Raw genomic sequence first — 57,671 nt, forward strand, 5'->3', positions numbered from 1 at the left:
ATGGAATCGTCTTGGTACTATGCACGCTATACTTCACCAAGCTATGCTGAAGGCATGTTGGATAAAGATGAAGCCAACTACTGGTTGCCGGTGGATCAATATATCGGCGGTATCGAGCACGCGACCATGCACTTGCTCTACTTCCGTTTCTTCCACAAATTATTGCGTGATGCAGGTTTCGTAACGAGCGATGAGCCGGCACAAAAATTATTATGCCAAGGCATGGTATTAGCCGATGCGTTCTATTACACCAGTCCGACCAACGAGCGTATTTGGGTAAGCCCAACGCAAGTGACCCTTGAGCGTGATGAAAAAGGCCGTATCATCAAAGCGACTGATCCAGAAGGCCGTGAATTGGTGCATACCGGTATGACCAAAATGTCGAAATCCAAAAACAACGGTATCGACCCACAAGAGATGGTGGAAAAATACGGTGCAGATACTGTGCGTCTCTTCATGATGTTCGCTTCTCCTGCAGAAATGACGCTTGAATGGCAAGAATCTGGCGTAGAAGGGGCAAAACGTTTCTTAGGTCGTGTATGGAATTTGGTGTATGAATACAGTCAAAATCCTGCAAAAACTGCTTTAGATGTGACCGCACTTTCTGCAGACCAAAAAGCACTTCGCCGTGATGTGCATAAAACGATCGCCAAAGTGAGCGATGATATTGGTCGTCGTCAAACGTTCAATACCGCTATCGCAGCAGTAATGGAGTTAATGAATAAATTAACCCGTGCGCCATTAGAAAGCGAGCAAGATCGTGCTGTGATGGCAGAAGCATTAAGCGCAGTCGTGCGTATGCTTTACCCAATCACACCACATATCTGCTTTGAGTTATGGAAAGCTTTAGGTAACGAAAGCAACATCGACCATGCAGAATGGGTGAAAGCTGATGAAGCGGCGATGGTAGAAGATGAAAAACTTATCGTGGTTCAAGTCAACGGTAAAGTACGTGGTAAAGTGACTGTCGCAGCTGATGCGGATGAAGAAACCGTGAAAACGGTTGCATTTGCAGATGAAAATGTGAAGAAATTTACTGACAATACACAAATCGTGAAAGTGATTTATGTACCTGGTAAATTGTTAAATGTGGTGGTTAAACCGCAATAATCCATAAAATAACCGCATTTTATTCCAAGAGTTGCATAAACGACTCTTAAACAAAATAAAGTGCGGTGAATTTTACAGGTAATTTTTATGATGAAATCAATCAAAACGATCTGCTTTGTTGGGGCTACTGCCTTTTTAACTGCTTGTGGTTGGCACTTCGATAATGGTGCGGCTGTTCCTGCAGAATTAAAAACAATGGCTCTTGAAAGTAGCGACCCATACAGTGAAATGTCAATGGCAATGCGTAAGCAACTGCTTAGCAACAACGTAAACCTTGTTCCTGCAAAACAAGGTGTGCCAGTGTTGCGTTTAAATAAACAGACTTCAAGCGATAAAGTCGCATCTGTCTTTAAACAAGGCCGTGAAGCAGAAAAAGTACTGACTCTTGATGTTGAAGCAAGTGTACGTTTGGCAAACGGAGAAACCTATCCAATCTCTGCAAAAATCAACCGTACTTTCTTTGATAACTCACGTGCTGCATTAGCAAAATCAGCTGAGCGCGATGTGATTTGGAATGATATGCGAGAACAAGCGGCTCGCCAATTAATTAATAAAATGGCCGCCTTGCAACATCAAGTTCAAGGAAAATAATGAACCGCATTTTTTCTGAGCAACTGGCCTCTAACCTGAACAGCCATTTAGCGAAAGTCTATTTTTTGGTTGGGACAGATCCCCTGTTGCTCAGTGAAAGTGAAGACCTCATTCACCAAGCCGCCCTTCTTCAAGGTTTTGATGAAAAAAATCAAATTACCATAGATACTAATACTGACTGGCCTACATTAATTGAGGCTAGTCAATCTATGGGGCTCTTCTTTAATAAGCAAATTTTCATTCTCAATTTACCCGAAAATTTGACCGCGCTTTTGCAGAAAAACCTTCAGCAATTTATTAGTGGATTAAATGAAGATAGCTTGCTTGTTCTCACCTTGCCTAAATTGTCTAAAGCAGCCGAAAAACAAGAGTGGTTTATTCAGGCAAATCAACTTGAGCCACAAGCTGTTATTGTTAACTGCCAAACACCAAATTCAGAACAGCTTTCTCGCTGGGTGAAGCATCGTACAAAAAACATGGGATTATCAGCTGATGAGGAAGCCATTCAACTACTTTGTTACAGCTATGAAAATAATCTACTGGCATTGAAACAAGCATTACAGCTTTTAGATTTGCTTTATCCTGATCACAAACTCACGTATAACCGCGTAAAATCCGTCGTAGAGCAATCTTCTGTCTTTACCCCTTTCCAATGGATTGATGCATTGCTATCAGGCAAAGCAAACCGCTCAAAGCGAATTTTACGTGGTTTACAAGCTGAAGATGTGCAACCTGTCATTTTATTGCGTACTTTACAGCGTGAACTACTCACGTTGTTAGAATTAACAAAACCACAGCTACGCAATCCATCTCTTCAAACGAGTTTGCCAACACAGACACTCAAAGCAGATTTTGACCGCCTCAAAATTTGGCAGAATCGTCGTCATCTTTATACTGCAGCGATACAACGACTCACCTATCAAAAGCTCTTTGAAATATTGCAAGAATTGGCCGATATTGAGCGCACAACCAAGCAAGAATATGATCAAGACGTGTGGGTAAAATTGGCCGACTTATCGGTTAAAATTTGTTTATAAAAAAATCTCGGCGTTAACCGAGATTTTTTATTATTGCGCAATTTTTAAATCTTGATACAGATAATTTCGATAGCTATTCACTAAATCCATATCCTCTGCATCTTCGAGCTTACCTTGGCTTAGCTGACGCATCGCGATATTCGCTCGCATAAAGTCATCTTTCGGTGATAAACCTGCCACATCAAGTAATACGCCACCAACAAAGGCTAAATCTAAGAAATCTTGCTGTTGAACAAAGTCAGTCTTACGATTAGTTCTAACTACAAATTGAGTCACATAATCCGGGTTCGCAAAGTTACCTTTTTTCGGTGGAAGCTGATTATCAAAAGCGACTTGGTGATCACCAAAATAACCGAATACATAAGGCGTTTCACGTGATTTTAAATAATCATTTAAACCTTCGATTGCCTCATTAAGGCTAGCAATGCGATCAATATAATCGTTCAAGCAAGAAATCGCTTTTCCCCCTAAACGCTTACTTGCCAAATTAAAATGGTTTGGCATGTTCGTGTTGTAAGGGCCATGCTCTTTCATGGTGAGAACATAAACAAACATTGGCTGCTGTACATTTTCCAATGATGGATGTTGTTTCTGTAAAATAAGCTTGGTGTAGTACATCATCTCTTCACTGCTAATATGCCAGAGATTTTTGCTGATTGATGCTGGATAGCCTAAATCTTGTGGTTGCAACATCAAATCAAAACCAAAGTGGTCATAAGCAGGTTTTGCATTGTAGTTACCTTTCGTAAAAGGCGATAACGCCACACAAAAATAGCCTTGCTCACGAAGATTTTTAATAAAACCCGTCTGTAAGTGTGGCACAACCGAATAAAACACCCCACTTGCCAAAGCACCAAAATCGGTTGAAGGCACCCCTGCAAGAAAAGCAAATTCAGATTTCCACGTTGCACCGCCCACCGTATGTACACGCAATGGACTTACAAATGCGGTATCTTCTTGCTTATTAAACATTGAAAATGGCGGGATGGTTTCTGCATCAAAATCAAATTGATGGGGATTCAAGGTTGATTCTTGTAAACAAACCACAATATCAGGCTTTTCTGCACTTTCAGTTTTGCTCTCAGACTTTTCATTTAAAAGTGCGGTCAGTTTTTCTTTAAATTTTTGACTATTACCTTCAAATTCTGGCACTTTAAAGAATACACCACGACAAGACATTGGCAGGTTTAAGAAAACATCTCGACCATCATCCGGCAATGAATCTAGCCAGACTTTTGTCGCATCCGGATCTTTAGAATAATGCCACATTAAACCAAAGCTTGTTGCTGCGAGTATTGCTGCAAATACACGAAATCCAGTTGAGGCAGTTTCAACATCTGACCAGCCAAAGATAGCATACCCCAACAGACCTAATAGCCCCAACACGCCGAAAATGGCCCCTTTATAATGTAAAAGGGTTTCCCAATTTCGCCAGTCTGTTACGAGCCAAAAATCTGAAATGAGTAAAGGTTGTTTGTAGTAATGAATTTTCATTCGATGGAATAGCATCAACACCACAAAAAGTACGGACGCAAAATTCAATCCGCGTTGCCATTGACCTGTTATCGCAAACATTGAACTAAACAATAAGACGAATAATGCAATCGCAAAAAAATATGTCCAACGATAATGCGAATTGACGATAAAAATCACCGTCGCAATAAAAAATAAACTCAGAAAAATACTTGGAATCATAATAAATAAATTTGATTAAATGTTATTTGACACTTTCAGCCACTAAACGCTGAATCAGCTTTAAATTGGCTGGTGGGAATTGCCCAGCATCAAGCTCACTTTGTTCAAGCCAAAAACCTTCTTGTCCTTCTCGACCAAACGGCTCACCAATCCATTCTGTGACCAGATAAAAACTAAAATCTAAAATTTTGGTTGGATATTCAAATTGAAAACGTTCATACAGTTCAGCATTTAAAATATGAATGCCAATCTCTTCTTCCAACTCTCTTTTTAAGGCTTCTTCAGGGGTTTCACCTGCATCAACTTTGCCACCAGGAAATTCTAATGCTTGTGCAAAATCTTGCCCTTCTAAGCGTTGGGTCAAATATAGCTGCCCAAATTCATTACGAATAATTCCTGCCGCAACTTGAATGATAGGCTTACTCATCGTCTTTCCTTATCTCAAAAGTAGAAAGAGCGGTCATTTTTAGCGGTGTTTTAAACACGCAAAAATTTAACCGCTCTTTTCCTTAACTAAGCATATCGGGCTTTACTGCCGTGACAATGCTTGTATTTTTTACCTGACCCACAAGGACAAGGTTCATTACGTCCAATATGACGATCAGAATAGTCCTCGCTTTGAGTTTGCTCTGTATTTTCATCTACAGGTTGATGTGTTAATGCTTCACGTTCAGCCATTTCCTGACGTGCTCGTTCCGCTTCTTCAATCTCTTCCTGTGTACGGACTTTCACTCGAGTAAGTGTCGTAATCACATGATGTTTTAAAGAATCCAACATTTCAGTAAACATACGGAAAGATTCTTTTTTGTACTCTTGTTTTGGATCTTTTTGCGCATAACCACGCAAATGGATACCTTGACGTAAGTAATCCATCGCCGCCAAGTGCTCTTTCCAAAGCTCATCAAGAGTTTGTAACATCACACCTTTTTCGAAATGACGCATGGTTTCTTCACCCGCAAGCGCTTCTTTCGCTTTGTATTCATCTTCGGCTTCTTGAATAATGCGCTCACGCAAGTTTTCTTCGTGAAGATTATTATTTTCTTCTAACCAACGTTCAATTGGTAACTCAAGACCAAACTCTTGCGCTAAACGGTCTTCTAAGCCTTTAATATCCCATTGTTCTTCCAACGATTGTGGTGGAATATATTGGTCAATCACATCATTAAATACATCGCTGCGGATAGCTTTGATAGTCTCTGAAATATCATCGTTATCGAGCAAGTAATTACGTTGTTCGTAAATCGCATGACGTTGGTCATTAGCCACATCATCATATTCAAGCAAGTTTTTACGACCATCAAAATGGAAGGCTTCTACTTTCGCTTGCGCCGATGCGATCACTTTAGCAAGCAGCTTAGATTCCATGGCTTCACCTGGTTGAGTGAAGGCTTTACGCATCATATTTAATTTACCTTCATTCAGATAAATACGCATTAAGCCATCTTCTAAAGAAAGGTAGAAACGTGAAGAACCTGGGTCACCTTGACGACCTGAACGACCACGCAACTGGTTATCAATACGACGGGATTCATGACGCTCTGTCCCGATAATGTGTAAACCACCAGCTTTCATCACGATTTCGTGATTTTTCTCCCACTCAGCTTTGATTGCTTCAATTTGCTCTGGTGTTGGATTATCCAATTTTGCCACTTGAGCTTTCCAGTTACCACCCAGGATAATATCGGTACCACGACCTGCCATATTGGTTGCAATAGTCACTGCACCTGGTGCCCCCGCTTCCGCAACGATTTCTGCTTCTTGTGCGTGGAATTTTGCATTCAATACGTTGTGCTTAATCCCTGCTTTGTCTAACGCTTGAGAAAGCATTTCAGATTTTTCAACTGACACGGTACCCACAAGAACTGGTTGATTACGTGCTACACAGTCTTTGATATCTTCAATAATTGCATTGAATTTGTATTCTTCATTCTCAAACATGACGTCCGTACGATCATCACGAATCATTGGGCGGTTTGTTGGGATAACGACAGTTTCTAAACCATAAATTTGTTGGAATTCAAAGGCTTCGGTATCTGCTGTACCGGTCATACCCGCTAATTTGTCATAAAGACGGAAGTAGTTTTGGTAAGAAATCGACGCAACAGTTTGGTTTTCACTCTTAATTTCTACGCCTTCTTTCGCTTCGATTGCTTGGTGTAAACCATCAGACCAACGACGACCTGCCATTGTACGACCTGTGTGCTCATCGACGATCACAATCTCGCCATCTTTCACGATATAGTCTACATCGCGCTCAAATAAGGTGTTTGCACGTAATGCAGCCATGACATGGTGTAACAACACAATACGCGCTGGTGAATAAAGTGAATCGCCTTCTGGCATTAAACCTTGTTCAATTAACCAATTCTCTACTTTTTCTTGACCACGTTCAGTCAAATACGCCTGTTTGGTTTTAAGATCTAAGGTGTAATCGCCTTCACCGGTATATTCTTCCGTATCTTCTTTTTCTTGCTTAATCAAATTCGGAATTAATTTATTTACCGCAATATAAAGCTCAGAACTGTCCTCTGCTTGACCTGAAATAATCAACGGCGTACGTGCTTCATCAATTAAGATAGAGTCCACTTCATCCACTAAGGCATAGCCTAAATGACGTTGGAAACGTTCTTCTTTGGAATGCGCTAAGTTATCACGAAGGTAATCAAAACCTAGTTCGCTGTTTGTTGCATATGTAATATCTGCCGCATAAGCTTCACGTTTTGCTTCAGGCGGTAAACCAGGGATATTCACCCCAACAGTCATACCTAAGAATTCAAATAATGGGCGGTTGGTTTCTGCGTCACGACGTGCTAAGTAATCATTCACGGTCACAACGTGTACACCTTTACCTTCCAATGCCATCAAATAACAAGGCAAGGTTGCGGTTAAAGTTTTACCTTCACCCGTACGCATCTCTGCGATACAACGATTGGTGAGCACCATACCACCGATTAATTGCACATCGAAATGGCGCATACCGAGTACACGTTTACCCGCTTCACGCACGGTAGCAAACGCTTCAGGTAAAAGTTGTTGTAAAGTTTCACCATTAGCTAAACGACTACGGAATTCTTCTGTTTTTGCTCTTAATTCATCATCACTTAATGCTTCAAAAGCTGGCTCCATTTTGTTGATTTTCGCAACTTGTTTTCTTAATCTGCGTAAAATACGTTCGTTACGGCTGCCAAAAATTTTTGTTAAAAAACTCATAATTTCTCTTTCAAATAAAAAATAAAAAGGATCATCCGATTAAAAAATCGGTTCGTTTAAAGATAAAAGAAAATTAAATAATAGCAGGACCGGCCCGAATAGGGGCAAAAACAGGAAACTCTGCCGCGATAAAGTGCGGTTGAATTTTTTCGTATTTTTGATTGGAATGGGTTTTGTGATTTGTTGGTTGAGGTTGAACCTGCAATGCTTGACGAATTTCACGCACCGCAATCAACATATGTTGTTCAGATGATGTTTGGTAATTTTCGCCACTCATATTTGATGAAGGCGGCGCCTCCAATCCCTGAGCAACAGGTAAAGCAAAAATCGCAATCATGCTTAATAGCAACTGCGACCAGAAATTTGTTTTACCTTTGTTTGATTTCATCATCTTATTGTCTCTGACAAAATTTGTGTGTATTGTATCGGAAATTCAACGTAAAGTCATTATTGGGGTATTTTTGTGGAAAACAAGCATGAGCGTTATCAAAAAGCCATGAATATTATTGATGTGCTGGAAGGATCTCAATTTGCCAAAATCATGCAGAAAGGGTTAATGTTGAATGAACTGAACCAAAACATCAGCCGTCTTTTTCCTCAAGAATTTAAAGGACTTTTTCGTTTAGGCTCTATCACTGATGGGAAACTCTTTATCGAAGTCAAAAGTGCGGTCGTTCGCCAAGGGATTTTATTTCGACAAAGCGAATTACTCACTGCAATTCAACCGACTTATCCCGAAGTAAAAGGCTTTGAGATTAAAGTCAATCCAGAATTAACCTGCTAAACTAACCTTTAAAGATAGCGATTAATTCTTTTACTTTAACTCGTTTTTCTGAAGATTGGCTAATTGAGCGCTGTACTTTAACGCGTTTAAATTTTGCCCCTTTATAAATCTCACGCGTAAATTTCGTATCGTGGTTAGAAATCACCACGGAAATTTGCTTTTCTTTTTGTGCTTTTTTGGCGCATTCTGCTAAATTCTTTTGATGTTCAAGACCAAAAGCATTCCCTGCATATCCAGTAAAATTGGTATCTTGCGGAAGCGGTGCATAAGGCGGATCACAATAGATCACACTGTGTTTATCCGCTAATTCAAAGGTCTGTTGAAAATCAGCGCATAAAAAGACCGCACTTTGCGCTTTATGGGCGAAATAGCGTAATTCATCTTCAGGGAAATAATGGGTTTTATAAGCGCCAAATGGCACATTGAATTCATTTTTACTGTTATAACGGCACAATCCATTAAATCCAAAACGGTTCAAATAAAGGAACAACACCGAACGCTCGAAAGGATCGCTTGATTGATTAAAGGCATCACGCTGGGCGTAATAATAGTCGGCTGTATTGGCATTCTCCGCAAAGAAAATTGGCTTACAAGCCTCAATATAGGCATCTACATTTTCCTTGACGATATTAAACAAGTTAATCAAATCAGGATTAATATCTGCCAAGATATAACGCTCAAAATGAGAATTAAGAAAAACAGCACCCGCACCCACAAAAGGTTCAATCAAACACTGTTTTCTTTTAGGAAAGACTCGGTTGAGATCGTCCGTTAAACGGAATTTACCGCCCGCCCATTTTAAAAACGGGCGGTGTTTAATTCGAGGTTTCGTTTTATTATTTTTCGGACGCAACATGAGAGCAATGACAGTTAGTCATGTTGTGTGCAACGCTCAATCGCATTTAGCACAAGAGATTTGTCAGTATCAGTCGCCACGTAGGCTTGACCAAGGGCTTTTAGCAACACAAGACGCAACTTGCCTGCCAACACTTTTTTATCACGCATCATGTGCGGTAAATAATCGTCTGGTTGCATGGTATCAGGCGAAACGGTCGGCAAATTAGCACGTGCTAAAAGCTTTTCTAAACGTGCAACATCTTCAAAAGAAAGATCGCCTAATTGTTCAGATAACACCGCAGCCATCATGGTTCCAGCTGCAACAGCTTCACCATGTAACCAGTTTCCGTAGCCTAAATGTGTTTCGATCGCATGCCCAAAAGTATGACCGAGATTTAATAATGCACGATCACCTTTTTCAGTTTCATCGCGCGCAACAACATCCGCTTTGATTTGGCAACAACGCGCAATGCAATGCTGCAGTGAATGTTGATTTAACGCGACTAATTCATCAATATGTGCTTCAAGCCATTCAAAAAAGGCATAATCTAAAATCGCCCCATATTTAATGACTTCCGCAAGTCCCGCATTCACTTCACGTTTTGGCAAGGTATTGAGTGTAAGGGTGTCAATGATCACCGTAGAAGGTTGATAAAACGCCCCAATCATATTTTTGCCTAACTCATGATTAACGGCTGTTTTGCCACCAACAGAAGAATCCACTTGGGCTAATAATGTGGTAGGAATTTGAATAAAACGCACACCACGCTGATAACTTGCTGCAGCAAAACCTGCCACATCACCAATCACACCACCACCTAATGCAATAATGGTGGTATCTCGCCCATGATTATGTTTTAAAAGTGCGGTAAAAATGAGGTTTAAAGAATCGAGCGTTTTGTATTTTTCGCCATCAGGCAATAATACCGACTCAACCTGACAGCCGATTTTTTCTAAGGTTTGTGTAACGGTTTCAAGATAATATTGTGCGACAGTTGGATTAGTCACAATCATCACTTTATCCCCTTTCTTCAGCGGATAACAGGTTTCATCTTTAAGTAAACCTTCGCCAATATAAATAGGATAACGACGTTCTTTTAATTCAACATTTACGCACAACATTTTAAATCCTTAGAGTGAACCGTTTAAGCCGTTTAGATTGTCAATTAAATCAACAATTTGATTAACCATTACTTTGGCATTTTGCTCATCTGTTGGTAAGGTGATATCAGCAATTTCTTCGTATAACGGATTGCGTACTTTGGCTAAATCTTCCAACACTTGGCGCGGGTTATCTGTTCCTTGTAATAAAGGACGTTTTTTATCACGTTGCGTACGTTGATATTGTTTATCTACTGAAGTTTCTAAATAAATCACAATACCACGAGCAGAAAGATAATTACGATTTTCTTTTGACATCACTGCTCCGCCACCAGTGGAAAGCACAACGCCTTGTAATTGGGTTAATTCATTGATAATGCGCTCTTCACGCTTACGAAAGCCTTCTTCGCCTTCTAAATCAAAAATCCAGCTAATGTCTGCTCCCGCACGTTCCTCAATTACTGCATCTGAATCGACAAAGTCCATATTCAATTGTTGCGCAAGCTGACGGCCAATGGTGCTTTTACCTGCGCCCATCGGTCCTACTAAAAAAATATTACGTTTTTCAGCCATTGTTATTCTTCTAACTTAAATAATGTTCAAATTAATCTTTCCTAATAAAAACTGGCCACCTGAAAAAATGGTAGCCCGAAAGATCACCCAAAAAATAATGGGAATTATCGCAATAAATCCCCCTACGTTTCAACCTTTAGCAGGAATTTATTTTAAGAAACGCAAAAGTGCGGTCAGTTTTGGGGGATTTTTATGTTCAGACTAAATCTCATTTTCTAAAATGATAGAAAGACCACACTTAAAGAGTGAGTTTAATGCCTCGTTTTTCAGCTAAAATATCGCTTAGATCGAGCCTTTGAATAGGCTATAAATCAAACATTAAATAATATATAATACCACGTTAAATTACATTCTACGTTTAATTATGTCTCAATCGAAAAAGCACATTTTAGTTATTTCTTATTCACAAACAGGTCAGTTAAATGAACTGACGCAACATTTTCTTAAACTGTTAAAGCAACAAGAAAATATTGTCATTGAAGAATGTCAAATTAAACCAATTCAGCCCTATTCTTTTCCTTGGAAATTTATTCCCTTTTTTAATCAGTTTCCAGAATCGGTTCATCTCAAACCTGCACCAATTGAAACACCATTATTACAACGTGAAAAATATGATTTAGTCGTCATCGCTTACAGCGTGTGGTTTCTATCACCTTCACAACCTATCACTGCATTTTTGCAATCTGAACAAGCTAAAATCTTAAAAAACACGCCTGTCATTACCCTGATTGGCTGCCGTAATATGTGGTTGATGGCACAAGAAAAAATGAAAAAAATGCTGACCGCACTTGATGCTAATTTAATTGGCAATGTGGTTAAAACGGATCAATCCAATGCTTGGGCAAGCTTTATTACGACTCCAGCATGGATGTTCAGTGGAAAAAAACGTTATTTTTCATGGCTACCGAGCGCAGGAATTAGTGATGCAGATATGCAAGATATGCAACGTTTTGGATGTCGTTTAGTTGAAGTTCTGAACGAAAATCGACCTTTAGATAAATCACTTTTCCAAAACATGGGGGCTGTCAAAATTGATGAAAAATTAATGATGAGCGAAAAGGTCGGTCACCGCAGTTTTTATATCTGGGGAAAATTGCTGTTAAAGTGTGGTCAAATTTCGCCTGTTTTTCGTCAAGCCGTGCTCTATTTTTATATCGTATTTTTGATTATACTAATTCTCACTGTTGTACCACTTTCAGCCGTGGTAAAACGCTTATTAAAACCATTATTAAAAGAAAAACTGGCGCGCCAAAAGCGCTATTTTGCTGAACCGTCAGGGGAATAATTTTGACTTCACTACATGATGTTTATATTAATCGAGTTGCTGCATTTTTACCAAATGAACCCATAACAAATGATCAAATGGAACAAGTACTCGGTATGATTGGTAATACACCATCCCGTGTACGTAAAATGATCTTACGTTCGAATGCGATAAAAACGCGTCATTATGCAATTAATCCGGAAACCCGAGAAACGACACATACTAGCACTGAGCTTGCAGTAGAAGCCATTAATGATTTAATTCGCCAAGGGATGAATGTCAATGAGGTGAGTTGCTTAGCATGCGGTACCTCTTATCCCGATCAAATTATGCCTGGGCAAGGTGTCATGGTACATGGTTTGATTCCTAATGCCCCACCTTATGAAGTGCTGACAACCGCGGGAGTTTGTGTAGCAGGTATGGCTGCAATGAAGCATGCTTATAATGCCGTTCGAACTGGTGAACATCAAAGTTCAATTGCCGTGGCATCTGAAGCGGCATCTGCCATCATGCGTGGTGAACATTTTCAAGCCGAAATTGAACAAAGACTGTTAGATGAAGCTAAACCGGAAATTGGTTTTGAAAAAGATTTCCTACGCTGGATGCTTTCTGACGGCGCTGGCGCTGTACAATTAAGTCATCAACCCAACAAACATGGTCTCAGCTTAAAGATCCACTGGATTGATCTCATTTCTTACGCCAACGAAATGCCTGTTTGTATGTATGCGGGTGCAGAGATTCGTGATGAACAATTTGTGAGTTGGAAAAACGTCACTAAAGAAGAGCGTGAAGCGCGCAGCCTGATGGCCGTCAAACAAGATGTCAAATTACTCAATGAAAATATTGTGCGTTGCACGGTTGAAAATGCGCTATTACGCTTAATTGATAAATATGATTTAAAAGCGGATGAAATTGATTATTTCTTACCTCATTATTCTTCAGGCTTTTTCCGAGATAAATTATTAGATGGTCTGAAAAATATTAATTTCGAGATTCCACAAGAAAAATGGTTTACTAATCTTGAAAGCAAAGGTAATACAGGCTCAGCATCGATTTATATCATTTTACAAGAGTTTCTAGAGACATTCCCACTCAAAAATGGGCAAAAAGTATTGTGCTATATTCCAGAGAGCGGTCGTTTCTCCTCTTGTTTTATGCTACTAGAGGTCGTGAATGGACATTAATGAAATCCCACAAGATGACAGTAAAATTTTCCGTGGGCAAAAGAAAGTCATTTATGCCACTCAAAATGGTCATTATAAAACTGGCACCACGACAGGTTGGGATACGGAAGCATTTGTTACAGAACAAGCGGTTGAAGAATTTAACCAACTAACCAATGAAGCCTTAGATGCGGTAAAACGCGGTGAAAAATCACCGCTCTTTTATTATATGTACCGTTATCGTTTCGATCTTCAAACGCTCGCTCAAACCACAGGGTTTTGGCAGTGGCAAATTAAGCGACATTTTAAACCAAGCATCTTTGATAAACTCTCGGATAATGTATTAGCTAAATATGCAGAAGCATTTGGTGTATCAACTTCAACATTAAAAACGATCTAAAAAATAACAGTGATATATTAATTTTTATGAACAATTTCCAGCATCAGCACACGGCTCACTGCGAAAGTGGTGTCATGTCCACTATGTTGAAAGCACAAGGTGTCGATTTTAACGAAGCGATGGTTTTCGGCTTAGCCTCAGCGTTGACTCTTGTTTATATTCCATTAGTCAAAGTCAATGGAATGCCACTTATATCCTACCGCATGCCACCAAAATCTATCATTAAAAATGTGGCAAAACGTTTAAAAGTGCGGTTAAAAATACAAAAGTTTCGTGCACCACAAGCTGGACAAGAAGCACTCGATCTCGCATTGGCCGAAAATAAATTAGTTGGTTTACAAACTTCTGTTTTCTGGTTGCCTTATTTCCCACCAGAGATGCGTTTCCATTTTAATGCACATAATCTGATCGTATACGGCAAAGAGCAAAATGACTACTTAATTAGCGATCCTGTCTTTGAAACCGTACAGCGTTGTGCGGCTGAAGATTTACAACGTGCGCGTTTTGTGAAAGGCGTACTAGCGCCAAAAGGGTTGATGTATTACTTTGAAAGCCAACCTGACTTAACGAAGATTGATTTACCAAGTATTACCCGTAAAGCGATTCGAAAAAATGCGAAGCAAATGTTAGCACCACTCTTTTTCGTCGGTGTAAAAGGCATTCATACCGTTGCAAAACAAATTGAAAAGCTAGCAAATCACCCTTCAGACAAATACAAACGCTTATATCTGGGTCACATCGTGCGTATGCAAGAAGAAATCGGCACTGGCGGTGCAGGTTTCCGCTATTTATACGCCTATTTCCTTGAACAAGCCGCTGATATCTGCCAAGAGCCAAAATACAAACAGGCTTCTGAACACATGACGGAAATCGGTGACATGTGGCGTCAATTTGCGGGATTATGTGTGAAACAATGTAAGAAGCCTACAATCGAAGGGTATCATACCGTAGCGGAATATTTGCGTGACATTGCAAATAAAGAACAACAAATTTGGCAGACATTACGTAATTTATGATTCAAATAAATAATCTTAGCCATCTCTACCCTAACGCAGAAAAAAATGCATTAAGTGCGGTCAATTTTGATATTGAATCAGCTTCCACGGTTGGACTTTTAGGTCCGAATGGTGCAGGTAAAACGACCTTGATGTCTCTACTTGCTGGGTTGCAATCTGTGCAACAAGGAGAAATTTATTTTGACGGTGTACCTTTTGCAAAATTAAGTAAAAAACAGCGCCATCAGATTTCGTTAGTACCTCAAGATTTTGCATTTTATCCCTTGCTCACGGTTTGGGAAAACCTGAAATTTTTTGCGGCTTTGTATGATGTTCGAGATAAAAGTTATTTATTAGAACTACTTGCTAAAGTCGATTTAACCTCTCATAAAAATAAACTTGCGAAACATTTATCTGGCGGTTTAAAACGTCGTCTCAATTTTGCTATTGGTTTAATTAACCGTCCGAAAGTGATTTTTCTAGATGAAATTACGGTGGGTATTGACCCTCAGTCCCGTCAATTTATTTTAGATAGCGTAGCGGCGCTGAAAGAGCAAGGTGTGACGGTAATTTATACCTCTCATTATTTACAAGAAATTGAGCAATTATGTGACAAATTAGTGCTGTTAAATGAAGGCAATCTCATTTATCAAGGCTCCGTGCAAGGCATTTTAGAAGAAGGACAAAGTTTGGAACGTTTTTATTTAGATTTTTTAAATCAGGCGGGAAAACATGTTAATTGCATCGATTTTTAAAGAAATGCGCCTATTAAGTCGCGATCTACATGGTGTCGCTGTATTATTCATTATGCCAATTCTGTTTATGTTGATTATGTCGGCAGCATTGAGTAACGACAATGCATTAAGTAATCGTTCAGAGATTGTGCTATTAAGTGAAAAAAATCAGCTAAATGATGATTTCCTCACTCAACTCAAACAAGAAAATCTTGCGGTTAAACAAGCTCCGTTATCAGAATTAGCTCAATATCAAGCTGATTTACAAGCGGGTAAATTTGACCTATTGATTTTAAATCCTAATCAAAAACAGACCGCACTTTCAGAAGAACAGGCCTTACAACTTTGGTTAAACCCTAGTGTAGATCGCAGTTGGCTACTAGGTGTGAAAGGTGTATTGCAAAAACATTATTCTCAACTGCGTTTAAATAACTATTTAGCTGATAATCACATCACGTTAGAAAATAATAAACGAAAACAAATCAAAGACATTCAGAATAAAGTCAATAAAGAGTTGGATAGCAAATTTGCTCAAATTAATGATTATCTCGCGAAAGATTTGTGGCAAGAAATTTATGTCAATCGTCATGGTAAGGAAGTGAGCAAACCAAGCTCTGTACAACATAGTGTACCGGCTTGGCTGATTTTTGGCATGTTCTTTATTATGATTCCTCTATCTAACGTGATGGCAATGGAACGTCAAACTAATACGCTAACCCGCTTACGCATGGCGCGCGCTTCCGCATTGAGCTTGATTATTGCTAAATTAATTCCTTATTTTTTGATTAACCAATTACAATTTGTCGGCATGGTCGCGCTTGGTTATTTTGTCCTCCCTGCACTTGATATGCCCGCATTTACTCTTTCAGGAAGTTGGTTACCTTACATCGTATTATCCAGTGCAGTAAGCCTTGCTGCACTTGGCTATGGTTTGTTAATTAGCGTGGTAGCGAGAACCACTGAACATGCGGTCGTGTTAGGCGGAGGCGGCATCATTATCATGGCAGCCATTGGCGGTATTATGGTGCCTGTTTATGTAATGCCAGAAATCATGCAAACCATTTCACAATTTTCGCCTATGGGCTGGGCATTAAGTGGTTTCCAAAATTTATTATTAAATCACTATCACCTTAACCAAATACAACAACCGCTCTATTTATTAAGTGGATTTGGGACAATCACATTACTTTTAGCGACTTTCATTTATCAACGACAATTAACTAAACAAGCGAGATTCTAATGGCTTATACTTTTACACTGGAAGCACCGGCACTTGAGCTGGAACTCAAAAAACTCATCGTGCAAGAAACAGAAAAAGATGAATTTGATCCTGCCGAAATAAGTGATGATGAATGGCTATTTGGAGAGCAAAGCCGTATTCAATTAGATTCATTAGATGCTTTGCAAGTTGTTGTAGCACTACAGGCTCATTTTGGTGTACGTTTACAGGGTGATCGCATGGTGCGTAAACATATGATGAACGTACGTGATCTTGCAGCATTTATCCGCGAACAGCATAGTAAAATCTAATGAACGTTTATATCAACGCTGTTTCTGCTCGATTTGCAGAAAAGCTCGGATTAAGAACCTCTAATATGCTAGGCCAACCGCTTAGTTTTCCTTATTTCAACGCATTTAAGGAACCGCTGTTGTCACTAGAACGACTCTATCACTATATTGACCTCGAAATTGACCGCACTTTGCAACGTGCGGGTTGGCATAAATCTGAGCTAGAAAATATTCCCATTCTACTTGGTTCTACCGCTTATATGATCAGTGATTGTGAAATGCGCGTAGCTCATCATCAAGCATTACCGAAAGAATATAACCTTACTGCCATCGCCGAGGATTTAGGAAATCGCTATCAGACAGAAGTATTTAGTTTTGCCACTTCTTGTACCTCTTCAGCACAAGCCATTGGTTATGCATACAAAATGCTGAAAGCTGGTATGTATAAAAAGGCTTTGGTCATTGGTTTTGAGATGTTTAATCGTCTTACTTTTGAACATTTCCAATCCATGAACCTATTATCACAAGCCAATGAATATCAGCCTTTCATCAACTCTACAGGCATTGTATTAGGCGAAGGCGTTGGGTGTGTTGCATTATCAACAGAAAAAAACGAGTCATTCCCATGTGAAATATTTGGGATAACAACGATCACCGATAATGAAAACCTGACCAACAGTAGCGAATCGGCATTACGTCAATTACTCACCAACTGTCTAGCTAAAACAAATCTAAAAATAGAAAATATTCAAGGCATTAAAGTGCATGGCGTGGGGGGAAATAGCGATGAGATGGAACAATCTGTTTTACAGGAACTATTTCCCAATACCGAAACCATTTTAGTTAAACCCTATATGGGACATACACTTGGTGCCAGTGGTACATTAGAAACCGCATTTTTAATCGAACACTTACAAAAAACTAATGTGAAGTACGGTCACTTTTTAAATTATTTTTTAGGTTTTGGCGGTAGCAATATTGCATGGTTTTTAAAGGTGGGTGAATGACATTTTATATAAAACAAACTAACCAGTTCATTGCTAATGGCATGGATGATAAAACATTACGCATGCGACTCAAAGAGCAAGGTCTCGATGCTCGTCGTTTAAGCCGTTTCACTCAACTTGCTTTGCTTGGTGCGATACCATTAAAACCCTATATTGATGAAAATACAGGAATTTATTTAGGATCGCTTTTTAATTCACCGAGCAAATTCAATAAAATGTTTCATCAACTGATGGAGCAAAATTTGCCTAGTCCTTTAGATTTTATGGCAAATATTAATAACGCGGCGACATTTCAGCTGACTCAGACCTTACAAACCTCAGCCAACTCCATATTTCTAGCAGTTAACCACCAAACCATTTGGCAACCGCTAAAACTCGCCTTATTGGATCTTGAAAATGATGAAATATCATCCGCCTTAATCGGTTGGACGCTAGAAAAAAGTGAACATTCTGAGCAAACTGAAGGGGCCGTATTTTGGCTTATTTCTAAAAATAAGGAAGATGCAGAAATAGAGTTTAATCTCTTATCTCTTGAGAATTCAATGTCTAACAACTTAGACTTTCTCTCGCAAATCAAAAAAAATAACACCTTAATTTATATAAATTAAGGTGTTATTTGGTAGAAAATTACTTAACAATGTCGCCTTTTAATGCTACACCACTCATTAAGTTACCTGCATGGCATTCATATTGGGTTGAGCTTTGGAACGTGTGTTTTTTGTAATAACTGACGATATTACCCACTTTGCTCGCACCTTGTGATTTTGCTCTATCTTGGAATTGTTTTACCGTAGAAAGGAATGCCCACTGACAAGATTTTTCATCTGATTTATTTGCCGCATTCGTTTTCTTATTACTTACCAAACCAGCTTTAACCACTTTACCGGGTGCAGGTTTGCCAAAATAAAGTTTAACCGATGGGTCAATAATTTCTTTTGCTTCTGAAGAATTTAACGCATCCTGAATAGAATAGTAATGCGTTGTATCTCTTGGTGCACAAGCAGCTATAAGCATAGCCGTAGCAACAATACTTAATTTAGATACTAATTTCATTTTGACTCCTTTTGATTTGAATGAAATAAATATTTCTCTTTATAACATAGAGATGAGTAATATATCAAATTTTAACCTATCTACGACTATTTTATTGTGAATAGAAGTAGTGTAAAATCTTAAAAATTTTTTATTTATAACTTAAGGTACCAACCCATGAAAAAACTATTACTTACCTCACTTTTATTTGGCTCATTTGTTCTTTCAGCTTGTTCATCAGGCGTTAATGATGTAAAACCAGTAGAAGCTAAAAATATCAAAGAAGTATGCTTGAAAGGCTCTATTCGTAAAGCGCCAGATGAAATTGTAGAGGCTTTAACAAAAAGTTTAAAACAAAAACATATCGCAGCAAGACTTGTTAAAAAAGATGAAGGTTGTAGCCATATTTTACACTTCAGCGTAAAAGGTAACTCTAAAATTATTGCAAGAGCAAGATTAGATTTAAGAGATTCAAATAAACTTTCTCTTGGCTCTGTCTCTTATAAACACCGCGGTGACGAAGCTGATCGTGTAAAACAAGTTGGTTTACAAGGCCAAACAGATTTAATGATTAATGAATTATTCAAAAACAATTAATTTTTAACCATATAACATGACTGAAATCTGTAATTTCTCTTTCTCACTTCAAGGGTGGAATGTTGTTTGCAATAAATCGCTAACTGCAGATGATTGGAAACAAGGCTATACTTATTTGCGAAACCAAAGTGAAACATTTGAAGACTTTGCACCTAAATTAGCCTTTTTACCTCCACTAAAACGCCGTCGTTTAAGTGACTCAGCCCGTCTATTTTTTGAGGCTGCGTGGGATTTGGTAGGAGAAAATGCAGATATGCCTGTGGTTTATGCCTCATCAAACAGTGAAATGAATCGTAATTTTGCGTTGTGGCATTCCTTATTAAAAGAGGGGGAGGTTTCTCCTACCTCTTTTAGCCTCTCGGTTCATAATGCATTAATTGGACAATGGTCTGAATTACGTCAAGTTAAATCAGAAACCACGTCGATTATGGCTCGAGTGGACAACCTTGAAACCGCACTATTAGAAGCGACATTATTGCTTAATGAAGGGCATGAGAAAGTGCTTGTTGTTATTGCTGAATCGCCGCTTGAAGCAAAATATAATGCTCAACCTGTCATTCGTACACCTTTAGGTTATGCTTTAGCTTTAGTTGTCACTCAAGGAGAGCAATATCAATTAACGCTGACTGATTCTCCTTTTAATCATGACGTTACCGATAATGCACTAACTTGGGTTTCTCACCAATATCTTGAAAGTCGCACTTGGCACACACCGAATAGTTCAAATGGAACTTGGCTATGGCAGAAAAATTAGATTTTCTTAAACGTTGGCTGGCTACCGCCATTGCCTTTTTATTTTGGGCTGTGGCGGGCACATTATTACAACTCGTTTTACTTCCTTTTGCCCAAAAAGGAAAGCAAGCTAATCTATCTACCCAATTAAAAGTTCGTCGTTTTGTTGGCGGGATTTGGTATTATTTTATTCGTTACCTGTCTTGTGCAGGTGCTTTAAAAGTGACTTACCAAGGGTTTGAAAAATTGGGACGTCCAGGTCAATTAGTTGTGGTCAATCACCCATCTCTACTTGATGTGGTACTGATTCTCAGTAAAGCGCCTTCACTTAACTGTATTGTGAAAAAAGATCTTTTACACAATCCCACGATGAGAAATCAAATTCTCGCTTGTGGTTTTATCCCCAATACCGAGTCCCTAGAACTCTTGGATCATTGTGAGCGTGTATTGCAACAAGAGAGCCTATTATTGTTCCCAGAAGGAACCAGAACTGGCTGGGATGGCATCGTAAAATTAAATCGCGGTGCTGTTTCAATTGGTTTACGTAGCGCAAAAGTTATTACCCCCGTCACTATCAGGATGAATCCATTAAGCCTAAAAAAAGGTCATCCATGGTATAAAATACCAGACAAACAAATTCATTATGAATTATCCGTTGGCGATGATATTAATCCACAAGAATGGATAGAAAATCAATCTATCCCGATGGCATCTCGCCGTTTAACGAAATATTTAGAAGATTATTTTAATTCTCAAACCTCACAAAAAGGATCGCAATAATGCAACTTGAACAACAATTAAAACAACTTATCATTGACAGCCTGGCATTAGAAGACATCAGTATCGAAGATATTGAAACTGACATGCCTCTTTTTTCATCTGAAGGGCTAGGTTTAGATTCAGTTGATGCCTTAGAACTTGGCTTAGCTGTTCAAAAAACATTTGGTCTACAATTAGATGGTGAACAAACTCAATTAAGAGATCACTTTGAAAGCGTAGCAACACTTGCTCACTTTATTCGTACACAAAAAGGTGAGGCATAATTCATGACTGAACAGGAAATCAGAGATTTATTAACGGAAGCTCTGGAATCTTTATTTGAGATTGAGCCAGAAAGAATTAAGCCGGAAACAAATCTTTATGAAGATTTAGAGATCGATAGTATTGATGCTATTGACTTAATCGATCATATTAAACGTAAAACAGGGCATAAACTTCAAGCGGAAGATTTCCGCAATGTGCGTACTGTAGATGACGTGGTTCAGGCGGTTCTTAAACTTAGTCAAAACGCACAATAATGACTCCTTACTTACCGACTTCTCTTATTGCTCAGCACCCAGATTGGCATTATGCTGATTTTGAGTGCCGAGCATTTCAAATTTCAGCTGAATTGCAACAGCGTCAACTTCGTTCTGTCACGGTATGGCTAGAAGATGGTGCAACATTGGCATGCCTACTGCTAGGTGCTTGGCATGCCAATGTTCGTGTTCTTTTTCCACCTAATTTCACTGAAGAAAGTATTCAGTGGGCAAATGAGCATTCTGAACTTTGGCTCACTGATCGTGATATTGAACTCGAAAAATGTGAGCAAATCTCTCTATTTGGCATTACACAAGATTGGCAAAAAGTTGTCAAAAACCAGCCGCTCTTTGACTTTACCAATCAAACAGAGATTTGGTTGAAAACATCAGGTAGCACAGGCGAAGCCAAAACCATCATTAAAACAGCAGAACAAATGTGGTTAGGCGGAGAAGTATTAGCCAAAGGTTTACCATTTATTGCTGAAAATAATATTACTGCAATTAGCACTGTGAGCATTCAGCATATTTACGGCTTAACCGTGCATATTATGATGTCACTGGTTAACGGCTGGCAAATTGGTCGAAAACAACTTTTCTACCCTGAATGCATAATGCAAGAAGCCAATAAATCACAATCAGCAGTTATTGTGAGCAGCCCAGCGATGCTTTCAGGCATAGATTGGCAGCAAATGAAAATTGCTGAAAACATTGTGGGTATTATTTCTTCAGGTGGTGCACTAGCTGAAGAGCTATCTGAGCAAATTAGAGCCAAAATTCACCATCCCATTATTGAAATTTATGGCAGTACTGAGACGGGTCCAATTGCTATTCGGGATGATATTTCCCTTTGGCGACAATTACCTAATAGCCAACTTGGCAGCAATGAGCAAGGCGAGTTGTGGATTGAAGGTATTTGGCTTGCTAAACGTGAACAAACCGCAGATGTGGTTGAGTTTGAAGAAAACGGTTTCCGTTTATTAGGACGAGCAGATCGCATTGTCAAAATAGGGGATAAACGAATTTCCTTATTAGGCGTAGAAACGGCGTTGAATAAACACGAATTTATTGAGGATTGTTATATTGCTCAACATCCTGAGAAATCTCGTCTTGCCGCCTGGATTGGCTTAACCGAGCAAGGCATTCAATTTTTTAGAGAGAAAGGTCGAAGAATGCTTATTCATAAGCTAAAACTTTTCTTAGAGCATTCTCAAGAAAAAGCAGCTATCCCTCGTTTCTGGCGATTCACTTATCAATTACCACGTAATAGTCAGTCAAAAATAAATAAGCTGGAATTTAACCGCACTTGTTTAGAAACCTGTAAGGATGCGATTTGGCTTGAACAAAGCAAAAATGAAAATTCACAAATATCAACTGGGATTGTGCCGCTTGATTTAGTGTATCTCAAAGATCACTTTGCTGAATTTCCGTTAGTCCCTGGCGTCATTGAATTACAATGGATTTCGGAAAAAATAAAGGCATTTTTTGGTAAAGAAGTCATTATTCGTTCATTCGATAAGCTGAAGTATCAAACATTCTTACGACCGAATGATCGCTTTGATATTCAATTAAAATGGGATTCATCAAAAAACAGAATGGCATTTCAATTACTTGCTAATAATGAAACTTGCTGTACTGGATTAGCCATCATAGAGCATGAAGATCATCCTACTGATTGTTAATATATTGCTTGCGCTAACAGCCATCGCTTACCCGATTATTTGGCTTTTCTTTCAAGCAGACCAACTCTTGCATACGTTACCTTATGTGATGAGTTTATTATGGTTGATTAAAAGCCTAATACACCCGAATAAGGGACAAAGAATTTTTGCATTAAGCATGGCTATCCTATTATTCCTTGTGGGGTGGCAACGCTCACTCGATATGATGTATTGGTACCCTATTTTAATGAATGGCATTATGTTGGTGTTATTTGGCGGAAGTCTATTCCAATCTCAATCATTGGTTGAAAGATTAGCTCGCTTACAAACGCCTAATCTCAATGCTCAAGCTATTCAATATACTCGCCGAGTAACCCAAGTCTGGTGTGGTGTATTTTGTTTAAATATTTTGCTTTCAACTCTCTTTATTACATTTAACTTATTAGAATATTGGGCAATTTATACTGGGGTTATTTCTTACATTATTATGGGCCTAGTTATGAGTATTGAATGGCTCATTCGTCAACGCGTAAAACGGAATCACTATGAATAAACATCAACCTAACTCACTTATTGCATTAAATCCAGAATGGCGCTGGCAAGATTTTACTTATCGTTGTCAACAAATCAGCCAACAACTCCAACAAGATAATATTCAAAGTGCAGCATTTTGGTTTGAAGATGCCGCAAACTATGCCTGTGCAATGCTTGCCTGTTTTGATGCTAAAACCCGAATTTTGCTTCCACCTAATCTTCTCGATGAAAATCAAGAATGGATTCGTGATAATGCTGATATGTTATTTGATGACAATAAATTCAACACTTACGGCATTTCACAAGTTGTTGATAAAAAAGATTTCTTCATTGATAAACATTGTCAAACCGAAATTTGGCTAAAAACATCAGGAAGTAGTGGACAACCTAAAATCATGGTGAAAACAGCTGAAAAAATGTGGCAAGAATCTGAAGCAATCAGTCAGTCACTTCCTTTCCCAGAAGGAAATGGCATCCATATTGTCTCAAGCGTTTCGGCACAACACCACTATGGTTTATCCTATCGAGTCATGTTACCGCTGACAATGGGCTGGTCAATTGGCCGCAAACAGCTCCCTTATCCAGAATATATGATTGCAGAAAGCCTTATTGCGAAACAGTCTATTTGGGTTAGTAGCCCTGCATTACTGACCCATTTAAATTTAGATGAACCTCAACTTTATCAATGTCGTATTTTAGGCATTCTATCTTCGGGTGGGATGCTGCCAGAAGAAACCGCAACAGCCATACGCGCCAAGCTTAAAACTAAAACCATTGAAGGCTATGGCAGTACAGAAACGGGAGTCATTGCGTTTCGTGAACAAGCCGGGCTTTGGACCCCAACACCCGTAACTAAAATCGGGGTCAATGAAGAAAATGCGTTATGGGTTGAATCACCTTGGCTTGATCAACGTGAACAAACGGCTGATGGTGTTGAAATCATCGGTAATCAATTTAACTTATTAGGACGCATTGATCGCATCGTTAAATTTGGCGATAAACGTATTTCTTTAGTTCGAATTGAACAAGATCTACTGAAACATCCTTATATTAGAGATTGCTATGTTGCACAACACCCTAATCATTTACGCCCTGCTGCTTGGGTTGAATTGAAGGAAGAAGGCATTTCCTTTTATCTACAAAAAGGACGGGCTGAATTATTAAAACAACTCCGTCTCCATTTAAGTAAAACCCAGGAACATTCAGGCTTACCACGCTTTTGGCGATTTACTAACAAATTGCCACGTAATAGCCAATTCAAGATTAGCCGAGCAGATTTTGATGCCATATTTTTACATGAAAAAGAAGAACAATTTTAACTTGCTATGATGGAACCGAAACTTATTGCGATTATCCCGCACTACAATCATTCCGATAAAATCGGCGATGTAATTAACCAATTACACAAGCTAAATTTGCCTGTATTAGTGGTTGATGATGGCTCATCTGAACAGCATAAACAAGCATTAACTTCTCTTTCAGAAAAAGACAATCTACATATTCATTATTGCCCACAAAATCAAGGTAAAGGTGGCGCGATGAAAGTAGGTTTTAGGTTATCGTTTGAGCAAGGATTCACACATGCCTTGCAAGTGGATGCAGATGGCCAACACAATCTGATTGATGCCCTTTCAATGCAGCAAAAAATGCTAGAAAATCCGACCGCACTTATTTGTGGTAACCCTATATACGGTGATGATGCACCTAAATCTCGACTTTATGGACGCAAAATTACGGATTTTTGGAATGCTATTCACACGCTTTCTCTCGATATTAAAGATGGTATGTGTGGTTTTCGCTTGTATCCATTAAATCGCACCATTAAAATTCTCGATAATGAACATGTCGGAAACCGCATGGATTTTGATATCGAAATTCTCATCAAGGCTCACTGGTATCAAATACCATTAATTTGGGTTGATACCCCTGTTTCCTATGATAAAAATGGCGTCTCACACTTCAATGCTTGGAAAGACAATGTGTTAATCAGTAAAATGCACATGTATTTATTTTTTGGTATGTTAAAACGCTTATTAACCGGAAAGCCGCTATGAATCAATCAAATGAGAATAGCCAACATTGGGCGAAACAATCAGAGCGAGGAAATGCGTTCTTCTTAAATCTCACGCGATTAATCGTGAAATATTGCCCATTATGGTTAATTAAAATCGCCACATTTGTGGTGGTTTGTTATTTTTATCTCACGGCAAAAGAGGCACGAAATAATATTAAAACTTACCAACATCGCCTCAAACAACAGTTTCCACATTGTCATTTATCCTCATTTTCTGTATTTCGTCAGTTTCTCTTTTTTGGTGAAATCATTTGCGACAATTTTGCAGTTTGGCAACGGAAAATCCATTACACGGATTTAATTATCGATGATGCCGATAATCTCTATGGCGATCTCGATCAAGAGGGACGAGGTCAGATTCTTGTTTGCTCGCATTTTGGTAACATCGAGATTTGTCGAGCATTAGTCGATAGCGGACAACACAAAAACTTTCATTTGAATGTATTAGTACATAGTAAAAATGCTGAAGCCTTTAACAAAGCATTAGTTGAAGCCGGTGCAGATGCCCTACCCCTTATTCAAGTTGAAGATTTAGATGCACAAAAAATGTTAGAACTTTCTCAACGCTTAGAGCAAGGTGAATGGATTGCGATTGCGGCTGATCGCGTACCTATCCGTGGCGATAAAACACAATCAATCAACTTCCTTGGCCATTATGCTGAATTTCCTCAAGGGGCGTGGTTGCTTGCAAGTATTTTAAAAGCGCCTTTAAATACAATTTTCTGCCTTAAAGAAAAAGGACAATATCGAATGAAATTGCGCCGTTTTTCTCCCCCAATTAGCGGGCGTGGCAAAGTGCGAGAAGAAAATATTAAGCAAGTCATGCAACAATATGCAGACTTACTTGCCAAAGAATGTGCAGAAAATCCTCTACTTTGGTTTAACTTTTATAACTTTTGGAATGATAAAAAATGAAAAAACACGTTTTTTGCCGTCATAATTCTGAATTCGAAGTGCAATTCTTTGATGTCGACTCAATGGATATTATGTGGCATGGGCATTACGTCAAATACCTTGAGATGGCTCGCTGTCAATTCCTAGAGGAAATTGGCTATACCTATGACGTTATGAAAAAACAAGGGTTTGGTTGGCCAATCGTTCAACTGAATATTAAATATGTTAACCCTGCATTATTTCGTCAAAAAATCCGAATTGAATTAAAAGTAGTCGAATATGAAACTTACTTGCGCATTGATTATGTTATTTTTGATGCTAAAACCAATCAAAAATTAACCACGGCAAGTACCACCCAAGTAGCCGTTAGTATGCAAACACGCGAAATGCAATTACAAACGCCACCATGTTGGCAAAGTGCGGTCAAAACTCATCCTACTTTTGTATCTGAAGGGAAATAATAATGCGATTGATGATCTTCATCTTAGGTTTGTTCCTAAGCAGCGTAAGCTTCGCTTTTTCTGAAGCTGATTTAGTTAAACAACTCCAGCAACCTCAAAGCGTTCAAGGAAACTTTATCCAACATCGCTATTTAAAGGCATTAAACAAGCCAATTGAAATGCAAGGTCAATTCGCCTTGTTAGCTCAAAAAGGGTTATTATGGCAGCTTGAAAAACCGTTTAATAACAGCTTGAGAGTCACGCCTAACGGGATTCAACAATGGAATGGAACTCAGTGGGTGAATAGCGGTAATGTTGGGCAAAACGAGCAAATTGGTCTTTTTTTAGGTTTGTTATCCGGCAATATTGATGGACTCAAATCTCAATTTGATTTTGCATTATCCGGCAATGCTAACCAATGGCAACTGACCTTAACGCCTAATTCATTATTAATGCAGCAAATCTTCACAACTATTGAAATTTCAGGCGATCAAACTGTGAAAAAATTAACCTTAAATGAAAAACAAGGCGATCGCACACAAATTGAATTTAAACAAATCCAACTAAATCAGTCATTAAGTCAGTTTGCCCGTTCAGCGCTGGAATAAACGATTGTAAAAGATGAAAAAAACAACCGCACTTTCCTTGTTATATGCTGTATTTATCTTGTTTGTTTCCCTATTGTTTGGCTACTTTGTCAAACAAGGAAATTGGCTACAAACAGATTTACACACATTACTTCCCTCTCAACAAGAATGGGCGGATGTTCAAGTTCTCGCCGATCAACAACAAGAAAAAAAGCTTAACAGCCAAATTATTGCACTTATCGGACATACTGATGAAAAACAGGCTTTTCAGCTGACTGACCATATTGCGCAAACGTGGCGTAGTAGCAAACTTTTCTCTCATATTACCGATCGCATTCAGCCTAATCTTACTGAGCTACAACAAGATATTCAGCTTGTCGCATTTGCTGCTTTGCCACAAACTGTTCGTGAACAATTAATTAACGATCCTAAAGGCTATTTTCAACAATATGCGGAGGACATCGTTAACCCATTTAAGCGAAATAATTTACTTTCACTAGAACAAGATTGGCTTGGTTTTGGACGTTTTGCACAGCAAACACAACAAGGTAATGTGCAATGGCACGCCGAGAATGGTATGCTCACGGTCAACCAAGATAATACGACTTGGGTTTTATTACGTGCTGAACTGCAACAAAATGATTTCATCAATCCATCAGAAAATTTAACCGCACTTCTGACAGAAAATCGCCAATATCTCACTCAATCTGGTGCCCAATTTAAAATTACGGGTAGTGCATTGTTTGCCGCTGATGCAAAACAAAAAGCCGAAAAAGAAAGTACATTAATGAGCGTACTCGGCGTGAGCTTAACGTTATTATTATTACTGATTGTCTTTCGCACTCCTCGTATTTTATGGTTATTTTTGCCTATTCTAATTGGGATGCTTTCAGGTGTTGTAGCAACGGTGTGGGGATTTGGTCAAATTCATATTCTCACCCTTGTTATTGGGACCAGTCTCGTCGGTGTATTAATTGACTTTCCTCTTCACTGGCTTGCAGGATCCCTTTTTGACCGAAAATGGTTACCACTTCTTGCGATGCAAAAATTGCATTTTACGTTTTTCATCAGCTTGTTAGTTACCTTACTTGGGTATGGACTACTTGCCTTTACCCATCTGCCTATCTTGCAGCAAACTGCTCTTTTTTCGGCTGTATCCTTGATTACCGCATTACTTGCGACACAGTTATTCTTACCTTATTTATTTTATCGGTATCAGCCAACAACATTATTACCCGAAAGAAAAACATTTAATCTCATACAAAAAGGATTAAATACCTTTGCAAACAAACGCTTTAATAAAGGTACACTCCTTATTATCTCTCTTTTAGTTTTAGGAGGCGGGATTAAATCCTCATGGCATGACGATATCCGACAATGGGTTTCCATGCCTCAATCCATGTTAAATGAAGCGAAAACTATCGGTGAACTCACTGGGGTTGATTTAGGAAGCCAATATTTTTTATTAACGGCTGAAAATGAGGCATTACTACTTGAAAAGGATGCGAAGTTAAGCAATCAATTAGCTCAACGTAACATCACATTTAAATCATTAAGCCAGTGGATTTCTCCACTCGCAGAACAGAAACAATTAGCAGAATACCTTCAACATATTTCTACTGATGATTATGCTGTATTAAATGATATTGGTGTACCCACTGAAAAAATTCAGCAAAATTTGACCGCACTTTCTCAACATAAACCCTTGACATTATCTGAAGCACTTAACACGCAACTTGGGCAAGCGTGGAAGATGCTTTATTTAGGCGAACTAGCTCCTAACCAAGTGGCGAGTGTCATAAAAATATCTCAAGCGGATAGTGCAACAATGCAAGCATTAGCAAATAATCGAGATATTTTCTGGCAAGATAAACGCGCTTATTTAAATCAAGCTTTTAAAGAAGCAAAAGAGCAAGCTGCCTGGCTAAAAATCATTTCTTTTGTTATCGCTGGATTACTTTTATGGAAAGTATTTGAAACCAAAACAAGTATTCGAATCTTATTTATTCCTTGTATAGCAATCTTAGGAATGATCGCTATTTTTGGTTGGATAGACCTGCCTATTGGTTTATTTTCAATGTTTGGATTATTACTGGTTTCGGCCATTGGCATTGACTACGCCGTTTATATGAAAACTGTCAATGAAGAGCCATCTCATAAACGCATTACACTGACATTGGCTGCTTGTACCACATTAATCTCATTTTTACTGCTCGCCATTAGCTCCACACCAGCAGTGGCGACATTTGGTATAAGTGTTAGTATTGGTGTTATAATAAGTCTTTTAACCACATTAAGACTCATGCGTTAAAAAACGCATAAAAATGACCGCACTTTATGATAAAAAAATACCTTTTATTATGGGCATTAACATTACTAACAGCTTGCTCAACTTTGCCTAATATTGAGGCATTACCGGAAGTAAAAACAGACAGCCGAACTTTTAAAGTAGAGCAACTTGCAGAACAGCAAGTGAAACAAACAAGCTTGCTGACTGTTCAGTTCCAGCCTGAGCAATGGCGATGGGTTCAAACAGATCCTCTTGGCTCACCAATTGCTCGATTATTATTAACGAAACAAGGCTGGGAAAATGATGGCTTTGTGATGCCGAATAAACAAGCACAAGGTTTATTCTTGGCACTGGCAACTGCATTTACAGAACAACAACCCAATGCAAAACACTTAACATTAATGAATGTGGATGTATCGCATCAACAAAATACGGCGATTTACCAACAGAATGGTCGTTTTTTATGGAACGTTCGCAAACAATCAAATCAATATTTTATTCAGCTAGCAGATGGCAGTCGTTGGCAAATTGAAGAACTTAACAATTAGGAATCTCTGTGCAATTATTTCTTTCTCAACCTGGCATTTTGAGTAGCATTGGCGATAGTCTATCTCAACATGTTCAAACTTTATTAGAAGGTAGTGACTCGCCACTGACTTTTTCTAACAAGCATTTCCAAGAAAATGGCTTACAGGGTAAATATAATACTCTGGGTGAAGTCAACAGCTCCTTGCGTGCATTTCCGGCTGATTTACCCAAAAAACATCACAGCCGAAATAATCAATTACTCTGGCACAGCTTAGAACAAATTGAACCAACGATTCAGCAAGCCATTTCACGTTTTGGTCGCCATCGTATTGCAGTAGTCATCGGTACATCTACCACTGGAGTAGATGAAAATTTACCTGTATTTAAATATGCCGCAGAACATGAAGATTGGTCTGGCGCGGAATTTAATCAACAACAACAATATTTTTCTGCTCCGGCTGATTTTATTGCCCATCAATATGGCTTAACCAATCTTATCTATGGCATTTCAACTGCTTGTACATCAGGTGCGAAAGCATTAATTAGTGCTGCTCGTCTATTGAATGCAAATTTGTGCGATGCAGTAATTTGTGGTGGCGTCGATACTTTATCGCTATTAACGTTAGTTGGTTTTAACTCTCTCTCCGTTTTATCTGCTGAACAAACCAATCCTTTTTCTGCCAACAGACAAGGGATCAATCTTGGTGAAGGTTCCGCTGTATTCGTAATGAGCAAAGAAAAATTAGATGATCATAATATTGCGCTATTAGGTTATGGCGCCAGCAGTGATGCCTATCATATGTCATCGCCACACCCTGAAGGTGAAGGTGCGATTAAAGCTTTCCAAAACGCATTAAACTCAGCACAACTTGCTCCAGAAGCCATCAATTGGGTTAATTTACATGGTACAGGCACCATTCATAATGATCAGATGGAAGCCTTAGCCATTCACCATATTTTTGGTCACGATACTCCTTGTACAACAACAAAACCTTATACAGGACACACACTAGGTGCTGCAGGCGCTATTGAAGCTGCTATTTTATGGGGGATGATTGACCGCACTTTTAATCCAACAGGTAAACTCCCTGCACAATTATGGGATAAACAAGCCGATGAAAAAATGCCACCAATTGCCATTACCGATCACACGAGTCATTGGACATCCGAGAGACGTATTGGTGCAAGTAGCTCTTTCGCTTTTGGTGGGAATAATTCAGTACTTATTTTAGGGGAAGTGAATGATTGATTTCACCTGTCCTATTACTGATATCTCACCATTAATTCCTCATAGTGGGGAAATGGTCATGCTAGATAAAATTACTGAATTTGGCGAAGATTATTTGATCGCGGAGATGACCGTAAAACCAGATTGCCTGCTCTTAAAAGATGGTAAATTGGCTACTTATATGGGCGCTGAAATCTTAGCTCAAGGCGTAGCAGCATGGGCAGGATGTAAATGTGTAAAAGCGGGTCAACCTATTGGATTAGGCTATTGGATCGGCTCAAGAAAACTGACATTACATCGCCAAGATATCTCAGTCGGAAGTTTATTACAAATTCAAATTAAACGTTCTATTGAAGACGCAACAGGATTTGGTGTTTTTGACTGTACGTTAATCGATCTTTCTAATCAGCAACCTTTAGTGGAAGGTGCATTAAACGTTTTCAGACCACAAGTATCACAGGAATAAAAAATGAGTGAAACCATTTTAGTTACAGGCTCAAGCCGAGGTATCGGTAAAGCCATCGCCTTACGCCTTGCACAATCAGGTTTTGATATTGTGGTTCATTGCCGCAGTCGCATCGAAGAAGCTGAAGAGGTCGCACAATCAATTCGAGAATTAGGTCGTCAAGCTCGCGTATTACAATTTGATGTTAGTCATCGAAACGAAACAGCTGAAAAACTACTTGCGGATGTTGAATCTCATGGTGCTTATTATGGCGTTGTGCTCAATGCCGGATTAACACGAGATAATGCATTCCCTGCTCTAACTGATGAAGATTGGGATGTTGTTCTACGCACGAATTTAGATGGATTTTATAATGTTCTCCATCCTATTATGATGCCAATGATCCGACGCCGTAAAGCAGGTCGAATCGTTTGTATTACATCTGTATCTGGACTAATTGGCAACCGAGGCCAAGTTAACTATAGCGCATCTAAGGCTGGTATTATCGGGGCAGTAAAAGCGCTCGCCGTCGAACTCGCTAAACGCAAAATCACGGTAAACTGTGTAGCTCCAGGTCTCATTGATACGGATATCTTAGATGAAAATCTTCCGATTGATGAAATTCTAAAAATGATTCCAGTTGCAAGAATGGGAAGCCCGGAAGAAGTTGCACATGCCGTAGATTTTCTGATGGATGAAAAAGCAGCTTATATTACTCGCCAAGTTATCGCTGTAAATGGCGGGCTTTGCTAAAACATTTACAGTACAAAATTTTTTGTACTAGTCTAATAATGAATAATTGAGATAAAAAAATGAAACGAGTTGTCATTACAGGTATTGGTGCGGTCACAGCCTTTGGAAAAACATGGGAAGACGTAAAAGCTGCCTTTCAACGCAAACAAAATGCAGTTCAAGCGAAAACTGAATGGGCTGAACGTTATCCTGAGTTAGGTGCAAATCTCGGTGCAGAAATCCATGATTACACTCCTCCTGCCCATTGGAATCGAAAACAACTTCGCAGTTTAGGCCGTGTCTCTCAATTTGCTGTTGAAGCCGCTGAACTCGCCTTAGCAAATGCCAATTTATTAGATGAGAATGGAATCATTTTACCTTATTTAAAAGAAGGAATAATGGGTGTTGCCTGTGGCTCTTCTACTGGCTCAACAAATGATGTCAGAGATGCAGCAGAACTTCTCATGACCGGAAAATCAGATGGATTTAATGCCAACACCTATGTACGAATGATGCCTCACACCACTGCAGCGAATATTGGCATTTTCTTTGGTCTAACAGGCCGAATCATTCCTACGTCTAGCGCTTGTTCTTCTGGCAGCCAAGGTATTGGCTATGCTTATGAATCAATTAAACATGGTTTAATCCCAATGATGCTTGCTGGCGGCGCAGAAGAGTTTTGCCCATCTGAGGTCTATGTATTTGACTCTCTTTATGCTGCAAGTAGAAACAATGCACATCCTAAACAAACGCCTCGTCCTTATGATAAAGATCGTGATGGATTAGTGATTGGTGAAGGTGCAGGTATTTTTGTATTAGAAGAGCTGGAACATGCGCTTTCTCGTGGTGCCAATATCATTGCAGAAATTGTTGGCTATGGTGCTAATAGCGATGGCGCTCATGTAACTCGTCCACAAAAAGATACTATGCAACGCTGCATGGAGTTAGCCTTAAAAGATGCGCAGTTATCTCCAGATCAAGTAGGTTATGTAAATGGCCATGGTACTGCCACTGAACAAGGTGACATTGCAGAAACGCTCGCAACGGAAGCCGTATTTGGAAAAATACCACTTAGCTCACAAAAAAGCTATTTAGGACATACCTTAGGTGCTTGTGGTGCATTAGAGTCATGGTTCTCAATTGAAATGATGCGTGATGGCTGGTTTGCCCCAACCATTAACCTAGACAATATTGATGAACGTTGTGGTAAATTAGATTACATTCAAGGTGGTGGCCGACAAATTCAAACGAACTATGTTATGAATAATAACTTTGCTTTTGGGGGCGTTAATACCTCGCTCATTTTTAAACGCTGGGAAGCGTAATAAAAAAGGCTATTCAAACGAATAGCCTTTTCTTTTATCTATTGTTAGTTATTATAGATAACCAAACAAGCTTGTGAAAATGTAACCAAAGATACATGAAGTGATTACACCGATTAAGCCCGGTAAAATAAAGCTGTGGTTAATTACAAACTTACCGATATGTGTTGTACCTGAACGGTCGAATTGGATTGCCGCAAGGTCACTTGGGTAAGTAGGTAAAATGTAGTAACCATAACAAGCTGAAGCAAAGGCTAAGATAACAGCTGGATCAACACCGATACCTAAAGCAAGTGGAACGAATGCAACCAATGCTGCCGCTTGTGAGTTTACGAATTTAGAAATTAATAATAACATCACGGCGTAAGTCCAAGGATGCGCTTTTACCACATCACCTAGTGCAGCTTTCATCATTGGTGTGTGAACGGTAAACATGGTTTCCGCCATCCAAGAAATACCGAATACCGCCACTAACGCAATCATACCTGAACGGAAAATTTCATTTTTACTGATTTTACCTGCATCAGTTTTCGTAAAGATAACAATTAATGCACCCGCTAATAGCATGAAGATTTGAATAACGTGAACCATACTTAAATTCACTTTTTTCTTCGCGGTGTCTTTTAATACGATTGCAGCGTTATCGATAGTTTCAGTTTTATCACCCGCAGTGATGACAACATTGTTATCTTGAGCGGTAATTGTTTGAGCCACTTCACCTTTATCGTTATAGATTGTAACGTTATTATAGGCTGTTTGTGTTTTCGCTTTGCTGTCTTTAACATCAAGTACTAATGTACCGTCTTTCGCTAATGCAACAATTTTACCGTCTTTTACATTGAAAGATTTCACTGCTTTATCGGCTGAAACAATTTCAACCACTTGAGCCGGTGCTGATTTTTCGAAAGCTGGGCGTAAATCTTTAAAGTAACCTAATACCGCTACCACTAAAATTGCACCAAAGAAGATCCACATCGCATTCCAGCTAGATTGTGGCAATTTTTTATCTAATAATGATGTGCTATCACCATAAACATATTTTTTGAATTCTGGATCTTTTAATTTCTCTTGGAATTCTGGGTCTTTATCTAAATCTTTACCGCGGAACCAGCTGAAAATACCGATAGCTAATACACCACAAAGGGTTGAAGGAACGGTAATTTTTAATAAATCTAAATAACCATCAAAACCTGCTAATGGTGTTTTAGCATTCACTAAGAATGTGGTTAAAGTCACTACTGCAACAGAAACAGGTGACGCAATAATACCCATTTGAGAAGCAATTGAACTTGCCGCCATTGGACGTTCAGGGCGAATATCATTTTTGATCGCGATATCATAGATGATTGGTAACATGGTATAAACCACGTGTCCTGTACCACATAAAATGGTTAAGAAACAGGTGACGAATGGTGCCAAAATACTGACATATTTCGGGTTACGACGAAGCATTTTCTCCGCAATTTGTAACATGACATCTAAACCACCACTGGCTTGTAATGTTGCCGATGTGACCACCACCGCAAGGATGGTTAACATTACATCGATAGCTGGCTTACCTGGTTCAATACCAAAGCCGAAAACAAGAACAATTAAGCCTACCCCACCGAGCATACCCAGTGCGATACCACCTTTTTTTGCCCCGTAAAACAAACAGATAAGAACAATAACAAGCTGAATAGCAAACTGGCTACCTTCACCTAGGTTCATTAGAAAATCCATAAGATACTCCGAATCATTTTATGGTTAATTAGAAAAAAATTTTGATCGAATACTAGCATCAAAATTAACTCATAATAAGTACTTTTAAGGTAAATCTTGTTTTAAATCAAAAAATAAAGGGACTAAATAATAAAAGCAAATCTGAGAAAGATTAAAAAAGGAAAGTGCGGTCAGAAATTTAAAAGATTTAGATATATTTTATTTAAAGATAAAGAATTTAGAAAAGAAATTTAAAGAAAAAAATTAGGCGACCTAAAAGATCGCCCAACTTAAAAATTACTGATTGTTTTGAACGTAGTCAATCGCAGATTGAACAGTTGTGATTTTTTCAGCTTCTTCATCAGGAATTTCGATATCGAATTCTTCTTCTAAAGCCATTACTAATTCAACTGTATCTAAAGAGTCCGCACCTAAATCTTCAACGAAAGAAGCTTCTGGTTTTACGTCTTCTTCTTTAACACCTAATTGTTCAACGATGATTTTTTTCACGCGTTCTTCAATACTCATTTGTTTTTCCTATTGTTGTTTTAACTCATTTAAGAGCGGTTAGTGTATGCATTTTTGATAAAGTTGCAACTATTTCTTAGGTGGTCGCACCACAAAAAAACAGGCAATGTAAAAACACATACAGAGAAAAAGTTACATTGCGGTTGGGATTTTATCATTAACTAAACTGCTTTGCTATATTTTATAGACAAAATCCCCGATATATCTCCCCTAAAGGGTTAGCTCATATATAAGCCGCCATTCACATGTAATGTGGTACCGGTAATATAAGCCGCATCATCAGAAGCTAAAAACGCTACCGCTTTTGCGATATCTTTTGGTTCACCTAAACGGCCAGTCGGTACATTACCAAGAATACCTGCTTTTTGTTCTTCAGTAAGCACTTCAGTCATATCTGTTGCGATAAAGCCGGGTGCTACCACGTTTACGGTAATACCACGTGATGCCACTTCTTTCGCTAAACCTTTAGAAAAGCCAATCAAACCCGCTTTTGCTGCACAGTAGTTAGATTGACCCGGGTTACCCATTGAACCCACCACTGAACCAATAGTAATAATACGACCGAAACGTTTTTTCATCATGGAGCGTAACATTGCTTTAGAAAGATGGAATACAGAAGTTAAGTTAGTTTGCATAATATCGAACCATTCTTCATCTTTCATACGCATTAATAAGTTATCGCGTGTGATACCTGCGTTATTCACAAGAATATCAATATCACCAAATTGCTCTTTAATTTGTTCTAATACGGCATCAATACTTTCTTTGTCTGCCACATTTAATACTAAACCTTTACCTTTATCACCAAGGTAAGCAGAAATGGTATCAGCACCTTTTTCAGAGGTTGCGGTACCAATTACAAATGCACCTTTTGATGCTAATTCTTCTGCAATTGCGCGACCAATACCACGTGTTGCACCTGTTACTAATGCGATTTTATTTTGCATTCTTAATCCCCTTTTATGCTAATAATACTTCAACGGCATCTAATGATGCCACATCGTTTACTGATGTTGCTTGTAATTCTGCTACGATACGTTTTGTTAAACCGTTTAATACTTTACCTGGGCCGATTTCAACTAAAACCTCTACGCCATCTTGTGCCATTTTCTCAACGGTTTCAGTCCAACGAACTGGGCTATATAATTGGCGAATAAGTGCGGTACGAATTTCTGCACTTTCTGTTTCCGCTTTAACATCTACGTTATTTAATACTGGTATTGCTGGCGCATTAAGCGTAATCCCTTCAAGTGTTACAGCTAATTGATCAGCAGCTGGTTTCATTAATGCACAATGTGAAGGAACACTTACCGCTAATGGTAAAGCACGTTTTGCGCCCGCTTCTTTACATAATGCAGCAGCACGTTCAACTGCCTCTTTCGCTCCAGCAATGACTACTTGACCTGGTGAGTTAAAGTTTACTGCAGACACCACTTCACCTTGCTCTGCTTGTTTACATGCATTGATAATCGCTTCATTGTCTAAACCAATAATCGCATACATTGCACCAGTACCTTCTGGTACTGCTTGTTGCATTAATTTACCGCGTAATTCGACTAATTTAATCGCATCTTTAAAATCAATGACACCTGCGCAGACTAATGCTGAATATTCCCCTAAACTGTGGCCTGCCATTACGCTTGGTTGTAATTGTGGGTATTTTTCTTGCCATACACGGAAGATCGCAACGGATGCCGCTAATAATGCAGGCTGAGTTTGCCAAGTTTTATTTAATTCTTCTGCCGGACCTTGTTGAACCAAGTTCCATAAATCATAGCCAAGCGCTTCTGATGCTTGTTTAAAAGTTTCGGTGACTACCGGATATTCGTTAGCAAGATCTGCTAACATGCCAACAGCTTGAGAACCTTGTCCTGGAAAAACCATTGCGAATTTTTTCATGTTTTCTTCCTATTTCTTCATCGTTTAAATGTTGAAAGTGCGGTCAAATTTAACCGCACTTTTAAAATTCTGTCGGGATTCTAACAAATTAATTAGAATCGCACCAATGCTGAACCCCAAGTCCAACCACCGCCAAAAGCTTCGAGTAAAAGCAATTGACCGCGTTGAATTCGGCCATCACGCACCGCTTCATCTAAAGCCGTTGGTACAGTCGCCGCACTGGTATTGGCTGTACGATCAAGCGTTACCACCACCTGCGACATATCCATCTCTAATTTTTTCGCTGTCGCAGTTATAATACGTAAATTCGCTTGATGTGGCACAAGCCAGTCGATATCTGTTTTTTGGAGATTATTAGCAGAAAGGGTTTCTTCCACCACATTAGAAAGCTCACGCACCGCTAATTTAAAGGTTTCATTACCTTGCATTTCAATATAGCCAGATTTCTCCACGCCACGTTCAGCTTGTGGAAGTAGCAATGCCGCATTGTTATCTGGCGATGCATGTAAATGTGTTGAAATAATACCTTCTTGCTCTGATGCCTCTAAGATTACGGCACCCGCACCATCACCAAATAACACGACAGTGCTACGATCGGTTTCGTCTAATTTACGCGAGTTAAGATCCGCCCCAATGACAAGGGCTTTTTTCACGCTACCTGAACGAATAAATTTATCCGCTACACCTAAAGCATAAACAAAACCGGTACAAGCTGCCGCTAAATCAAAAGAAATCGCATCTTCAATGCCTAATAAACCCTGAACTTGGCAAGCTGAACTTGGATAAGCGTGAGAACCACTGGTTGTTGCAACGATGATCAACTCAATTTCTTGAGGATCAAGATTGGCCATTTCAAGTGCTTTTTTGGCTGCTTTACATCCCATTGTTGCGACAGTTTCATCTGCTGCTGCAATACGACGTTCACGAATGCCTGAACGTGTCACGATCCATTCATCTGAAGTATCAACCATTTTTTCCAAATCCGCATTGGTGCGAATATGGCTCGGCAAATAGCTACCGGTGGATAAAATTCTACTATTCATCATATCAAAACTTATTAATTAATAACGTTGTAAACCCGCCAAGATTTTTTGTGGAATTTGCAAACGAGCTTGTAAAGCTGCATCCGCAATTGCACGAGCAAATGCATCCACATTTGCACTGCCATGGCTTTTCACCACAACAGCCGTTAATCCGAGTAAAGACGCCCCATTATATTCATCAGGGTTAATGCGTTTCAAGCGATGATAAGCATCTTTAAAGAAAAAACGCAGAATAAATTTGGCAAGCGATTTAAAAATAGGCTGTTTTTCTTTTCCTTTTAGAAGAGATAACAGATTCTTAGCGGCCCCTTCAAGGGTTTTTAATGCAATATTTCCCGAAAACCCATCACTCACGATCACATCAGCCACACCATTTAATAAAAAGTTACCTTCAATAAAGCCGGTATAATTAAGTGCGGTCGATTTTTCTAATAAATTCGCAGCTTCACGAATGGATTGATGCCCTTTAATTTCTTCCACGCCGATATTGAGTAAGGCAATACGTGGATAAACTAAGTTCAATCGGTTTTCGGCAAAGATCGAGCCCATGATGGCAAATTCATAAAGATTTTGAGCAGAACATTCTACGTTTGCGCCTAAATCTAACATCACGGTTTTATCACCCGTCATCGACGGTAATAAGGATACCAACGCTGGGCGTTGAATCCCCTCTAAAGGCTGTAAGAGAACCTTTGACAATCCCATCAATGCGCCCGTATTTCCTGCGCTGACACAACCTTGCGCCTCGCCTTTCTGAACCATTTCAATAGCTAAACGCATCGACGTGCCTTTGCTATGACGCAATGCATGAGAAATACCTTGATTGTTATCAATAGTCTTAGTGCAATGATGAATTTGAATACGTTCTAAAAGGGAAGAAGGTGCATTTTCCAGTAAAGGGGAAATTTGTTGGCTATCGCCAAACAGCACTAAAGAAAGCATTGGATCTGCTTCCAACGCTGAAAGAGATGCGGGGATAGTAATACGGGGACCAATGTCCCCGCCCATCACATCTAACGCTAAGGTTAGACGGTTCAAGTGAATACCTTATAAGTAAAATTACTTATTGATCACTTTGCGACCACGGTAGTAACCGTCAGCAGTTACGTGGTGGCGTAAGTGAGTTTCACCGCTTGCTTTATCCACTGATACTGCAGCAGTAGTTAATGCATCGTGTGAACGACGCATATCACGACGTGAACGAGATTTTTTGTTTTGTTGAACAGCCATTGGCTATACTCCTAAATTTAATTTACTTTTGCTTTAAATTAGCTAATACAGCGAACGGGTTCGGTTTTTTTGCCAATTCTTCAGGCAATTCGCCAAAAACCTGTTCGTGCGCGGACACTTCACAGTGTTCAGATGAATGCATTGGGACAAGCGGTAGAGCTAAAATAAGTTCGTCTTCCACTGCACCAAGTAAATCTATTTCACCAAACTCATTAAATTCGATTGGCTCATAAATTTCCGGCAAGTCATCAGCCTGATCCCAATTAGCCACTGGACTATACATAAAATGACATTCCAATGTTTGTTTGAATGGTTCGCCACAACGTTGACAGTCTAATTCAACATCAACTTGTACTTGCCCTTTCATTACCACTAATTTTTGTGGATCAATATAAAACGATAATGTTACCTGTGCATCGCTGAGCACTTTCCCCGTAGATTCAGCTAAACGCACTAACTGACTAGCGGTATAATAACCATCATAATCAATTCTTTGTTGAGCGTCTTTAACCGGATCAACGGTTAGGGGTAGTTTTACCTTTTGCATAGGGTGCGAATATTACCTGTTGTCAATAAAATAGTCAAAGGAAATTCGCACTAATTATGAGAAAAGTTCAATCTCTATCTAAACTCTCTCAAGATTTACACCTTTACAAAGTGCGGTCATTTTTTCCTATGTTTTACTCGGCATGCTCACTCAAGAAGCCACCACTTTGATGTTTCCAAAGGCGAGCATAAAGGCCATTTTGTTCAAGCAATTCTGCGTGAGTCCCTTGCTCAACAATTTGTCCTTTATCTAACACGATTAAACGATCCATTGCCGCAATTGTCGATAAACGGTGAGCGATCGCAATAACCGTTTTATTTTCCATCATCTTGTCGAGACTTTCTTGGATCGCCACTTCCACTTCTGAATCTAGTGCGCTGGTCGCTTCATCTAGTAGTAAAATTGGTGCATCTTTTAACATTACGCGAGCTATAGCAATACGTTGGCGTTGACCACCCGACAGTTTTACCCCACGTTCACCAACATGAGCATCATAGCCTTTTCTACCTTGCGCATCGCTGAGATAAGGGATGAAATCTGCCGCTTCGGCACGTTTAGCCGCATTGATCATTTCTTCATCCGTCGCAGTTGGACGACCATAAATAATGTTATCGCGAACAGAACGGTGTAAAAGTGAAGTATCTTGTGTAACTAAACCAATCTGACTACGAAGGCTTTCTTGGCTTACATCTAAAATATTTTGGCCATCAATAGTAATTGAGCCTTCTTGTGCCTCGTAGAAACGTAAAAGTAAATTCACAATGGTTGATTTGCCTGCGCCAGAACGCCCAATTAAGCCCACTTTTTCGCCCGGTTTGATGGTGAGATTAAAACGGTTAAGTAACGGTTTATTCGGATCATAGGCAAACGAAATATCGCTAAATTTGATTTCACCTTGTTTCACTTCTAATGCAACACAATTTGACTTATCAACAATGGTGTGTGGTTTAGTCAACGTTGCCATACCATCATTCACCGTCCCGATGTTTTCAAATAATCGAGCAGATTCCCACATAATCCAACGAGAAAGTCCGTTCACACGTAATGCCATCGCGGTTGCAGTCGCCACTGCTCCCACGCCTACTTGACCGTTTTGCCATAACACCACACCTAAAATTGCAGTGCTTAACGTTAAGAAGATATTGGTTGCATAAGTTAAGGTATCTAATGAACTTGCCAAACGCATTTGTGCATGCACGGTAACCATAAATTCTTCCATGGAACGTTTTGCATAATTCGCTTCTCTCGCATCATGTGAAAATAGTTTTACCGTTGCAATATTGGAGTAAGCATCCGTAATACGCCCTGTCATTAAAGATCGCGCATCAGCTTGTCGTTGTGCGGTTTTGGCTAAACGTGGAATAAGCAAACGTAAAATAGTCACAAAGGCCACAATCCATAAGAAAAACGGCACTAAAAACCAAGTATCTAAAGCCGCAAGCACCAAACCTGAAGTAATAAAATACACGGCAACATACACCAGCATATCCGCAATGGTCATGACGGTATCACGCACCGCAAGGGCGGTTTGCATCACTTTCGCCGATACACGACCTGCAAATTCATCTTGGTAGAAACTTAAGCTTTGCCCTAGCATCAAACGGTGGAAATTCCAACGCAAACGCATTGGAAACACCCCTTGTAACGTTTGTAAGCGTACATTCACGCCCACAAATGACCATACAATACTGAAAATGAGCAAGGCGGCCATACCTGCTAGCAAATGCCCTTTTTCTTGCCAAAGCGTGGTTGGCGTATAAGCACCAAGCCAATCCACCAACAATCCCATAAATTGGAAAAGTAAGGCTTCCATTACACCAGTACCGACCGTCAATACCGCGAGTAAAAAGATCCAGCCCTTCATGCCATCAATGCTTGACCAAATAAAACGGAACAAGCCTTTTTCAGGCGTCGTTGGATTGCTTTCCGGATAAGGATTTAAACGGTTTTCAAACCATGAAAATATTTTATTAAACATAACAATACCTTAAAAAATTAAAGGCGACAGTGCCGCCTAAAGTGCGGTCATTATAGCGTAAGTTTTGAACGATGGGCTAGGTTTTGCGGAATTGACTCGGTGAAAGCCCATAAATTGCTTTAAATGCCTTACTAAAATGCGCTTCTGATTGATACCCTACTTCAAGGGCAATAGCTAAAATGGTCTTTTGCGTATTTTTCAATAAAACAGCCGCCATTTCTAACCGCACTTGTGTGAGAAATTTTCCTGGTGGCATCCCGAGTTGCTGTTGAAAGATCCGCATAAAAGTCGCACGAGACATAGATGCCAACTCTGCTAATTGCTCAATATTCCAATCTAATTGAGGTGAAAACAGGATTTTTTCAAGGACTTGATTCAGTCTTTTATCCTGCAACGCGGCTAATAAGCCTTGATTGAGCAAACCTATTTGCTGTGCATGACGTAAAATATAGATAAACAATACATTTGATAATGCATCAATCACCGATTTTGTGCCTTGCTCTGGTTTCTCGGCTTCTTGTAAAAAAAGTGAAACCAAAGGCTGCACAGGGGTATTTTGTAGCGAAAGATGCAAATAATCTGGTAACGAATCAATTAATAATGACGGTTTTTGGTAATAAAATGTCCCACAAAACATCTTCAGATCGGGTGTACCTGCTCCTATTTGATGGACATTAAAAAGTGCATCTGATTGCGCTCTCTGTAGACTATTCTCTCTTTTTTGTTGAGAACTACCCAAAAAGTGCGGTCGATTTTGAGGGAGAAAAAAGAGATCGCCTTTCTTCAAATGAAACTGTTTTCCCGCCAAGGTTACCCAGCACTCACCTTGCTCGATTAAATGAAATAAACCTTGATATTCCGCCACATCTGGCTGATGTTCAACTTGCCAATCCCCTTGAAACAAGCAGCGAATATTGATTTCCCCGCGCACTTGTGCCAGTTGTGTTAATTTATCTAAATAATCCATTGTGAGATTTTCCGTCTAAAAGTTAAGACAATTTGACAAGTATCATACGCTAATCTGCTTATAATTCCTCTCGAAATTTGTACTAAATTTAAGGAGAAGAAATATGTTTGCAGATTGGAAAAATGATGTAGCACACGTTAAAAAATCATTCGGTGCATTAGGTAAAAAATACCCTAAAATGTTACAAGCTTATGGCGCATTAGGTGCGGCTGCGGCAGAAGGTAACGTATTAGATGCCAAAACCCGTGAATTAATTGCATTAGCGGTTGCCGTAACAACACGTTGTGAAAGCTGCATTGGCGTGCACGCTGATGAAGCAGTGAAAGCAGGTGCAACTGAAGAAGAAGTGGCAGCAGCATTAGCGATGTCTATCGCATTAAATGCAGGTGCAGCTTACACTTACTCTCTTCGTGCATTAGAAGCTTACAACGCACAAAAAGGCGAATAATTCGCAAGGAACTTTATGATTCTTTTAGCCCTCATTTGAGGGCTTTTTTATCTCTAAAATTAACCACACTTTAAAATAAATTCAAGGCTCTCATCTGAGCCACCACTTGTTCTACCTGAATTTCAGCCATTAAATTTTTGCCTTTTAATTTGGTCGCCCAAGGCAATTCGCTTGAAGGTTTTCCTTGTTCTTTTTGCACATTTTCTTCATATACCGACACCACATTATCCAGATTATGATAAGGTGCTGTGCGCAATGGATTGTGATAAGCATACAATCCAATAACCGGCGCACCTTGCGTGGTGGCAATATGAGCAGGACCAGAATCAGGCGAGATCACTAAATTTACTTGATGAATTAATGCGGCAAGTTGTTTCAAACTGGTTTTTCCTGAAGCATCAACTGGTTGAAAATCACAAAGTGCGATAATTTTTTTTACCATTTCTAATTCGCGTTTTGCCGGCGAGCTGCAAAAAATTACATTCACATTATGCTGATGAGCAATATTTGCTACTTCCGCATAACGCTCAACCAACCAATCTTTCTCGGCTTTACTGGAGCAAGGAGAAATAATCAGATTTTTGCGTGTAGGATCAATAAACTGTTTGGCGTATTCTCGATCTGCATCAGAGATCGCCAATTGCCAAGAAAGCATCTCTGCCGGTGGTACACCAAGATAATCGGCAAAAGCCATGAAACCGTCTAGCACATGAGGCGTTTCCGGATCTTGAACTCGACGGTTTACAAATAACCACTGCCCTTCTCGAGAACGTTTTTTGCCAAACCCAATTTTATATTTCGCTTGAATACCAAGAGAGATAATCGAAGCACGAAATGCCGTCTGCATATTTAAAAGCGCATCAAATTGATTGTTTTTCAAAAACATCCATAAATTCCACACGCCTTTCCAACCGCTCTTTTTATCGTAAGGAACAAGCTCAACACCTTCAATACCAGAAAGCAAGCCCATTTCAGTTTTCCCCACAATCCACGTTAATTTGGTTTGCGGCCAATACCGTTGAATATGCTGCACTACAGCAAGTGCATGACAAACATCGCCCACGGCAGACAAACGCAAAATACAAAGTGATTTAGGGGGAGAGGTAAAAAGTGGAGAATGGGACATTTGAATTCCTCGCGCATTTAATTTCCGTCTATTTTAAAGTAGAATGAGGGCATTTTCTATTATTCGGTTCAACTAAAATGCTTGAATTCCAACAAGATAATCAATTCTTTCTTTTCAATCTCACAGAAAAACCAACAGAGCCCGCTTCATTTTTTGAATCGGCTTTTTGGGAAAAACAACAATGTATTACCGGTTCAGCCAAAGGACGTGGCACAACCTACTTCCTGAACACAAAAGATCTGTTTGGGGTAAATACTGCCCTTCGTCACTATTATCGAGGCGGTTTATGGGGAAAATTCAACAAAGATCGCTATCGTTTTCAATCATTGAGTGAAACTCGCAGCTTGGCGGAATTTCAGCTGTTAAATCAACTCCATCAAGCAGGCGTTGCCGTACCTAAACCGATTGCTGCTCGTGTTAAAAAAGGCAAATTAGGGATTTGTTACCAAGCGGATATCTTGATAGAAAAGATCGAAAATGCCCAAGATCTGACCGCACTTTTACAAATTCAACAACTACCGAATGACATCTGGCAAGCCATTGGTAAATTAATTCGTCAGTTGCATGATTTGCAAATTTGCCATACAGATCTCAATGCTCATAATATTCTCGTTCAACAACTCGAAAATGAACAAAAATGTTGGCTCATTGATTTCGATAAGTGCGGTCAAAAATCAGGAGATTCTTGGAAACAAGGCAACTTGGAAAGATTACACCGCTCTTTTGTCAAAGAAGTCGGCAGAATGAATATTCAATTCAGTGGAGAAAATTGGGCTGAATTGTTGAAAGGTTACAATCACTAAAACTAGCAAAAAACAAACCGCACTTTTGTGCGGTTTGTTGCATTTTAAGCTTCAGGCTCTTCTAATTCTTCGTACTTAGGTTCAGTACTTAAAATAATCTCTTGAATATGCTCTGCCATTTTTTGATCACATTCACGAGCAATATCAACCATCGCCGGATTTTTAAATATGCCTTTGTCAGGATCATAAACTTGCGACATTAAGGCCACTTCATGGCGATCTGCATCAAAATAATATTGACTGACTGCTTTTGCCATTTTAGGAGCCATACCTAAATTGATAAGCGCTCGTTTTCCTGCGCGAACTGCTGAATCAAAAGTTTCACGAATCACATCATCAGCTCCTGCTTGATATAGCGCAAAGGTATCAAAACGATCGAATGCTCGTGCAATGATTTTTATGCGAGGATTAATTTCTCGAGCAAAATGAACGATTTGATTTGCTTGCGCCGGATTATTGATCGCGACGACAAGCAAATCAGCCTTTTCCAATCCTGCTGCAATTAAAAATTCTGGACGAGAAGCATCACCAAAATAGGATTTGATTCCATAATCATTAAAGCCTTTAATCATGGTAGGATCTAAATCAACGACAGTAGTATCGTAACCACTTAACCGCAGTAAATCATTCACAATCTGGCCAAAACGCCCCATCCCCAGAATTAAGATTGGATGCTGTTCATCAATTTCATCCGGCTGAATATCATCTGTCTTCGGTTTAGGCATCAGTTTTTCATAAAGAATTAATATAATCGGCGTAAACACCATCGAAAGCACAACAATCGCGGTCATATTCGCATTTACGGTTTGATCTATCACGCCTTCTGATGTAGCAGCAGCAAATAAGACAAATGCAAACTCCCCACCTTGAGCCATTAAAAATGCTCGCTCCAATGCGGTTTTATGTGAGCTTTTTGCTACGCGAGCAACCAAGTAAATACAGAGACCTTTTGTGAGCATGAGAGAAATCACACCCAATAAAATCAATGACCAGTTTTCAATAACCACATCGAGATTTAATGACATTCCCACGCCAAGGAAGAAAAGACCAAGTAGCAAGCCGCGGAAAGGCTCAATATCGGCTTCAAGTTGGTGACGGAAAGACGACTCGGATAGCATGACACCTGCAACAAAAGCGCCCATTGCCATCGAAAGCCCGGCTTCTTCCATTAATAACCCCGAACCTAACACAACAAAGAGTGCAGCAGCAGTCATTACTTCACGTGCTTTAGAGTTAGCGAGAATTTTGAAGACTGGATTCAGAATAAAACGCCCAATGAAAACTAGCGCACCTAATGCTACCATCGCAATAAGCGCAGACTGCCACCAAATAATTTGTGATTCACGTTCAAAAGGTGATAAAAATGTAATGATCGCTAATAAAGGTACAATCAACAAATCTTCAAATAATAAAATTGAAACAATTTTTTGACCTGGTTTTGTTGAAAGTGCTTTACGTTCACCGAGTACCTGCATCACGATTGCTGTAGATGTTAAAACAAAACCCGATGAACAAACAAACGCGACTTCCCAAGATAAACCAAATTGAGTCGCTACAACGGTCATCAGTACCGCAGAAATGACAACCTGCAAGCTACCTAATCCAAAAATCTGACGACGCAAGCTCCAAAGATGAGAAGGCTTCATTTCAAGTCCAATCACGAATAAAAACATCACCACGCCAAATTCAGCAAGATGAATAATCGCTTGTGGATCATGAATAATATGTAATCCAAAAGGCCCAATAACTAATCCTGCCGCTAAATAACCTAATACCGAACCTAATCCAATGCGTTTAAATAACGGCACGGCAACAACTGCAGCTCCCAATAGGGCTACAACCCGAATGAGATCCCCTGCTCCTTCCGCAGCCATAGTTAACTCCTCAAATATTTTAAATATAAAAAAAGACCGCCTAATGCGATCTCGATAAATGGTCCCCCTTGCCGGACTTGAACCAGCGACCAAGCGATTATGAGTCGCCTGCTCTAACCGACTGAGCTAAAGGGGGAAAGTGCGGTTGATTATAGAGAAATAATCATTTGAAGTCTATATACAAAAGGATGGTCGTTGGAAAATTAACCATCCTTTTTAGTCTGACTATTCTATTTTTAAATCCGACAGATTATTTGCTGCTCATAAGCGGCATCATTTTCTAGCTTAATTCCCTCTTCATTAAAATCAGCGGTATGTTTATGGGTAAATCTGACTTTTTCTGTCGCGCCCATTTTAAACCATTCATATTCCGAATCAATATGACCAATATCAATGGCTCGATAACCTAATTCGGATAAATTATAGGCTAACACTTTTGCCGTTGGTCCAAGCATAAGCAATATTAGACGATTTTCTGCATGCTGAATGATTGCTTGCTGAATTTGTTCAATGTAAGAATATGCATCTCTGGCAGGGCAAATAATTCGCTTAATGGAATGAGCATTATCAAATAAATCATTTCCCACTCCCGAACGCGAAGTCACTCCTTCAACAATCAATAAATCTTTATCTTGCCAAAGCTGTTTTAATTTCTCAAACCAACGAGCAGACTGGGTTTTATCTTGCCAATCGATATAAGGACGAGAGAGGAAAGTATTCCCATATTCACTCGCAGTACATACATTCTCATAATAAAGGGAATGATTGTTTAAATGAATTCGCCAATAGCTCTGCGTCGAATCAATATAAGGGGAAAGCGAATCGAACATCGGAGGCAAACAAATCAAGCGATTTTCATTGCTTTCCATGCGTAAAATATTTTCCAATTCTGCTGCCAATTTTGGATCATAATCTTGGTAAACAATCCAATTCCCTTTAATCAGGATAAATTCACCATCTCCAAAACGAATCACTGAGCAAGGGTTTTGCAACATAAAATCCAAAGTTTCATCTACGGATTTCACCTTTATTTGACGTGGTAAAACTTTATGATTTGCCTGAGCAATTAGAGGTAACGTTTGGATAAGATTATCTATATCACAAAAATCACCTAATCGATGAGCCAACCAATAAGGCTTCTCACTCGCTAATTTATTTAGCATTTGCTTAATGAAAGCCTTACGAATCAAATACATCTGACAATGTGCAAGATTGTAATGTTCTATCCGTCGGAAAAGTGCCGAATTAAGTCGCCCTTCTCCCTGATAAATTTTATCATCCCAAAATTCATGCTGACGGGAACATTCTAGTAATGCAATCTGATATTGAGAGCCTGCTAGATAACCATTCACATATTCTTGCAATATACTAAAGTAATTTGGTGATAGCTGTAAATCTGCTTCCGCGACAATCGCAAATTCATTATCAGCAATCGTTTCATCTGCCGCTATTTTCCGCCAACATTCAATATGTGAAAGTGTATTAGCGATTTCATCTATCGTGATTTCTCGATGTAAAATCGCTTTAGCTTTTGACAAATTAAATACTGTTTCATCACCAATCTGAGAAACTAACTCAGATGAAACAGAAACGATAGGCGTATAATTGCAGCCATCTGCTTGAGCCAAGAAATGAGCAAGTTCAGTTTTCTGACTTGGCAGATAAATCACAAATCCTTTCATTGATTCTATTCACTTGATAATAAAAAGCCCCATAAAGGGGCTATTTGAGATTATTGCAATAGCGAAATATCCGCCACTTGTAGGAACAAGCCTTGTAACGTGTTTAAAATCGCTAAGCGGTTTTGGCGTAATGCTGGATCTTCAGCATTTACCATCACGTTATCAAAGAAACTGTCTACCGGTGCGCGTAAGTTCGCTAATTTATCTAATACTGCTGTGTAATCACCTTTTGCAATAAGTGGTTGTACTTCAGCACGTAATGCAAGTACCGCTTCAGCAAGGGCTTTTTCTGCTGGTTCTACGCAAGCGGTCAAATTAATCTCGCCAATTGCAGCATCCGCTTTGGCTAATATATTACTTACACGTTTATTTGCTGCTGCTAACGCTTCCGCTGAATCTAAAGTACGGAAGTGGGAAACCGCACGTACACGTGCATCAAAGTCAGCTGGACGGGTTGGACGACGTGCCAATACCGCTTGAATCACATCCACCGCAATGCCTTCATCTTGATACCATGCACGGAAACGGCCGAGCATAAAGTCCACCACATCAGCAACCACATTTTGATTCGTGAGTTTATCACCGAAAAGTGCGGCTGATTTTTTCACTAAATCTTCTAAATCAAGTGGTAGGTTTTTCTCTACGATAATACGTAACGCACCTAATGCCGCACGACGCAATGCAAATGGGTCTGCACTACCTTTTGGTGCTTGGCCGATGCCGAAGATCCCCGTTAAGGTATCAAATTTATCCGCTAAAGCGACCGCACTTGCCACTAAGGATTTCGGTAATTCATCCCCCGCAAAGCGTGGCATATATTGTTCATTTAATGCTACTGCCACTTCTTCGTCTTCACCATCATGACGAGCATAGTGCATACCCATTACGCCTTGCGTATCAGTAAATTCGAATACCATGTTGGTCATCAAGTCACATTTTGACAGTAACCCCGCACGTTTTGCTTTCGCTTCGTCTGCACCGATTTGTTTTGCAATTTCGCCTGCAAGTTGTTCAATACGATCAGTTTTATCTTTCAATGTACCCAGTTGTTGTTGGAACAACACGGTTTCCAAACGTGGTAAACGATCAACCAGTTTTTGTTTTAAGTCGGTTTTAAAGAAGAATTCCGCATCGGTTAAACGTGGACGAACCACTTTTTCATTCCCTTCGATAATCGCGGTTGGATCTTCCGGGTTGATATTCGATACAAAAATAAAGTGTGGTAATAATTTGCCATCTTTATCATAAATCGGGAAATATTTTTGGTCGCCTTTCATGGTGTAAACCAAGGCTTCCGCAGGCACCGCTAAGAAGCGTTCTTCAAATTTTGCCGCTAAAACGTTTGGATATTCCACCAACGAAGTCACTTCTTCAAGCAAGCTTTCTTCAATATCAGCCACGCCGCCAAGTGCGGTCGCTTTTGCTTGAGATTTTGCAAGGATTTCTGCTTTACGCTCATTGAAGTCGGCTACCACAGAACCTTTCTCACGCAATAATTGCGGATATTGGTCTGCATGTTGAATTTCAAATTCTTTCTCGCCTAAGAAACGGTGACCCCGAATGGTGCGCGCACTTGCCACACCTAAAATTTCGCCTTCGATTAACTCATCACCTAACAGCATGGTCACGGTATGAACCGGACGGATAAATTGCACAGTTTTGTCTGCCCAACGCATTGGTTTTGGAATTGGCAATTTCGCCAAGGCATTAGCCACAATGTCGCTCAGCAAGTTTTTGGTCGGTTGACCTTCAATTTTTGCACGGTGAACGAGCCATTCGCCTTTATCGGTCGCAATGCGTTCTGCTTGCTCTACGGTAATACCACAACCACGCGCCCAGCCTTCTGCCGCTTTTGTTGCTTTACCTTCCGCGTCAAAAGCTGCAGATACTGCTGGCCCGCGTTTTTCGATTTCTTTGCTTGGCTGTTGTGTCGATAAGTTCAATACTTTCACCGCCAAACGACGCGGTGCCGCAAACCATTCGATTTTATCGAATGATAAACCTGCTTGGTTTAATTCCGCCTCAACATTATCCGCAAAAGAGGTCGCTAATGTTTTGAGAGCTTTTGGTGGCAGCTCTTCTGTGCCGATTTCTACTAGGAAGTTTTGGGTTGTCATTTTTTACTCATCATTTTATAAATTCTCGTTTAATACTATTTAATATTTTATATTGTGATACTAAATTGTACATTTTAAACTAGCGCACTTGGTTAAGATATTTTTAATTAAGCCATTTATCCTTGATGTCTCGACTCATCATCTTGTCTTATATGATTCTAATACGTAAAGCTTAAACTCTTCCCATTTCCTTATATAACTGGGAACCTTACACCCTCTTACCTCTTCATAAATTAAGTCAGCAATAGCTTCTCTATCAAAATGAAAGACTTTATACCGACCTCCTACAACATATGAGATTATATATTTGTCATATTTTTCTATGAACTCTTTTTCTTCTATGGTTAATTCATCATACGATTGTATCCAGGTTATATTAGCAGAATGTGCTCTTTGTTTAACTTCTTCCGTAGCCCATCGCATCGACTCTATTTTTTCATATAAAGCATTTTCTACTTTCCTGAATTCTAGTTCTTTATATTTAAAGACATCATAACTATTGTAGTTACTATAAAAAAAATCATCAGCTGAAAAAAAAGAGGGCTTTAAATATTCTATACCTCGTCTCTCATACATGCTATAAATATATTCTCTGTCACCATTATCAATTTGTTTATCAAAAATTAGATAATCATATTCATCATCAGAATTTTTGTCATCTTCAGCCAATATTGTAAATAAATTATTCACACCATCCTTTAATCCTGTATATTTTCCCTTATACCGACGAATAATTCTTTCTCTACGTTGCGCATCTATTGAATGATAATTCAAACCTAAATTCATTTCTGTATACAGAGGATAACGATACATACTGGGTGAAAGAAATGAGCTTACGTATGTTGCCCCCCTAAGATAAAATAAAGCGTCATCAAAATTTAAGAATATAAATCGTGGATTTTGAAACTTTCTAACAAAAGTTTTTTTATAAGATGCGGGCTCATCCTCAACCAACCACATACTAGGTATTTCACCAGTTCCTAGATTTAAATCATCCCAATCTCCCATTAATATCCCCTCTTCTAGTTTATTCTAAATGATAACGTAAACCTCATTTATTAACTCACGTTAATATATGACACCAGTACATAATAGCTCCTATTCAAAGAAAGTAGAAAAGCCATTTCCAAATTTAATTGTCATAGAATGTTACACTGGATAATTTGTTACTTCCATTATGCAATAAAATGACTTTCAAATTTTTTAACTTTTCTTGGTTTTGTTTTCTCAGGCAAGGGGGCAACTTATTGTAATTTTAAATTAATATCTCTTAATTTTTCTAATTTATCTAAATCAACTCTAATCTCAGTAGGGAAAGACACTAGATGTTCTAATTTTTCTAATAATTCTTTATCTAAAATAGAAGTGATATTCTCTATATCTTGATCATTAAACCAAACTATCAACCTACCCAAAACATCCCCTCCTATTTTAGACAAGTTTGACTCTAATAAATCAATTACCTCTTTCTTACTAAGAGGATAAGTGTTTAAATCAAAATATTCATCTTTTACAGAATATTTAACAACCCGACCATATTCATTACAAAAGTCTTTTTTTACCTTATATTCAATACTCTTTATAGCATCTTCAAGATTTTCGGCTCTTACAATATAAAATAAAGTAGTTTGAGGCTGCTCATTACAAAAAAAAGTAAGATGATATTGTTTCATTGTTACTCCTTAAGAAAGAATATGTAAATAAAGTAAATTATGGGCAATTTACGCATTACTTAAGCATTGTTATATGCTCATCATCGTAAAATCAAGTGGATTTAATTCTGTATCTCGTAATGCATCTTTTTCCTGATAATTAACTAGTTCTTACCGTTCTTAATACTCTCACTCAACACCTGTTGAAAACGCTCGTAATCACAAAAACCATGTCCATCTTTTTCACAGCCTTTGAGTGTTAATGCTGTTTGATTTGGTGGTGTCGCCAAACTTAATGGCGTGATATTAATCAGCTGGTCGGTGGTTTGATAAACATAATCCAACTTAAATTTCAATTTGCCACTTGGCTTATGTTTCCACACTTCAAACATCAGTTTTCCGCCAATTGGAATATTTTCCAATGAATCATTCAATTCATAAGGCTCAACACCTAGTGCCGCAAGCAGAGCAACGATATTCGAATCGTGTCCAACCAATAAGTTAATTTTATTTTCGCTGTTTAGCTGTTGCTGAATAAATGCCAATAACGGATATGAGGCATTTTGTGCCAGCGCTTCGTTGTTTTTAAATAATGTGCGGTAATATTCGTTTTTAATTTCGTTAATTGCACGCCATTTTTCTTGGCTATCCACGCGGCCATTTGCGATTTCTGAATCAGGCTTACCCACATAATGCGCAAGCAATAATGCACTGACAATTTTCTTTCCTGTGCTGATAGAGCCAGTAATTTTGACCGACTTACCGTCTTTAATACTGTACTCACCGACTTTTCTACCTAAATCACATTCGCCTTTTTGCAAGCAGTTTGGTGAGTTTTTGTAATCGATAATTTCACTCAATAGCGCATAATGTGGCGCTAGTTTTTGCTGTAAAGCGGTTAAATCAACATTATTTTTTGCTGATTCGATCAAAGCTTTACTTGGGTTGTGGACTTTTGTAGTAAAAATTGGATCTTTTTCTGAACCAATTTTACCGTGATGTTGCAGTTGAACATTGCAGCCCGCAAATGCGCCAGAAACAATCGCTTGCCCCGTTGCAACTGTGCGTTGTACTGCATTCGCATAAGCAAAAATACCCTCACCCAATGCACAACGTTCTGTCGTTAATAATCCTTTATCCGCAAGCCATTGCCCTAAATATTGCCCGAAGTAGGTTTCTAATACCGTCCCTTTTGCCGTGAGATAACCAGATGGAACATTCCATTTCGCCCACGCATACGGCGAATATTTTGTCATCTCTTGTGGGTCTTTTTCCACTGGTGAGCGTAACCCATGACGACTGAAAATTAAGACTTTCTCAAGCTCATAATCGTCATTCTGGCTTTTGGAGTAATTTTCTGTTGCAAATGCACCACTTGCAAGCGACAAGCTAAATAAAAGTGCGGTGAGTTTTAGGGCTATTTTTTTCATATTCGAGACTTAATCATTTAATGTTGAAATTGAGCTATAAAAATTCAATGCATATTTAGTGCCGTAAACTAACACCATAAATACCGCTACAATATTAACTACCGCAAAAAAGATTAGCTGTTTACTGTTGCTTTCCAGCCAGAGCATTTTAAATAATGCGAGCGTACCAATATTTTCATCCAGTTCGCTCTCTCCACTCAGTGTTCTTAAGGTTTTGAGCATTTTGCGTACAAAAGCGACGGTATTTATTGCCATAACGCTGAGAGCAATAAATCCTGAAGCCAAGCTCAAAAACAGCACGAGCACATTACTCCACGCCCAATGCGTCCAATTCAGCTCTGAATACATAAATAACGCGAGTGACAAAAACAACACAGCGGGTGTTAAATTTCGCAAAAACATTAAATAGTCATCACCAATTCTAAATAAAAATTGCAAAAAACTGACTTTCTTCATTACTTACGAATTTTCCAACTATTCTTGGTTTTCATTAAACGCACTTTGCCGTCTTTAGACACATAGCCGCCTTTGACTACCTCTAAAATCGTGTTTTCAGGCAAGTCAGAAGCAAACACTTCAACCTGTTGCTTGTCTTCCGAAAGAATACCGTACACCGCTTGAGTTTTATTAGCAGGATCATCTAACTTAATATCCGCCACATCAAACACTTGTACACAGGCATTTTTCAAATAAGAATAAGATTGGCCCACACTGGGTAAGCAACCGTGAGCATCGGTTTCCCCGCCCACAGTTGGTATTTCAGCTTGCGGTTGTGCATTGCTACAAGCGGTCAAAATCATCGCTGAAGTTGCAAAGGCTAAGGTTTTTTTCATCATTTTAGAAAATCTCTTTTAATTTAGATTCATCTAAAATAACACGATCGTCCTCTAACAATAATGCCGGGAAGCCTGCATAGCCTTGCGCTTTGGCATCATCAAATGCGGCGTGACGATCACGCAAACGCAACCATTGTTTCAAATTTGGAATGGAAGATAATACTTCCACGGCCTCATAATCCACACCCAAGCGTTTTAACTCCGCCACAAATGGCGCTGTATCCGGGCAATCTGCCGCATAATAAAGAATGGGTTTCATTATTCACCTTCTTGTTCGGCTGCCGCAGTTGGGTTCAATTTTGGTTCGCCAATTTTGGTTAAGCGGTTACGATCGCGATGTTCAAATGGAGCATCATAATTCGGGATAATTAGGATGGTGGTTTGATCGTATGACCAAGTGCCATCATCATGAAATTTCACCGTCATTTCAAAACTTTCCGTGGTAAATGAACGCTCTAAGAACGGATTCGAAATGATGCCGTTTGTTAGTGAACCACGTACCGCTTTTACGGTGAATTCTTTCGCATCAGCCGGTGCATTACCAACCGCAATAAACGTTTGGCCGCGTGGAATGCTGCCCGTTAATAAAATATTGCCTGTTTCAGGTTCCCATAACCAGTAACCAACTTGATCATGGAAGGTTTCTACCTCGCCCGGTTGTACAATATGAGCGTGATAACGCAATCCATAATAGAGTTGCGGACCATTAGTTTGACCATCTGTTGGATGGGCTTCATAACGTTCGATATAAGGATCTTTTTCTGGCCCTTCTGCTTTTGGGTTGATATCCACACCACGCTTACCTTCCCAAACACCCGCTAATCTAGCCAATGGGCCTAAATTCGCGAGCGTATTCGGATCAGTTTCTGCTTCCGTGTAGATATCGTCTGGGTATTGAAAATCTTTCATGATTATCTCCTTATATCGTTGTGTTAATACTAAAGTGCGGTTGTTTTTTGCCTATTTTTTACAGCCTGGGAAACCTAAGGCTTCACGGCTCGCATAGTACGCTTCCGCCACGCCTTTGGTTAATGCGCGAATGCGTAAAATATAGCGTTGACGCTCTGTGACCGAAATCGCTTTACGTGCATCTAACAAGTTGAAGCTGTGTGCCGCTTTTAAAATGCGCTCGTAAGCCGGTAATGGTAACGGACGTTCTAATTCTAATAAGCTTTTCGCCTCTTTTTCATATTGATCGAAGCAGTAGAATAAGAAATCGGTATCGGCGTATTCAAAGTTGTAAGTTGATTGCTCGACTTCATTTTGGTGGAATACATCGCCATAAGTGGTTTTACCAAGCGGGCCATCAGACCAAACTAAGTCATACACAGAATCCACACCTTGAATATACATCGCTAAACGCTCTAAACCGTAAGTTACTTCACCTGTTACCGGTTTACATTCTA

At 39.2% G+C, this 57,671-nt stretch carries 63 protein-coding genes and 1 tRNA gene (2 of these 64 running past the window's edge); 33 read left to right on the forward strand and 31 right to left on the reverse strand.

The window, feature by feature from the left end; all coding sequences use genetic code 11:
- From leuS to holA, 3 genes are all read left to right on the forward strand, one after another.
- Positions 1-1,110, forward strand: the 3' end of a protein-coding gene (leuS, locus tag INP93_RS00855; RefSeq protein WP_197544872.1) for a leucine--tRNA ligase. The gene continues 1,479 nt to the left of window position 1, outside the view; the window shows 1,110 of its 2,589 coding nt (coding positions 1,480-2,589); its start codon lies beyond the left edge, outside the window; it ends in the stop codon at positions 1,108-1,110.
- An 87-nt stretch (positions 1,111-1,197) separates the two neighbouring features.
- Positions 1,198-1,701: an LPS-assembly lipoprotein LptE gene (locus INP93_RS00860; protein ID WP_049358012.1), complete on the forward strand. Its 504-nt coding sequence runs from the start codon at positions 1,198-1,200 to the stop codon at positions 1,699-1,701.
- A complete protein-coding gene (gene holA / locus INP93_RS00865) occupies positions 1,701-2,738 on the forward strand; it encodes a DNA polymerase III subunit delta (RefSeq protein WP_049372762.1) in 1,038 nt (345 codons plus the stop codon). The genes INP93_RS00860 and holA overlap by 1 nt, the downstream gene beginning before the upstream one ends.
- Positions 2,739-2,768: 30 nt before the next feature.
- On the opposite strand, the gene INP93_RS00870 is transcribed toward holA, so the two are convergent.
- The 4 genes from INP93_RS00870 to secM all read right to left on the reverse strand — a co-directional run bounded on the left by INP93_RS00870 (position 2,769) and on the right by secM (position 8,034).
- Positions 2,769-4,433: a sulfatase-like hydrolase/transferase gene (locus tag INP93_RS00870; protein ID WP_049372761.1), complete on the reverse strand. Its 1,665-nt coding sequence runs from the start codon at positions 4,431-4,433 to the stop codon at positions 2,769-2,771.
- 22 nt (positions 4,434-4,455) lie between these two features.
- Positions 4,456-4,860: an 8-oxo-dGTP diphosphatase MutT gene (gene mutT, locus INP93_RS00875; RefSeq protein WP_005699596.1), complete on the reverse strand. Its 405-nt coding sequence runs from the start codon at positions 4,858-4,860 to the stop codon at positions 4,456-4,458.
- 86 nt (positions 4,861-4,946) lie between these two features.
- Positions 4,947-7,643 carry a preprotein translocase subunit SecA gene (secA, locus tag INP93_RS00880; RefSeq protein ID WP_197544873.1) on the reverse strand — a complete coding sequence of 899 codons (2,697 nt, stop codon included), beginning with the start codon at positions 7,641-7,643 and terminating at the stop codon, positions 4,947-4,949.
- Between the two features lie 73 nt (positions 7,644-7,716).
- A complete protein-coding gene (gene secM, locus INP93_RS00885; RefSeq protein WP_197544874.1) occupies positions 7,717-8,034 on the reverse strand; it encodes a secA translation cis-regulator SecM in 318 nt (105 codons plus the stop codon).
- Positions 8,035-8,106: 72 nt separating this feature from the next.
- Between secM and INP93_RS00890 the strand changes: the two genes are divergently transcribed.
- Positions 8,107-8,427, forward strand: a complete 321-nt coding sequence (locus INP93_RS00890; protein ID WP_197544875.1) for a DciA family protein — start codon at positions 8,107-8,109, stop codon at positions 8,425-8,427.
- Between the two features lies 1 nt (position 8,428).
- Here the strand turns inward: INP93_RS00890 and INP93_RS00895 are convergent, their stop codons facing one another.
- Genes INP93_RS00895 through aroK form a run of 3 tightly spaced genes read right to left on the reverse strand, consistent with a single transcriptional unit; the run spans position 8,429 to position 10,938 of the window.
- Complete coding sequence (locus INP93_RS00895) at positions 8,429-9,283, reverse strand: Dam family site-specific DNA-(adenine-N6)-methyltransferase (protein ID WP_070868266.1); 855 nt, start codon at positions 9,281-9,283, stop codon at positions 8,429-8,431.
- A gap of 14 nt (positions 9,284-9,297) precedes the next feature.
- The gene (gene aroB / locus INP93_RS00900) at positions 9,298-10,386 is read right to left on the reverse strand and encodes a 3-dehydroquinate synthase (RefSeq protein WP_102703956.1); all 1,089 of its coding nucleotides are present in this window, start codon (positions 10,384-10,386) and stop codon (positions 9,298-9,300) included.
- Positions 10,387-10,395: 9 nt separating this feature from the next.
- Positions 10,396-10,938, reverse strand: a complete 543-nt coding sequence (aroK, locus tag INP93_RS00905) for a shikimate kinase AroK (RefSeq protein WP_005699620.1) — start codon at positions 10,936-10,938, stop codon at positions 10,396-10,398.
- 364 nt (positions 10,939-11,302) lie between these two features.
- On the opposite strand from aroK, the gene INP93_RS00910 reads away from it, so the two are divergent.
- Genes INP93_RS00910 through INP93_RS00950 form a run of 9 tightly spaced genes read left to right on the forward strand, consistent with a single transcriptional unit; the run spans position 11,303 to position 18,618 of the window.
- Entirely contained in the window at positions 11,303-12,223 is a 921-nt protein-coding gene (locus INP93_RS00910) for a dialkylrecorsinol condensing enzyme (protein ID WP_197544876.1), read from the forward strand.
- 2 nt (positions 12,224-12,225) lie between these two features.
- A complete protein-coding gene (locus INP93_RS00915; protein WP_197544877.1) occupies positions 12,226-13,386 on the forward strand; it encodes a beta-ketoacyl-ACP synthase III in 1,161 nt (386 codons plus the stop codon).
- A complete protein-coding gene (locus INP93_RS00920) occupies positions 13,376-13,765 on the forward strand; it encodes a DarG family dialkylresorcinol biosynthesis protein (protein ID WP_005695349.1) in 390 nt (129 codons plus the stop codon). Before INP93_RS00915 ends, INP93_RS00920 begins: the two co-directional genes overlap by 11 nt.
- 26 nt (positions 13,766-13,791) lie before the next feature.
- Positions 13,792-14,781: a BtrH-related acyltransferase DarH gene (gene darH / locus INP93_RS00925; protein ID WP_197544878.1), complete on the forward strand. Its 990-nt coding sequence runs from the start codon at positions 13,792-13,794 to the stop codon at positions 14,779-14,781.
- The gene (locus INP93_RS00930) at positions 14,778-15,515 is read left to right on the forward strand and encodes an ABC transporter ATP-binding protein (protein ID WP_197544879.1); all 738 of its coding nucleotides are present in this window, start codon (positions 14,778-14,780) and stop codon (positions 15,513-15,515) included. The genes darH and INP93_RS00930 overlap by 4 nt, the downstream gene beginning before the upstream one ends.
- Positions 15,493-16,734, forward strand: a complete 1,242-nt coding sequence (locus INP93_RS00935; RefSeq protein ID WP_197544880.1) for an ABC transporter permease — start codon at positions 15,493-15,495, stop codon at positions 16,732-16,734. The genes INP93_RS00930 and INP93_RS00935 overlap by 23 nt, the downstream gene beginning before the upstream one ends.
- Positions 16,734-17,024, forward strand: a complete 291-nt coding sequence (locus INP93_RS00940) for an ApeE family acyl carrier protein (protein ID WP_178198225.1) — start codon at positions 16,734-16,736, stop codon at positions 17,022-17,024. The genes INP93_RS00935 and INP93_RS00940 overlap by 1 nt, the downstream gene beginning before the upstream one ends.
- Positions 17,024-18,010, forward strand: a complete 987-nt coding sequence (locus INP93_RS00945) for a beta-ketoacyl synthase N-terminal-like domain-containing protein (protein ID WP_197544881.1) — start codon at positions 17,024-17,026, stop codon at positions 18,008-18,010. Before INP93_RS00940 ends, INP93_RS00945 begins: the two co-directional genes overlap by 1 nt.
- Complete coding sequence (locus tag INP93_RS00950) at positions 18,007-18,618, forward strand: beta-ketoacyl-[acyl-carrier-protein] synthase family protein (protein ID WP_197544882.1); 612 nt, start codon at positions 18,007-18,009, stop codon at positions 18,616-18,618. Before INP93_RS00945 ends, INP93_RS00950 begins: the two co-directional genes overlap by 4 nt.
- A 19-nt stretch (positions 18,619-18,637) precedes the next feature.
- Here INP93_RS00950 and INP93_RS00955 read toward each other — a convergent pair whose 3' ends face one another.
- Positions 18,638-19,063: an excinuclease ABC subunit A gene (locus INP93_RS00955; RefSeq protein WP_197544883.1), complete on the reverse strand. Its 426-nt coding sequence runs from the start codon at positions 19,061-19,063 to the stop codon at positions 18,638-18,640.
- A gap of 156 nt (positions 19,064-19,219) precedes the next feature.
- Here INP93_RS00955 and INP93_RS00960 point away from each other — a divergent pair, with 156 nt between their 5' ends.
- The 18 genes from INP93_RS00960 to INP93_RS01045 are packed head-to-tail and all read left to right on the forward strand — an operon-like array spanning position 19,220 to position 34,407.
- On the forward strand, positions 19,220-19,639 hold the full coding sequence (locus tag INP93_RS00960; protein ID WP_049364833.1) for a hypothetical protein: 420 nt from the start codon (positions 19,220-19,222) through the stop codon (positions 19,637-19,639).
- Between the two features lie 16 nt (positions 19,640-19,655).
- Positions 19,656-20,393: a beta-ketoacyl synthase chain length factor gene (locus tag INP93_RS00965; protein ID WP_197544884.1), complete on the forward strand. Its 738-nt coding sequence runs from the start codon at positions 19,656-19,658 to the stop codon at positions 20,391-20,393.
- Positions 20,378-21,151: a lysophospholipid acyltransferase family protein gene (locus INP93_RS00970; RefSeq protein ID WP_197544885.1), complete on the forward strand. Its 774-nt coding sequence runs from the start codon at positions 20,378-20,380 to the stop codon at positions 21,149-21,151. The genes INP93_RS00965 and INP93_RS00970 overlap by 16 nt, the downstream gene beginning before the upstream one ends.
- Positions 21,151-21,414 (forward strand): ApeE family acyl carrier protein, encoded by a 264-nt coding sequence (locus tag INP93_RS00975; RefSeq protein WP_049380663.1) that lies wholly within the window; start codon positions 21,151-21,153, stop codon positions 21,412-21,414. The genes INP93_RS00970 and INP93_RS00975 overlap by 1 nt, the downstream gene beginning before the upstream one ends.
- Before the next feature lie 3 nt (positions 21,415-21,417).
- Positions 21,418-21,669: an acyl carrier protein gene (locus INP93_RS00980; RefSeq protein ID WP_005695334.1), complete on the forward strand. Its 252-nt coding sequence runs from the start codon at positions 21,418-21,420 to the stop codon at positions 21,667-21,669.
- Positions 21,666-23,351, forward strand: a complete 1,686-nt coding sequence (locus INP93_RS00985) for an ApeI family dehydratase (RefSeq protein WP_420026362.1) — start codon at positions 21,666-21,668, stop codon at positions 23,349-23,351. The genes INP93_RS00980 and INP93_RS00985 overlap by 4 nt, the downstream gene beginning before the upstream one ends.
- A complete protein-coding gene (locus tag INP93_RS00990; protein WP_197544887.1) occupies positions 23,326-23,883 on the forward strand; it encodes a COG4648 family protein in 558 nt (185 codons plus the stop codon). The genes INP93_RS00985 and INP93_RS00990 overlap by 26 nt, the downstream gene beginning before the upstream one ends.
- Positions 23,876-25,183, forward strand: a complete 1,308-nt coding sequence (locus INP93_RS00995; RefSeq protein WP_197544888.1) for an AMP-binding protein — start codon at positions 23,876-23,878, stop codon at positions 25,181-25,183. Before INP93_RS00990 ends, INP93_RS00995 begins: the two co-directional genes overlap by 8 nt.
- 6 nt (positions 25,184-25,189) lie before the next feature.
- Positions 25,190-25,918, forward strand: a complete 729-nt coding sequence (locus INP93_RS01000) for a glycosyltransferase family 2 protein (RefSeq protein ID WP_197544889.1) — start codon at positions 25,190-25,192, stop codon at positions 25,916-25,918.
- Positions 25,915-26,853, forward strand: a complete 939-nt coding sequence (locus INP93_RS01005; protein ID WP_197544890.1) for a lysophospholipid acyltransferase family protein — start codon at positions 25,915-25,917, stop codon at positions 26,851-26,853. The genes INP93_RS01000 and INP93_RS01005 overlap by 4 nt, the downstream gene beginning before the upstream one ends.
- Complete coding sequence (locus INP93_RS01010; RefSeq protein ID WP_197544891.1) at positions 26,850-27,293, forward strand: acyl-CoA thioesterase; 444 nt, start codon at positions 26,850-26,852, stop codon at positions 27,291-27,293. Before INP93_RS01005 ends, INP93_RS01010 begins: the two co-directional genes overlap by 4 nt.
- 2 nt (positions 27,294-27,295) lie before the next feature.
- Positions 27,296-27,880, forward strand: coding sequence for an outer membrane lipoprotein carrier protein LolA (locus tag INP93_RS01015; RefSeq protein ID WP_049364827.1), 585 nt, complete (start codon positions 27,296-27,298; stop codon positions 27,878-27,880).
- 13 nt (positions 27,881-27,893) lie between these two features.
- Entirely contained in the window at positions 27,894-30,170 is a 2,277-nt protein-coding gene (locus INP93_RS01020) for an MMPL family transporter (protein WP_197544892.1), read from the forward strand.
- Between the two features lie 26 nt (positions 30,171-30,196).
- Positions 30,197-30,697: a hypothetical protein gene (locus INP93_RS01025; RefSeq protein WP_197544893.1), complete on the forward strand. Its 501-nt coding sequence runs from the start codon at positions 30,197-30,199 to the stop codon at positions 30,695-30,697.
- An 8-nt stretch (positions 30,698-30,705) separates the two neighbouring features.
- Positions 30,706-31,926, forward strand: a complete 1,221-nt coding sequence (locus INP93_RS01030; protein WP_197544894.1) for a beta-ketoacyl-ACP synthase — start codon at positions 30,706-30,708, stop codon at positions 31,924-31,926.
- Complete coding sequence (locus INP93_RS01035) at positions 31,919-32,371, forward strand: hotdog family protein (protein WP_197544895.1); 453 nt, start codon at positions 31,919-31,921, stop codon at positions 32,369-32,371. The genes INP93_RS01030 and INP93_RS01035 overlap by 8 nt, the downstream gene beginning before the upstream one ends.
- A gap of 3 nt (positions 32,372-32,374) precedes the next feature.
- On the forward strand, positions 32,375-33,103 hold the full coding sequence (gene fabG, locus INP93_RS01040; protein ID WP_197544896.1) for a 3-oxoacyl-ACP reductase FabG: 729 nt from the start codon (positions 32,375-32,377) through the stop codon (positions 33,101-33,103).
- Positions 33,104-33,162: 59 nt separating this feature from the next.
- Positions 33,163-34,407 (forward strand): beta-ketoacyl-ACP synthase, encoded by a 1,245-nt coding sequence (locus tag INP93_RS01045; RefSeq protein ID WP_197544897.1) that lies wholly within the window; start codon positions 33,163-33,165, stop codon positions 34,405-34,407.
- Positions 34,408-34,458: 51 nt separating this feature from the next.
- Here the strand turns inward: INP93_RS01045 and INP93_RS01050 are convergent, their stop codons facing one another.
- The 10 genes from INP93_RS01050 to INP93_RS01095 form a co-directional block, all read right to left on the reverse strand.
- Entirely contained in the window at positions 34,459-36,126 is a 1,668-nt protein-coding gene (locus tag INP93_RS01050; RefSeq protein WP_178409870.1) for an anaerobic C4-dicarboxylate transporter, read from the reverse strand.
- A gap of 276 nt (positions 36,127-36,402) precedes the next feature.
- Positions 36,403-36,633, reverse strand: coding sequence for an acyl carrier protein (acpP, locus tag INP93_RS01055; RefSeq protein ID WP_005544465.1), 231 nt, complete (start codon positions 36,631-36,633; stop codon positions 36,403-36,405).
- A 218-nt stretch (positions 36,634-36,851) separates the two neighbouring features.
- A complete protein-coding gene (fabG, locus tag INP93_RS01060) occupies positions 36,852-37,580 on the reverse strand; it encodes a 3-oxoacyl-ACP reductase FabG (protein ID WP_178409871.1) in 729 nt (242 codons plus the stop codon).
- A gap of 13 nt (positions 37,581-37,593) precedes the next feature.
- A complete protein-coding gene (gene fabD / locus INP93_RS01065; protein ID WP_197544898.1) occupies positions 37,594-38,532 on the reverse strand; it encodes an ACP S-malonyltransferase in 939 nt (312 codons plus the stop codon).
- Between the two features lie 92 nt (positions 38,533-38,624).
- On the reverse strand, positions 38,625-39,575 hold the full coding sequence (locus INP93_RS01070; RefSeq protein ID WP_197545305.1) for a beta-ketoacyl-ACP synthase III: 951 nt from the start codon (positions 39,573-39,575) through the stop codon (positions 38,625-38,627).
- Positions 39,576-39,593: 18 nt separating this feature from the next.
- Positions 39,594-40,613 carry a phosphate acyltransferase PlsX gene (plsX, locus tag INP93_RS01075; protein ID WP_197544899.1) on the reverse strand — a complete coding sequence of 340 codons (1,020 nt, stop codon included), beginning with the start codon at positions 40,611-40,613 and terminating at the stop codon, positions 39,594-39,596.
- 21 nt (positions 40,614-40,634) lie between these two features.
- Complete coding sequence (gene rpmF, locus INP93_RS01080; protein ID WP_005544470.1) at positions 40,635-40,805, reverse strand: 50S ribosomal protein L32; 171 nt, start codon at positions 40,803-40,805, stop codon at positions 40,635-40,637.
- Between the two features lie 22 nt (positions 40,806-40,827).
- Positions 40,828-41,352, reverse strand: a complete 525-nt coding sequence (gene yceD, locus INP93_RS01085) for a 23S rRNA accumulation protein YceD (protein ID WP_049357999.1) — start codon at positions 41,350-41,352, stop codon at positions 40,828-40,830.
- Positions 41,353-41,485: 133 nt separating this feature from the next.
- Positions 41,486-43,330 (reverse strand): ABC transporter ATP-binding protein, encoded by a 1,845-nt coding sequence (locus INP93_RS01090; RefSeq protein WP_197544900.1) that lies wholly within the window; start codon positions 43,328-43,330, stop codon positions 41,486-41,488.
- A 76-nt stretch (positions 43,331-43,406) separates the two neighbouring features.
- Positions 43,407-44,297 carry a cupin domain-containing protein gene (locus INP93_RS01095; RefSeq protein WP_178165221.1) on the reverse strand — a complete coding sequence of 297 codons (891 nt, stop codon included), beginning with the start codon at positions 44,295-44,297 and terminating at the stop codon, positions 43,407-43,409.
- A 103-nt stretch (positions 44,298-44,400) separates the two neighbouring features.
- Here INP93_RS01095 and INP93_RS01100 point away from each other — a divergent pair, with 103 nt between their 5' ends.
- On the forward strand, positions 44,401-44,745 hold the full coding sequence (locus tag INP93_RS01100; RefSeq protein ID WP_005698020.1) for a carboxymuconolactone decarboxylase family protein: 345 nt from the start codon (positions 44,401-44,403) through the stop codon (positions 44,743-44,745).
- Between the two features lie 70 nt (positions 44,746-44,815).
- On the opposite strand, the gene INP93_RS01105 is transcribed toward INP93_RS01100, so the two are convergent.
- Positions 44,816-45,871, reverse strand: a complete 1,056-nt coding sequence (locus INP93_RS01105; RefSeq protein WP_197544901.1) for a glycosyltransferase family 9 protein — start codon at positions 45,869-45,871, stop codon at positions 44,816-44,818.
- Between the two features lie 77 nt (positions 45,872-45,948).
- Between INP93_RS01105 and INP93_RS01110 the strand changes: the two genes are divergently transcribed.
- The gene (locus INP93_RS01110; RefSeq protein WP_197544902.1) at positions 45,949-46,674 is read left to right on the forward strand and encodes a 3-deoxy-D-manno-octulosonic acid kinase; all 726 of its coding nucleotides are present in this window, start codon (positions 45,949-45,951) and stop codon (positions 46,672-46,674) included.
- A gap of 44 nt (positions 46,675-46,718) precedes the next feature.
- On the opposite strand, the gene INP93_RS01115 is transcribed toward INP93_RS01110, so the two are convergent.
- The 12 genes from INP93_RS01115 to glyQ form a co-directional block, all read right to left on the reverse strand.
- Positions 46,719-48,548: a monovalent cation:proton antiporter-2 (CPA2) family protein gene (locus INP93_RS01115; protein WP_049364814.1), complete on the reverse strand. Its 1,830-nt coding sequence runs from the start codon at positions 48,546-48,548 to the stop codon at positions 46,719-46,721.
- A gap of 59 nt (positions 48,549-48,607) precedes the next feature.
- Positions 48,608-48,684, reverse strand: a tRNA-Ile gene (locus tag INP93_RS01120).
- A 100-nt stretch (positions 48,685-48,784) separates the two neighbouring features.
- On the reverse strand, positions 48,785-50,230 hold the full coding sequence (locus tag INP93_RS01125; protein WP_197544903.1) for an SP_1767 family glycosyltransferase: 1,446 nt from the start codon (positions 50,228-50,230) through the stop codon (positions 48,785-48,787).
- 50 nt (positions 50,231-50,280) lie between these two features.
- Positions 50,281-52,347: a glycine--tRNA ligase subunit beta gene (gene glyS / locus INP93_RS01130; RefSeq protein ID WP_197544904.1), complete on the reverse strand. Its 2,067-nt coding sequence runs from the start codon at positions 52,345-52,347 to the stop codon at positions 50,281-50,283.
- Positions 52,348-52,485: 138 nt separating this feature from the next.
- Positions 52,486-53,355 (reverse strand): hypothetical protein, encoded by an 870-nt coding sequence (locus INP93_RS01135; RefSeq protein ID WP_197544905.1) that lies wholly within the window; start codon positions 53,353-53,355, stop codon positions 52,486-52,488.
- A 236-nt stretch (positions 53,356-53,591) separates the two neighbouring features.
- Complete coding sequence (locus INP93_RS01140) at positions 53,592-54,020, reverse strand: hypothetical protein (RefSeq protein WP_197544906.1); 429 nt, start codon at positions 54,018-54,020, stop codon at positions 53,592-53,594.
- A 143-nt stretch (positions 54,021-54,163) separates the two neighbouring features.
- The gene (locus INP93_RS01145) at positions 54,164-55,429 is read right to left on the reverse strand and encodes a histidine-type phosphatase (RefSeq protein ID WP_197544907.1); all 1,266 of its coding nucleotides are present in this window, start codon (positions 55,427-55,429) and stop codon (positions 54,164-54,166) included.
- 9 nt (positions 55,430-55,438) lie between these two features.
- Positions 55,439-55,885, reverse strand: a complete 447-nt coding sequence (locus tag INP93_RS01150) for a hypothetical protein (RefSeq protein WP_197544908.1) — start codon at positions 55,883-55,885, stop codon at positions 55,439-55,441.
- Positions 55,885-56,265, reverse strand: coding sequence for a hypothetical protein (locus INP93_RS01155; RefSeq protein ID WP_197544909.1), 381 nt, complete (start codon positions 56,263-56,265; stop codon positions 55,885-55,887). The genes INP93_RS01150 and INP93_RS01155 overlap by 1 nt, the downstream gene beginning before the upstream one ends.
- 1 nt (position 56,266) lies before the next feature.
- Positions 56,267-56,524 carry a hypothetical protein gene (locus INP93_RS01160; RefSeq protein WP_007241513.1) on the reverse strand — a complete coding sequence of 86 codons (258 nt, stop codon included), beginning with the start codon at positions 56,522-56,524 and terminating at the stop codon, positions 56,267-56,269.
- A complete protein-coding gene (locus INP93_RS01165) occupies positions 56,524-57,174 on the reverse strand; it encodes an FABP family protein (RefSeq protein WP_111315087.1) in 651 nt (216 codons plus the stop codon). Before INP93_RS01165 ends, INP93_RS01160 begins: the two co-directional genes overlap by 1 nt.
- Before the next feature lie 51 nt (positions 57,175-57,225).
- A protein-coding gene (gene glyQ / locus INP93_RS01170) for a glycine--tRNA ligase subunit alpha (RefSeq protein WP_005695296.1) crosses the window boundary here: on the reverse strand, positions 57,226-57,671 show its final stretch. Its footprint extends 463 nt past the window's final position; the window shows 446 of its 909 coding nt (coding positions 464-909); the start codon falls outside the window, past its right edge — the gene reads right to left on this strand; it ends in the stop codon at positions 57,226-57,228.

This window comes from Haemophilus parainfluenzae, from assembly GCF_014931415.1.
GTDB lineage: Bacteria > Pseudomonadota > Gammaproteobacteria > Enterobacterales > Pasteurellaceae > Haemophilus_D > Haemophilus_D parainfluenzae_AF.

Excerpts from the sequence above, each read along its gene's own strand:
- INP93_RS00860 (WP_049358012.1), top strand. The coding sequence starts at position 1,198 with ATGATGAAATCAATCAAAACGATCTGCTTTGTTGGGGCTACTGCCTTT.
- holA (WP_049372762.1), top strand. The coding sequence starts at position 1,701 with ATGAACCGCATTTTTTCTGAGCAACTGGCCTCTAACCTGAACAGCCAT.
- INP93_RS00870 (WP_049372761.1), bottom strand. The coding sequence starts at position 4,433 with ATGATTCCAAGTATTTTTCTGAGTTTATTTTTTATTGCGACGGTGATT.
- mutT (WP_005699596.1), bottom strand. The coding sequence starts at position 4,860 with ATGAGTAAGCCTATCATTCAAGTTGCGGCAGGAATTATTCGTAATGAA.
- secA (WP_197544873.1), bottom strand. The coding sequence starts at position 7,643 with ATGAGTTTTTTAACAAAAATTTTTGGCAGCCGTAACGAACGTATTTTA.
- secM (WP_197544874.1), bottom strand. The coding sequence starts at position 8,034 with ATGATGAAATCAAACAAAGGTAAAACAAATTTCTGGTCGCAGTTGCTA.
- INP93_RS00895 (WP_070868266.1), bottom strand. The coding sequence starts at position 9,283 with ATGTTGCGTCCGAAAAATAATAAAACGAAACCTCGAATTAAACACCGC.
- aroB (WP_102703956.1), bottom strand. The coding sequence starts at position 10,386 with ATGTTGTGCGTAAATGTTGAATTAAAAGAACGTCGTTATCCTATTTAT.
- aroK (WP_005699620.1), bottom strand. The coding sequence starts at position 10,938 with ATGGCTGAAAAACGTAATATTTTTTTAGTAGGACCGATGGGCGCAGGT.
- INP93_RS00910 (WP_197544876.1), top strand. The coding sequence starts at position 11,303 with ATGTCTCAATCGAAAAAGCACATTTTAGTTATTTCTTATTCACAAACA.
- INP93_RS00920 (WP_005695349.1), top strand. The coding sequence starts at position 13,376 with ATGGACATTAATGAAATCCCACAAGATGACAGTAAAATTTTCCGTGGG.
- darH (WP_197544878.1), top strand. The coding sequence starts at position 13,792 with ATGAACAATTTCCAGCATCAGCACACGGCTCACTGCGAAAGTGGTGTC.
- INP93_RS00930 (WP_197544879.1), top strand. The coding sequence starts at position 14,778 with ATGATTCAAATAAATAATCTTAGCCATCTCTACCCTAACGCAGAAAAA.
- INP93_RS00935 (WP_197544880.1), top strand. The coding sequence starts at position 15,493 with ATGTTAATTGCATCGATTTTTAAAGAAATGCGCCTATTAAGTCGCGAT.
- INP93_RS00940 (WP_178198225.1), top strand. The coding sequence starts at position 16,734 with ATGGCTTATACTTTTACACTGGAAGCACCGGCACTTGAGCTGGAACTC.
- INP93_RS00945 (WP_197544881.1), top strand. The coding sequence starts at position 17,024 with ATGAACGTTTATATCAACGCTGTTTCTGCTCGATTTGCAGAAAAGCTC.
- INP93_RS00950 (WP_197544882.1), top strand. The coding sequence starts at position 18,007 with ATGACATTTTATATAAAACAAACTAACCAGTTCATTGCTAATGGCATG.
- INP93_RS00955 (WP_197544883.1), bottom strand. The coding sequence starts at position 19,063 with ATGAAATTAGTATCTAAATTAAGTATTGTTGCTACGGCTATGCTTATA.
- INP93_RS00960 (WP_049364833.1), top strand. The coding sequence starts at position 19,220 with ATGAAAAAACTATTACTTACCTCACTTTTATTTGGCTCATTTGTTCTT.
- INP93_RS00965 (WP_197544884.1), top strand. The coding sequence starts at position 19,656 with ATGACTGAAATCTGTAATTTCTCTTTCTCACTTCAAGGGTGGAATGTT.
- INP93_RS00970 (WP_197544885.1), top strand. The coding sequence starts at position 20,378 with ATGGCAGAAAAATTAGATTTTCTTAAACGTTGGCTGGCTACCGCCATT.
- INP93_RS00975 (WP_049380663.1), top strand. The coding sequence starts at position 21,151 with ATGCAACTTGAACAACAATTAAAACAACTTATCATTGACAGCCTGGCA.
- INP93_RS00980 (WP_005695334.1), top strand. The coding sequence starts at position 21,418 with ATGACTGAACAGGAAATCAGAGATTTATTAACGGAAGCTCTGGAATCT.
- INP93_RS00990 (WP_197544887.1), top strand. The coding sequence starts at position 23,326 with ATGAAGATCATCCTACTGATTGTTAATATATTGCTTGCGCTAACAGCC.
- INP93_RS00995 (WP_197544888.1), top strand. The coding sequence starts at position 23,876 with ATGAATAAACATCAACCTAACTCACTTATTGCATTAAATCCAGAATGG.
- INP93_RS01000 (WP_197544889.1), top strand. The coding sequence starts at position 25,190 with ATGATGGAACCGAAACTTATTGCGATTATCCCGCACTACAATCATTCC.
- INP93_RS01005 (WP_197544890.1), top strand. The coding sequence starts at position 25,915 with ATGAATCAATCAAATGAGAATAGCCAACATTGGGCGAAACAATCAGAG.
- INP93_RS01010 (WP_197544891.1), top strand. The coding sequence starts at position 26,850 with ATGAAAAAACACGTTTTTTGCCGTCATAATTCTGAATTCGAAGTGCAA.
- INP93_RS01015 (WP_049364827.1), top strand. The coding sequence starts at position 27,296 with ATGCGATTGATGATCTTCATCTTAGGTTTGTTCCTAAGCAGCGTAAGC.
- INP93_RS01020 (WP_197544892.1), top strand. The coding sequence starts at position 27,894 with ATGAAAAAAACAACCGCACTTTCCTTGTTATATGCTGTATTTATCTTG.
- INP93_RS01025 (WP_197544893.1), top strand. The coding sequence starts at position 30,197 with ATGATAAAAAAATACCTTTTATTATGGGCATTAACATTACTAACAGCT.
- INP93_RS01035 (WP_197544895.1), top strand. The coding sequence starts at position 31,919 with ATGATTGATTTCACCTGTCCTATTACTGATATCTCACCATTAATTCCT.
- fabG (WP_197544896.1), top strand. The coding sequence starts at position 32,375 with ATGAGTGAAACCATTTTAGTTACAGGCTCAAGCCGAGGTATCGGTAAA.
- INP93_RS01045 (WP_197544897.1), top strand. The coding sequence starts at position 33,163 with ATGAAACGAGTTGTCATTACAGGTATTGGTGCGGTCACAGCCTTTGGA.
- INP93_RS01050 (WP_178409870.1), bottom strand. The coding sequence starts at position 36,126 with ATGGATTTTCTAATGAACCTAGGTGAAGGTAGCCAGTTTGCTATTCAG.
- acpP (WP_005544465.1), bottom strand. The coding sequence starts at position 36,633 with ATGAGTATTGAAGAACGCGTGAAAAAAATCATCGTTGAACAATTAGGT.
- fabG (WP_178409871.1), bottom strand. The coding sequence starts at position 37,580 with ATGCAAAATAAAATCGCATTAGTAACAGGTGCAACACGTGGTATTGGT.
- fabD (WP_197544898.1), bottom strand. The coding sequence starts at position 38,532 with ATGAAAAAATTCGCAATGGTTTTTCCAGGACAAGGTTCTCAAGCTGTT.
- INP93_RS01070 (WP_197545305.1), bottom strand. The coding sequence starts at position 39,575 with ATGAATAGTAGAATTTTATCCACCGGTAGCTATTTGCCGAGCCATATT.
- rpmF (WP_005544470.1), bottom strand. The coding sequence starts at position 40,805 with ATGGCTGTTCAACAAAACAAAAAATCTCGTTCACGTCGTGATATGCGT.
- yceD (WP_049357999.1), bottom strand. The coding sequence starts at position 41,352 with ATGCAAAAGGTAAAACTACCCCTAACCGTTGATCCGGTTAAAGACGCT.
- INP93_RS01090 (WP_197544900.1), bottom strand. The coding sequence starts at position 43,330 with ATGTTTAATAAAATATTTTCATGGTTTGAAAACCGTTTAAATCCTTAT.
- INP93_RS01095 (WP_178165221.1), bottom strand. The coding sequence starts at position 44,297 with ATGGATTATTTAGATAAATTAACACAACTGGCACAAGTGCGCGGGGAA.
- INP93_RS01100 (WP_005698020.1), top strand. The coding sequence starts at position 44,401 with ATGTTTGCAGATTGGAAAAATGATGTAGCACACGTTAAAAAATCATTC.
- INP93_RS01105 (WP_197544901.1), bottom strand. The coding sequence starts at position 45,871 with ATGTCCCATTCTCCACTTTTTACCTCTCCCCCTAAATCACTTTGTATT.
- INP93_RS01110 (WP_197544902.1), top strand. The coding sequence starts at position 45,949 with ATGCTTGAATTCCAACAAGATAATCAATTCTTTCTTTTCAATCTCACA.
- INP93_RS01115 (WP_049364814.1), bottom strand. The coding sequence starts at position 48,548 with ATGGCTGCGGAAGGAGCAGGGGATCTCATTCGGGTTGTAGCCCTATTG.
- INP93_RS01125 (WP_197544903.1), bottom strand. The coding sequence starts at position 50,230 with ATGAAAGGATTTGTGATTTATCTGCCAAGTCAGAAAACTGAACTTGCT.
- glyS (WP_197544904.1), bottom strand. The coding sequence starts at position 52,347 with ATGACAACCCAAAACTTCCTAGTAGAAATCGGCACAGAAGAGCTGCCA.
- INP93_RS01135 (WP_197544905.1), bottom strand. The coding sequence starts at position 53,355 with ATGGGAGATTGGGATGATTTAAATCTAGGAACTGGTGAAATACCTAGT.
- INP93_RS01140 (WP_197544906.1), bottom strand. The coding sequence starts at position 54,020 with ATGAAACAATATCATCTTACTTTTTTTTGTAATGAGCAGCCTCAAACT.
- INP93_RS01145 (WP_197544907.1), bottom strand. The coding sequence starts at position 55,429 with ATGAAAAAAATAGCCCTAAAACTCACCGCACTTTTATTTAGCTTGTCG.
- INP93_RS01150 (WP_197544908.1), bottom strand. The coding sequence starts at position 55,885 with ATGAAGAAAGTCAGTTTTTTGCAATTTTTATTTAGAATTGGTGATGAC.
- INP93_RS01155 (WP_197544909.1), bottom strand. The coding sequence starts at position 56,265 with ATGATGAAAAAAACCTTAGCCTTTGCAACTTCAGCGATGATTTTGACC.
- INP93_RS01160 (WP_007241513.1), bottom strand. The coding sequence starts at position 56,524 with ATGAAACCCATTCTTTATTATGCGGCAGATTGCCCGGATACAGCGCCA.
- INP93_RS01165 (WP_111315087.1), bottom strand. The coding sequence starts at position 57,174 with ATGAAAGATTTTCAATACCCAGACGATATCTACACGGAAGCAGAAACT.